The 56148-nt window shown below is 65.5% G+C and carries 55 protein-coding genes, 3 tRNA genes and 1 pseudogene (1 of these 59 only partly in view); 37 read left to right on the top strand and 22 right to left on the bottom strand.

The features are described from left to right. The 5 genes from BLW48_RS14630 to rimO all read left to right on the top strand — a co-directional run. Positions 1–509 carry the end of a RelA/SpoT family protein gene (locus tag BLW48_RS14630; protein WP_371127378.1) on the top strand. 1696 nt of this gene lie to the left of the window's left edge, so only the last 509 of its 2205 coding nucleotides appear in the window; the start codon falls outside the window, past its left edge; its stop codon occupies positions 507–509. Positions 510–557: 48 nt separating this feature from the next. Continuing rightward, positions 558–634, top strand: a tRNA-Val gene (locus BLW48_RS14625). Between the two features lie 169 nt (positions 635–803). Beyond that, a complete protein-coding gene (locus BLW48_RS14620; protein ID WP_093175754.1) occupies positions 804–1172 on the top strand; it encodes a hypothetical protein in 369 nt (122 codons plus the stop codon). Positions 1173–1246: 74 nt separating this feature from the next. Further along, complete coding sequence (gene phaR / locus BLW48_RS14615; protein ID WP_093056534.1) at positions 1247–1807, top strand: polyhydroxyalkanoate synthesis repressor PhaR; 561 nt, start codon at positions 1247–1249, stop codon at positions 1805–1807. A gap of 39 nt (positions 1808–1846) precedes the next feature. Further along, positions 1847–3253 (top strand): 30S ribosomal protein S12 methylthiotransferase RimO, encoded by a 1407-nt coding sequence (gene rimO, locus BLW48_RS14610; RefSeq protein ID WP_093175751.1) that lies wholly within the window; start codon positions 1847–1849, stop codon positions 3251–3253. 81 nt (positions 3254–3334) lie between these two features. On the opposite strand, the gene BLW48_RS14605 is transcribed toward rimO, so the two are convergent. Next, positions 3335–3419 (bottom strand) — tRNA-Leu (locus tag BLW48_RS14605). 209 nt (positions 3420–3628) lie between these two features. Beyond that, positions 3629–3713 (bottom strand) — tRNA-Leu (locus BLW48_RS14600). An 81-nt stretch (positions 3714–3794) separates the two neighbouring features. Here BLW48_RS14600 and rnr point away from each other — a divergent pair. Beyond that, a complete protein-coding gene (gene rnr, locus BLW48_RS14595; protein ID WP_371127550.1) occupies positions 3795–6059 on the top strand; it encodes a ribonuclease R in 2265 nt (754 codons plus the stop codon). A 60-nt stretch (positions 6060–6119) separates the two neighbouring features. Beyond that, on the top strand, positions 6120–6884 hold the full coding sequence (locus BLW48_RS14590) for an SDR family oxidoreductase (RefSeq protein ID WP_093056536.1): 765 nt from the start codon (positions 6120–6122) through the stop codon (positions 6882–6884). A 10-nt stretch (positions 6885–6894) separates the two neighbouring features. On the opposite strand, the gene BLW48_RS14585 is transcribed toward BLW48_RS14590, so the two are convergent. Beyond that, a complete protein-coding gene (locus BLW48_RS14585) occupies positions 6895–8355 on the bottom strand; it encodes an NAD(P)H-hydrate dehydratase (RefSeq protein WP_093175749.1) in 1461 nt (486 codons plus the stop codon). A 41-nt stretch (positions 8356–8396) separates the two neighbouring features. Here BLW48_RS14585 and BLW48_RS14580 point away from each other — a divergent pair, with 41 nt between their 5' ends. Then, complete coding sequence (locus BLW48_RS14580) at positions 8397–8825, top strand: hypothetical protein (protein ID WP_093175746.1); 429 nt, start codon at positions 8397–8399, stop codon at positions 8823–8825. On the opposite strand, the gene BLW48_RS14575 is transcribed toward BLW48_RS14580, so the two are convergent. Together BLW48_RS14575 and BLW48_RS14570 are read right to left on the bottom strand one after the other, a co-directional pair. After that, a complete protein-coding gene (locus tag BLW48_RS14575; RefSeq protein WP_093175744.1) occupies positions 8815–10068 on the bottom strand; it encodes a D-amino acid dehydrogenase in 1254 nt (417 codons plus the stop codon). The genes BLW48_RS14580 and BLW48_RS14575 overlap by 11 nt on opposite strands. 56 nt (positions 10069–10124) lie before the next feature. Continuing rightward, positions 10125–11447, bottom strand: a complete 1323-nt coding sequence (locus tag BLW48_RS14570; RefSeq protein WP_093175741.1) for an amidase — start codon at positions 11445–11447, stop codon at positions 10125–10127. Between the two features lie 210 nt (positions 11448–11657). Between BLW48_RS14570 and rpsB the strand changes: the two genes are divergently transcribed. The 21 genes from rpsB (at position 11658) to BLW48_RS14465 (ending at position 33369) form a co-directional block, all read left to right on the top strand. Then, complete coding sequence (rpsB, locus tag BLW48_RS14565; RefSeq protein ID WP_093056541.1) at positions 11658–12413, top strand: 30S ribosomal protein S2; 756 nt, start codon at positions 11658–11660, stop codon at positions 12411–12413. An 82-nt stretch (positions 12414–12495) separates the two neighbouring features. Next, complete coding sequence (gene tsf, locus BLW48_RS14560; RefSeq protein WP_093056542.1) at positions 12496–13419, top strand: translation elongation factor Ts; 924 nt, start codon at positions 12496–12498, stop codon at positions 13417–13419. Positions 13420–13514: 95 nt separating this feature from the next. Next, positions 13515–14237 (top strand): UMP kinase, encoded by a 723-nt coding sequence (pyrH, locus tag BLW48_RS14555; RefSeq protein ID WP_093056543.1) that lies wholly within the window; start codon positions 13515–13517, stop codon positions 14235–14237. An 11-nt stretch (positions 14238–14248) separates the two neighbouring features. Next, complete coding sequence (frr, locus tag BLW48_RS14550; RefSeq protein WP_093056544.1) at positions 14249–14809, top strand: ribosome recycling factor; 561 nt, start codon at positions 14249–14251, stop codon at positions 14807–14809. A gap of 8 nt (positions 14810–14817) precedes the next feature. Beyond that, complete coding sequence (gene uppS / locus BLW48_RS14545) at positions 14818–15537, top strand: polyprenyl diphosphate synthase (RefSeq protein WP_093073873.1); 720 nt, start codon at positions 14818–14820, stop codon at positions 15535–15537. Positions 15538–15556: 19 nt separating this feature from the next. After that, a complete protein-coding gene (locus tag BLW48_RS14540; RefSeq protein WP_093056546.1) occupies positions 15557–16402 on the top strand; it encodes a phosphatidate cytidylyltransferase in 846 nt (281 codons plus the stop codon). Further along, positions 16399–17589 (top strand): 1-deoxy-D-xylulose-5-phosphate reductoisomerase, encoded by a 1191-nt coding sequence (gene ispC / locus BLW48_RS14535; protein WP_093175738.1) that lies wholly within the window; start codon positions 16399–16401, stop codon positions 17587–17589. Before BLW48_RS14540 ends, ispC begins: the two co-directional genes overlap by 4 nt. Positions 17590–17622: 33 nt before the next feature. Next, positions 17623–18996: an RIP metalloprotease RseP gene (gene rseP / locus BLW48_RS14530; protein ID WP_093175736.1), complete on the top strand. Its 1374-nt coding sequence runs from the start codon at positions 17623–17625 to the stop codon at positions 18994–18996. Positions 18997–19035: 39 nt separating this feature from the next. Further along, the gene (gene bamA / locus BLW48_RS14525) at positions 19036–21468 is read left to right on the top strand and encodes an outer membrane protein assembly factor BamA (RefSeq protein WP_093175733.1); all 2433 of its coding nucleotides are present in this window, start codon (positions 19036–19038) and stop codon (positions 21466–21468) included. Then, on the top strand, positions 21469–22014 hold the full coding sequence (locus tag BLW48_RS14520; protein WP_093056550.1) for an OmpH/Skp family outer membrane protein: 546 nt from the start codon (positions 21469–21471) through the stop codon (positions 22012–22014). It begins immediately after the preceding gene. Positions 22015–22028: 14 nt separating this feature from the next. Further along, positions 22029–23006 (top strand): UDP-3-O-(3-hydroxymyristoyl)glucosamine N-acyltransferase, encoded by a 978-nt coding sequence (gene lpxD, locus BLW48_RS14515; RefSeq protein ID WP_093073881.1) that lies wholly within the window; start codon positions 22029–22031, stop codon positions 23004–23006. 23 nt (positions 23007–23029) lie between these two features. Next, positions 23030–23479 (top strand): 3-hydroxyacyl-ACP dehydratase FabZ, encoded by a 450-nt coding sequence (gene fabZ / locus BLW48_RS14510; RefSeq protein ID WP_013541729.1) that lies wholly within the window; start codon positions 23030–23032, stop codon positions 23477–23479. Positions 23480–23508: 29 nt separating this feature from the next. Next, positions 23509–24297 (top strand): acyl-ACP--UDP-N-acetylglucosamine O-acyltransferase, encoded by a 789-nt coding sequence (lpxA, locus tag BLW48_RS14505; protein ID WP_093073883.1) that lies wholly within the window; start codon positions 23509–23511, stop codon positions 24295–24297. Between the two features lie 10 nt (positions 24298–24307). Beyond that, the gene (gene lpxB, locus BLW48_RS14500; protein ID WP_093176348.1) at positions 24308–25456 is read left to right on the top strand and encodes a lipid-A-disaccharide synthase; all 1149 of its coding nucleotides are present in this window, start codon (positions 24308–24310) and stop codon (positions 25454–25456) included. Continuing rightward, on the top strand, positions 25428–26150 hold the full coding sequence (rnhB, locus tag BLW48_RS14495; protein ID WP_093175730.1) for a ribonuclease HII: 723 nt from the start codon (positions 25428–25430) through the stop codon (positions 26148–26150). Before lpxB ends, rnhB begins: the two co-directional genes overlap by 29 nt. Before the next feature lie 7 nt (positions 26151–26157). Further along, positions 26158–26943, top strand: a complete 786-nt coding sequence (locus BLW48_RS14490; RefSeq protein WP_093175728.1) for a TrmH family RNA methyltransferase — start codon at positions 26158–26160, stop codon at positions 26941–26943. Between the two features lie 142 nt (positions 26944–27085). After that, positions 27086–28279, top strand: coding sequence for a glutamine-hydrolyzing carbamoyl-phosphate synthase small subunit (carA, locus tag BLW48_RS14485; protein WP_093175725.1), 1194 nt, complete (start codon positions 27086–27088; stop codon positions 28277–28279). Continuing rightward, on the top strand, positions 28272–31520 hold the full coding sequence (gene carB, locus BLW48_RS14480; protein ID WP_093056555.1) for a carbamoyl-phosphate synthase large subunit: 3249 nt from the start codon (positions 28272–28274) through the stop codon (positions 31518–31520). Before carA ends, carB begins: the two co-directional genes overlap by 8 nt. An 8-nt stretch (positions 31521–31528) precedes the next feature. Continuing rightward, complete coding sequence (locus BLW48_RS14475) at positions 31529–32398, top strand: Kdo hydroxylase KdoO (RefSeq protein ID WP_093056556.1); 870 nt, start codon at positions 31529–31531, stop codon at positions 32396–32398. Between the two features lie 66 nt (positions 32399–32464). Then, the gene (greA, locus tag BLW48_RS14470; RefSeq protein ID WP_056581276.1) at positions 32465–32941 is read left to right on the top strand and encodes a transcription elongation factor GreA; all 477 of its coding nucleotides are present in this window, start codon (positions 32465–32467) and stop codon (positions 32939–32941) included. 11 nt (positions 32942–32952) lie between these two features. Next, positions 32953–33369, top strand: coding sequence for a DUF4149 domain-containing protein (locus BLW48_RS14465; RefSeq protein WP_093175722.1), 417 nt, complete (start codon positions 32953–32955; stop codon positions 33367–33369). Positions 33370–33400: 31 nt separating this feature from the next. On the opposite strand, the gene BLW48_RS14460 is transcribed toward BLW48_RS14465, so the two are convergent. Further along, entirely contained in the window at positions 33401–34159 is a 759-nt protein-coding gene (locus BLW48_RS14460; RefSeq protein WP_093175719.1) for a glycosyltransferase, read from the bottom strand. A 2-nt stretch (positions 34160–34161) separates the two neighbouring features. Then, positions 34162–34641 (bottom strand): YhbY family RNA-binding protein, encoded by a 480-nt coding sequence (locus tag BLW48_RS14455; RefSeq protein ID WP_093056559.1) that lies wholly within the window; start codon positions 34639–34641, stop codon positions 34162–34164. Between the two features lie 33 nt (positions 34642–34674). Here BLW48_RS14455 and BLW48_RS14450 point away from each other — a divergent pair, with 33 nt between their 5' ends. From BLW48_RS14450 to BLW48_RS14430, 5 genes are all read left to right on the top strand, one after another. Continuing rightward, positions 34675–35343: an RlmE family RNA methyltransferase gene (locus BLW48_RS14450; protein ID WP_093056560.1), complete on the top strand. Its 669-nt coding sequence runs from the start codon at positions 34675–34677 to the stop codon at positions 35341–35343. A 167-nt stretch (positions 35344–35510) separates the two neighbouring features. Next, positions 35511–37427, top strand: coding sequence for an ATP-dependent zinc metalloprotease FtsH (gene ftsH, locus BLW48_RS14445; protein ID WP_093056561.1), 1917 nt, complete (start codon positions 35511–35513; stop codon positions 37425–37427). Between the two features lie 115 nt (positions 37428–37542). Continuing rightward, positions 37543–38361 carry a dihydropteroate synthase gene (gene folP / locus BLW48_RS14440; protein ID WP_093176345.1) on the top strand — a complete coding sequence of 273 codons (819 nt, stop codon included), beginning with the start codon at positions 37543–37545 and terminating at the stop codon, positions 38359–38361. Then, the gene (gene glmM / locus BLW48_RS14435) at positions 38358–39695 is read left to right on the top strand and encodes a phosphoglucosamine mutase (RefSeq protein WP_093175716.1); all 1338 of its coding nucleotides are present in this window, start codon (positions 38358–38360) and stop codon (positions 39693–39695) included. Before folP ends, glmM begins: the two co-directional genes overlap by 4 nt. Beyond that, positions 39692–40174: a GNAT family N-acetyltransferase gene (locus tag BLW48_RS14430; protein WP_093175714.1), complete on the top strand. Its 483-nt coding sequence runs from the start codon at positions 39692–39694 to the stop codon at positions 40172–40174. The genes glmM and BLW48_RS14430 overlap by 4 nt, the downstream gene beginning before the upstream one ends. An 81-nt stretch (positions 40175–40255) precedes the next feature. On the opposite strand, the gene BLW48_RS14425 is transcribed toward BLW48_RS14430, so the two are convergent. The 9 genes from BLW48_RS14425 to lexA all read right to left on the bottom strand — a co-directional run bounded on the left by BLW48_RS14425 (position 40256) and on the right by lexA (position 49367). Further along, positions 40256–41527, bottom strand: a complete 1272-nt coding sequence (locus BLW48_RS14425) for an acyl-CoA dehydrogenase family protein (RefSeq protein ID WP_093175711.1) — start codon at positions 41525–41527, stop codon at positions 40256–40258. Between the two features lie 28 nt (positions 41528–41555). Beyond that, positions 41556–42662: a phosphotransferase gene (locus BLW48_RS14420; protein ID WP_093056565.1), complete on the bottom strand. Its 1107-nt coding sequence runs from the start codon at positions 42660–42662 to the stop codon at positions 41556–41558. Positions 42663–42679: 17 nt separating this feature from the next. Then, the gene (locus BLW48_RS14415) at positions 42680–43399 is read right to left on the bottom strand and encodes a Crp/Fnr family transcriptional regulator (protein ID WP_093056566.1); all 720 of its coding nucleotides are present in this window, start codon (positions 43397–43399) and stop codon (positions 42680–42682) included. A 61-nt stretch (positions 43400–43460) separates the two neighbouring features. Beyond that, positions 43461–44240 carry an oxepin-CoA hydrolase, alternative type gene (locus BLW48_RS14410; protein ID WP_093056567.1) on the bottom strand — a complete coding sequence of 260 codons (780 nt, stop codon included), beginning with the start codon at positions 44238–44240 and terminating at the stop codon, positions 43461–43463. A gap of 9 nt (positions 44241–44249) precedes the next feature. Next, a complete protein-coding gene (locus BLW48_RS14405; protein WP_093175708.1) occupies positions 44250–45770 on the bottom strand; it encodes a 3-hydroxyacyl-CoA dehydrogenase in 1521 nt (506 codons plus the stop codon). A gap of 139 nt (positions 45771–45909) precedes the next feature. Beyond that, a complete protein-coding gene (locus tag BLW48_RS14400; protein WP_093175705.1) occupies positions 45910–47085 on the bottom strand; it encodes an MFS transporter in 1176 nt (391 codons plus the stop codon). Then, positions 47082–48089 (bottom strand): D-2-hydroxyacid dehydrogenase family protein, encoded by a 1008-nt coding sequence (locus BLW48_RS14395; protein WP_093056570.1) that lies wholly within the window; start codon positions 48087–48089, stop codon positions 47082–47084. Before BLW48_RS14395 ends, BLW48_RS14400 begins: the two co-directional genes overlap by 4 nt. Positions 48090–48179: 90 nt before the next feature. Beyond that, a complete protein-coding gene (locus BLW48_RS14390) occupies positions 48180–48545 on the bottom strand; it encodes a hypothetical protein (RefSeq protein ID WP_093056571.1) in 366 nt (121 codons plus the stop codon). Positions 48546–48683: 138 nt separating this feature from the next. After that, positions 48684–49367 carry a transcriptional repressor LexA gene (gene lexA / locus BLW48_RS14385; protein WP_013541704.1) on the bottom strand — a complete coding sequence of 228 codons (684 nt, stop codon included), beginning with the start codon at positions 49365–49367 and terminating at the stop codon, positions 48684–48686. Between the two features lie 73 nt (positions 49368–49440). Between lexA and BLW48_RS14380 the strand changes: the two genes are divergently transcribed. Continuing rightward, positions 49441–50406, top strand: coding sequence for an asparaginase (locus BLW48_RS14380; RefSeq protein WP_093175702.1), 966 nt, complete (start codon positions 49441–49443; stop codon positions 50404–50406). Between the two features lie 48 nt (positions 50407–50454). Here BLW48_RS14380 and adk read toward each other — a convergent pair whose 3' ends face one another. The 6 genes from adk to BLW48_RS14350 all read right to left on the bottom strand — a co-directional run bounded on the left by adk (position 50455) and on the right by BLW48_RS14350 (position 54366). Further along, positions 50455–51111 carry an adenylate kinase gene (adk, locus tag BLW48_RS14375; RefSeq protein ID WP_093056573.1) on the bottom strand — a complete coding sequence of 219 codons (657 nt, stop codon included), beginning with the start codon at positions 51109–51111 and terminating at the stop codon, positions 50455–50457. Positions 51112–51245: 134 nt separating this feature from the next. Next, positions 51246–52019, bottom strand: a complete 774-nt coding sequence (gene kdsB / locus BLW48_RS14370) for a 3-deoxy-manno-octulosonate cytidylyltransferase (RefSeq protein ID WP_093175699.1) — start codon at positions 52017–52019, stop codon at positions 51246–51248. Beyond that, the gene (locus tag BLW48_RS14365) at positions 52016–52198 is read right to left on the bottom strand and encodes a Trm112 family protein (protein WP_093056575.1); all 183 of its coding nucleotides are present in this window, start codon (positions 52196–52198) and stop codon (positions 52016–52018) included. Before BLW48_RS14365 ends, kdsB begins: the two co-directional genes overlap by 4 nt. Beyond that, positions 52179–53207, bottom strand: coding sequence for a tetraacyldisaccharide 4'-kinase (gene lpxK / locus BLW48_RS14360; protein ID WP_093175696.1), 1029 nt, complete (start codon positions 53205–53207; stop codon positions 52179–52181). The genes BLW48_RS14365 and lpxK overlap by 20 nt, the downstream gene beginning before the upstream one ends. After that, positions 53208–53633, bottom strand: a complete 426-nt coding sequence (locus BLW48_RS14355; RefSeq protein ID WP_056519147.1) for an ExbD/TolR family protein — start codon at positions 53631–53633, stop codon at positions 53208–53210. It abuts the gene before it with no gap. A 100-nt stretch (positions 53634–53733) separates the two neighbouring features. After that, positions 53734–54366, bottom strand: coding sequence for a MotA/TolQ/ExbB proton channel family protein (locus tag BLW48_RS14350; protein WP_042674017.1), 633 nt, complete (start codon positions 54364–54366; stop codon positions 53734–53736). A gap of 313 nt (positions 54367–54679) precedes the next feature. On the opposite strand from BLW48_RS14350, the gene xseA reads away from it, so the two are divergent. After that, on the top strand, positions 54680–55993 hold the full coding sequence (gene xseA / locus BLW48_RS14345) for an exodeoxyribonuclease VII large subunit (protein WP_093175693.1): 1314 nt from the start codon (positions 54680–54682) through the stop codon (positions 55991–55993). Between the two features lie 49 nt (positions 55994–56042). After that, positions 56043–56148: pseudogene (locus BLW48_RS14340) on the top strand (superoxide dismutase [Fe]); the annotation flags it as partial.

Raw genomic sequence — 56148 nt, 5'->3', positions numbered from 1 at the left:
CGGGGCCCGACGACGGCGTGCTCATCAAGAAGGCGCGCGGCAGCGAGAAGTCGGGCAAGGGCGGCGTGCTCGTGGTGGGCGTGTCTTCGTTGATGACGCAGCTTGCCAAGTGCTGCAAGCCTGCGCCGCCCGATGCCATTCGCGGCTTCGTCACGCGAGGCCATGGTGTCAGCGTGCACCGCAGCGATTGCAGCAACTTCCGCACGATGGCCGCGAAGGATGGCGAGCGCGTCATCGACGTGGAGTGGGGCGTCGCGAAGAAGGGCGCCGACGCGCCCGTGTATGCGGTGGACGTGGCTGTGGAAGCGGCCGACCGTCAGGGCCTGCTGCGCGATATCTCCGATGTGTTCGCACGCGAGAAGATGAACGTGATCGGCGTGCAGACGCAGTCGATCAAGGGCACGGCGTGGATGACGTTCACCGTTGAAATCGCGGATGCCGCGCGGCTCACGCAGGTTCTTGGCATGGTCACGGCAGTGATTGGTGTGCGATCTGCACGTCGTCGCTGAAAAGCACGTTTTCTCCTGCTACAATAGCTGCTTCTCGGACACATCCTTAGGCGCGTAGCTCAGCTGGTTAGAGCACCACCTTGACATGGTGGGGGTCGTTGGTTCGAGTCCAATCGCGCCTACCAATTTCTGCTTCAGTCCCGGCCAACCACCGGATCAGCTGACAGAGCATGCACCGGGTTCCCCGGTGCACATATCGTCCCTTGTGGTGATGCAGGCAAAGACCTTGGCCATGTTGTTGTGCTACCTTGGCTGCTCTGCAATTCCATTCCACTTTTCTTGATAAGCGATCAGATGAATACGCGATCAACGCCTGTTGATCGGGCTCATGCCGACAAGCGCCTGGCCGCACTGTTGAGGCAGGCTCCTCTCGAGTTTGCGCGTGCTGTCTACGGCATCAACGACTATGCAGGTGGGCGCACCGACACCATGGCGGCACGCGAGGTGGTGCGTGCGCAACGCCAGGGCATTCCTCTGACCGAAGAGCGCGCCGAGCAACGCGCTCGCGCATATCTGCCGACCGTGGGACAAGAACATTGCCCGCGCTGCTGGGTGGTCTACGGGCAGAAAACGCCGCTGCGGTTTCGGGAGGCCGACGAAGAGCGACCCGAGACGGCTGCATGCCATGCATGCGGCGCGGAGTACGCGACATCGCCGGATTGAGGAAAGTGCCGCGTCTGGTCAGGGTAAACCTTGTCGCGGCGCAGCAAAACCGCTCCCTAGAATCATCCGATGACATGGGCGTCCATGTGAAGGAGTCCGCAGTGCAGAGCAAGAAGTCCGGGGTCAAGCCGGTACAGCGTGTGATCAAGAAGTACCCCAACCGAAGGCTCTACGACACCGAGACATCCACGTACATCACGCTGACCGAGGTGAAGCAGCTGGTCATCCAGAGTGCCCAGTTCGTGGTGCGCGATGCCAAGACCGGCGACGACCTCACGCGCAGCATCCTGCTGCAGATCATTCTCGAAGAAGAGGCGGGCGGTGCGCCGATGTTCACCGAGCAGGTGCTGGCCAACATCATCCGTTTCTACGGGCAGGCGATGCAGGGCTACATGGGCCCGTACCTCGAGAAGAACATCCAGGCCATGACCGAAGTGCAGGCGCAACTGACCGAAAAGGCCGAAGGCCTGACACCCGAGATGTGGTCGCGCTTCATGACCATGCAGTCGCCGATGCTGCAGGGACTGATGGGCAATTACGTCGAGCAATCGAAGAACGTTTTCCTGCAAATGCAGGAGCAGATGCAGAAAAACACCGAGCAGGTACTGGGGGCCTTTGGCATTAAGCGGCCCTGAATGTCCTGCCGTCACCGATAGCTGGGACAATAGAGGCATATGAGCGAAGTTGCCTCCCCCGAACGTACGGCCACGCCGACCGCCCCCAAGGTCGGTTTCGTGAGCCTGGGCTGCCCCAAGGCCCTGACCGATTCCGAACTGATCCTGACCCAGCTGAGTGCCGAGGGTTATCAAACCGCCAAGACTTTCGAAGGTGCCGACCTGGTGATCGTCAACACCTGCGGCTTCATCGACGATGCCGTGAAGGAGAGCCTGGACACCATTGGCGAAGCGCTGGCAGAAAATGGCCGTGTGATCGTCACCGGCTGCCTGGGCGCCAAGATCGGCGACCAGGGCGGCAATCTGGTGCGCCAGATGCACCCGAGCGTGCTGGCCGTGACCGGCCCGCACGCCACGCAGGAGGTGATGGATGCGGTGCATGCGAACCTGCCGAAGCCGCACGATCCCTTCATCGACCTGGTGCCGAATACTTTCGGTGTCGCCGGTCTCAAGCTGACGCCGCGCCACTACGCCTACCTGAAGATCAGCGAGGGCTGCAACCACCGCTGCACCTTCTGCATCATTCCCTCGATGCGCGGCGACCTCGTGTCGCGGCCGGTCGGCGATGTGTTGAGCGAGGCCAAGGCCTTGTTCGAAGGCGGCGTGAAAGAGCTGCTGGTGATCAGCCAGGACACCTCGGCCTACGGCGTCGACGTGAAATACCGCACCGGGTTCTGGGACGGCAAGCCGGTCAAGACCCGCATGCTCGAACTGGTGCGCACGCTGGGCGAAATCGCCGAGCCATATGGCGCCTGGGTTCGCCTGCACTATGTGTATCCGTACCCGAGCGTTGACGAGATCATTCCGTTGATGGCGAGCGGCCAGGTGCTGCCGTATCTCGACGTGCCCTTGCAGCACAGCCATCCCGATGTGCTGAAGCGCATGAAGCGCCCGGCCAGTGGCGAGAAGAATCTGGAGCGGCTGGCGCGCTGGCGCGAGGTGTGTCCGGAACTCGTGATCCGCAGCACCTTCATCGCCGGATTCCCCGGCGAAACGGAACAGGAATTCGAGCATCTGCTCGACTTCATTCGTGAAGCCGAGATCGACCGCGCCGGTTGCTTTGCCTACAGCCCGGTCCAAGGCGCCACCGCCAACGACATTCCGGGCATGCTGCCCGAAGCCGAGCGCGAGGCGCGCCGCGCGCGTTTCATGGAGGTGGCCGAGGCCGTGTCGATCGCCAAGCTGCAAAGACGCGTCGGCTCGACGATGCAGGTGCTGGTCGATTCGGCGCCGGGCATGGGCCGCAAGGGCGGGGTGGGGCGCACGTATGCCGATGCGCCGGAGATCGACGGCACGGTTCGCCTGCTGCCGCCCGAGAAGATCAGCAAGACGCTGAAGGTGGGTGAGTTCACCCGCGCGCGCATCGTGGGTGCCGAGGGCCACGACCTGATCGCATTGCCCGTTTGATGCGGATTCGAATGGACAAGAAAAAAGCCACCGGAGGCCGGTGGCTTGAATCGAATGACCTGGTAAGGGTCTGCTTGAATTTGGTGCCCAGAAGAGGACTCGAACCTCCACGATGTTACTCGCTAGTACCTGAAACTAGTGCGTCTACCAATTCCGCCATCTGGGCTTGTTCTGCTTTTCAGCAAAGACTACGAGTATACACAATTTGGCCCGGCAATTTCGTCGCCTCGAAGCGTGTGGAGAAGCTCCAACGTCTGCTTGGCCTCGCTTGTGAAGGCTGCATCGAGCGTTTGATGCGAATTCGAATGGACAAGAAAAAAGCCACCGGAGGCCGGTGGCTTGAATCGAATGACCTGGTAAAGGTCTGTTTAAACTTGGTGCCCAGAAGAGGACTCGAACCTCCACGATGTTACTCGCTAGTACCTGAAACTAGTGCGTCTACCAATTCCGCCATCTGGGCCCACAGAGCTGCCGAAGCAGCAATGTTTTGAATTTCAGGAAAGAAGGAGATCATATCAAAAATAATGTCACTTCCAGCGGCTTGCTGGATGAATTCGAAGGAACTGTTCAAGGACATCGCGATGGGCACGGCTTCGTGCAGCGCGACGACGGTGAAGCAGACATCTACCTGCCGCCGAACGAAATGCGCGCGGTGTTGCACAAGGACCGCGTCAAGGCGCGCGTCGTGCGCCAGGACCGCCGCGGTCGCCCCGAAGGGCGCGTGGTGGAAATCGTCGAGCGTCCCGAGCAGCCCATCATCGGCCGCCTGTTGCACGAAGGCGGCATCTGGCTCGTTGCACCGGAAGACAAGCGCTACGGCCAGGACGTCCTGATTCCCAAGGGCGCAACCGGTCCCGCGAAGGTGGGGCAGGTGGTTGTCGTGCAACTCACCGAGCCGCCGGCTCTGTTCGGCCAGCCCGTTGGCCGCGTGAAAGAAGTGCTGGGCGAGATCGACGACCCCGGCATGGAGATCGAGATCGCCGTACGCAAGTATGGCGTGCCGCACGAGTTTTCCGCGGAGTGCCTGGCCGAAGCCAAGGCATTGCCCGAGAAGGTCCGTCCCGCCGACAAGAAGGGGCGCGTCGACCTCACCGACATTCCGCTTGTCACCATCGACGGTGAAGACGCGCGCGACTTCGACGACGCCGTGTACTGCGAACCCGCGAAGGTGGGCCGCGGCAAGGGCTGGCGCCTGCTGGTTGCCATTGCCGATGTCAGCGCCTATGTGCAGACCGGCTCGGGCATCGACATTGACGCCTACGACCGCGCCACCAGCGTGTACTTTCCGCGCCGCGTGATTCCGATGCTGCCCGAGAAGCTGTCGAACGGCCTGTGCTCGCTCAACCCCGAGGTCGAGCGCCTGTGCATGGTGTGCGACATGCTGGTCGCGGCCGACGGCGAGATCTACGCGTACCAGTTCTACCCGGCCGTGATGTTCAGCCATGCGCGCTTCACGTACACCGAGGTGGCTGCCATCCTCGGCAACACGCGCGGCCCCGAAGCTGCCAAGCGCAAGGACCGCGTCAAGGACCTGCTGAACCTTGCCGACGTCTACAAGGCGCTGCTCAAGCAGCGCGGCAAGCGTGGCGCGGTCGACTTCGAAACCACCGAGACGCAGATCATCTGCGACGACGCCGGCCGCATCGAAAAGATCGTGCCGCGCACGCGCAACGAGGCGCACCGCCTGATCGAAGAGGCAATGCTCGCGGCCAACGTCTGCAGCGCCGACTTCATCGCCGAAGGCAAGCACCCGGGCCTGTACCGCGTGCACGAAGGCCCGACGCCCGAGAAGAAGGAAATCCTGCGCGGCTACCTGAAGGCGATGGGTGTCGGCCTGAGCATCACCGATGATCCCAAGCCGGGCGAGTTCCAGGCCATTGCCGATGCCACCAAGGAGCGCCCCGACGCGCAGCAGATCCACACCATGCTGCTGCGCTCGATGCAGCAGGCGATCTACACGCCGATCAACAGCGGCCACTTCGGCCTGGCCTACGAGGCCTACACGCACTTCACGAGCCCGATCCGGCGCTATCCGGACCTGCTGGTGCATCGCGTGATCAAGGCGATCCTGTCGAAGACGCGCTACCAGCTGCCGATGCTGCCCACGCCCGGCGAGGCGCATGCCAAACTGGCCAAGCGGCTCGCGTCGCGCGTGAAAGCGCCAACCAGCAAGCCGCAGAAGGCCACTGTTGCTCCCACCAAGGAAGTGCTGGCATGGGAGGCCGCAGGCCTGCATTGCAGCGCCAACGAACGCCGCGCCGACGAGGCCAGCCGCGACGTCGAGGCCTGGCTCAAGTGCAAGTACATGCGCGAGCATCTTGGCGAGGAATACGGCGGCGTGGTCACTGCGGCCACGACCTTCGGCATCTTCGTCACGCTCGACGCGATGTACGTCGAGGGTCTGGTGCACATCACCGAGCTCGGCGGCGAGTACTTCAAGTTCGACGAGATGCGCCAGGAGCTGCGCGGCGAGCGCACCGGCATCCGCTATGCCATCGGCACGCGGGTGCGAGTTCAGGTGAGCCGAGTCGACCTGGACGGCCGCAAGATCGACTTCCGCCTCGTGCGCGAAGGCGAAGAGCTCACGGCCCGTGCCATGAAGGACAAGGGTGCGGCATCATCGGGCGTGCCGGTCAAGGCCTCGGCCAAGCGCAGCACGCGTCACAAGGCTGAGGCTGGCAACGCCGAGTCGCGCGCAGAGCGCGGCACCTCGGCCACGGCAGGGCCGCAGTCGGCGATGCAGGCCTTCAAGTCGGCGGTCAAGAAGGCCGCCAACAAGATGAAGGGGCGCAAGCCGCGCCGCTGAAGCAAGCCTCGCAGGTCGCACGAACCATCGACAAACCGAAAAGAGAAAGAGACAGACAGCATGAGCGCTGAAGACAACAAGGGCCGCATCGCCATCGTCACGGGTGCGGGTTCCGGCATCGGCCGCGCCGCCGCGCTGGCGCTGCTGGGTGACGGCTGGAGCGTGGTTCTGGCGGGGCGCCGCCTGGAGCCGCTGGAGCAGGTGGCGCAAGAATCGGGCGCCGGTGCGCGCGCTTTCGCAGTGTCGACCGACGTGTCCAATGCGGACTCGGTGCAGGCCCTGTTCGCCGCCACCGTCGAGCGGTTCGGCCGCGTCGACCTGCTGTTCAACAACGCCGGCGTGGGCAACCCGCCGGGCCCGTTCGAGGACTGGACGCCCGAGCAATGGCAAGGTGTGGTCGACATCAACCTGACCGGCATGTTCTTCTGTATCCAGCAGGCGTTCCGCACGATGAAGGCGCAGACGCCGATGGGTGGCCGCATCATCAACAACGGCTCCATCTCGGCCACCGCTCCACGGCCGAACTCGGCCGCCTACACGGCGACCAAGCACGCGGTCGAAGGCCTGACCAAGACCGCGTCGCTCGACGGCCGCAAGTACGACATCGCCGTGGGGCAGGTGGACGTGGGCAACGCCATGACCGAACTGGCCGCGCGCATGGCCAAGGGCGTGCCGCAGGCCAACGGCGAACTCGCGATCGAGCCGCTGATCGACGTCAAGATCGTGGGCCAGTCGGTGCTCTACATGGCGAACCTGCCGCTGGAGGCCAACGTGCTGTTCCACACCATCATGGCGACGAAGATGCCCTTCGTCGGGCGCGGCTAAAAAGCTCGCGTCAGGCGGGCGCGCGGCGGGCCAGCGTGCCGGCCGTGAGCGGGGCTGCATCGGCCGGCCATGTGTCAGCGATGTGGCCGTGTTGCCAGACGGCTTCGCGCGCTGCTTCGAAAGCAGGCTGGCGCATGGCCAGCGCCGTGCCGATCATGCCGGCCAGCACGTCGCCGGTGCCTGCAGTCGCGAGGCTGGCATTGCCGGTCAAGTTGATGACTGGCAGGGTTTCGGCGGCGCCGGCAATGACGGTGCCCGAACCCTTGAGCACGACCACGACGCCGAAGCGCGCGGCGAGTTGGCGGGCTGCGGCCAGCCTGTCGGCTTGGACATCGCCGACGGTGCAGCCCAGCAGGCGCGCAGCCTCCAGCGGATGGGGCGTGATCACGGTGGGCGATCCGCTTTTCCCCCGGGACGTCAGCTGTGCTTGCAGTGCGCCATCGGTTGCGATCGCATTGAGCGCATCGGCATCGAGCACCAAAGCGGCCGCCGTCGAGAGCACGCGCGGCAGCAGTTCTTGCACCGCCTTTCCACCGCCGCAGCCGCACACCGCCGTCATGCCTGACAGGTCGAGCGTTCGGGCGTCGCGCAGCATCAGTTCGGGTTGCGCGGTGTCGACAGGGGCCGCGCTCGGGTCGAGCAATCCGACGAACACGCGTCCCGCGCCGCCATGCAGTGCCGCCGAGCCGGCCAGCAAGGCGGCGCCCGCCATGCCGGACGCTCCGCCGATCACCGCGACATCGCCGTAGCTACCCTTGTGCGAGGCATGGGTGCGCGGCTGTGCGGCGGGTGCTCCGGCGATTCGGGCCACGGGTTGATCCTTGAACGCGCTGCAACCCAGATCGTCGAACCACACCGTGCCCGCGGCATCGCGGCCCTGGGCAGTGAACAGGCCGGGCTTCAATGAAAGAAAGGTGATGCAGGTGCGGGCCGATGCTTGCGCGTGGTCGATGCCGTGGGGCAGGGTGCCGGTGTCCGCATTCAACCCCGATGGCACGTCGACGCAGAGCACGGGTTGGCCGCTCGCATGCATCTTCGCCAGCCACTCGGCCATCGTGCCTTCGGGCGGCCGCGTCGATCCGATGCCGAGCAGCGCGTCGATGGCCAGTTCATAGGCCGAAGGCGGCGTCGATGCAAAGGTGACGCCCGCATCGCGGGCACGCTGCAGTGAAGCCTTGGCGTCCGGTGGCAAGCGGCTTTCATCTCCCAGGAACGTGACGACCGGAAAGAAGCCCCGGTGACGCAACTGCGCGGCCGCCTCGAAACCATCGCCGCCGTTGTTTCCCGGCCCGCAAGCCACCCAGATCGTCCGCGCATGCGGCGCAATCGCCATCGCGAGCCGCGCTACCGCAAGGCCGGCGCGCTGCATCAGCGTGTGGGCGGGCAGGGCGGCCGCAGCGGCATGCTCGATTCGGCGCGTGGCGGCGATGTCGAACAACTCGGCAGCGGTGGCGGAGGTGATGCGTTGCATCGGCGCATTGTGCCGCCGTGCTGCCTCCCTATCATCCGGGGATGAGCTTCAAAGGCGTCGGTTGGCTGCTTGTCCTGCTTTTCGCAGCGCTTGTCTTTTTCCTCGCTGCGACGATGGCGTGGATTGCAGGGCTGGGATGGGTTCTGGGCCTGTTGTGCGCCGTATGGGGCGTCTTCCTGCTGGCAGAGCTGAAGCGGTGGGTGTCTCTGCGGGACGTGGCCTGGGCCGCCAATGTCGGCTTCGGCTGCAGCGTGATCCGGTGGTTCGACGTCCCGGGTGAAACTGCTTCCGGCCTGATGAGTCTGGCCCTGCTGGGTGCCGCTGCGCTGTGCCTGATTTTCTTTGCGCTGCTCAGCCCCGGACTGCTGGGATGGATTGCGAGCAGGCTTCGCCCACAGCCGGAGCCCGCGCTGCCTGTAGAGCAGCCGGCGAGCCCCGAGGCCCTGCGCCGGTGGGGTCCTAAAGACTGAGCCGTTCGACCCCGAGTCCTTCGAGGTCGATGCCCGGGTCCTGTCCAGCGATCAGGTCGCCCAGCACGCGCGCGCTGCCGCACGACAGCGCCCAGCCGCTCGACCCATGGCCGAGGTTGAGCCACACGCCGGGAATACCGCTGGCACCCAGCACCGGTGGACCGTCCGGCAGCATTGGCCGTGCGCCTTTCCATTGCTGGACGCCGGACTGCAGCGTGGCTGCGCCCGGGAACCAGTCGTGCAGCACCTTGTAGAGCGTTTGCATCGCGGCCGGGTTCATCGTGTCGAGCGAGCCGCCGATCTCGGCGCTGCCAGCCACCCGCACGCGCTGGCCCAGGCGGGAGATGGCGACCTTGTAGCGCTCGTCCATCACCGCGCTGCGCGGCGCGTTGAGCGGCTCGCGGATCGGCGCGCTCACCGAATGGCCGTAGACCGGGGCCATCGGGATGCGCAGGCCCAGCGGCCGCAGCAGCGCGGCCGAAGCCAGGCCGGCGCACACCACGACTGCGTCGTAGCGCACGGGGTCGGAGCCGCTCGCCAGCGACAGCGAGGTGGGTGCCGCGCGGCTCAGCGGCGCGATGTCGCAGTTGAAATGAAACTGCGCGCCGAACGACTCGGCCTCCCATTTGAGCAGCAGCGCGAACTGGCGGCAGTTGGCCACTTCGTCTTCGGGCAGGTGGATGGCGCCTGCCAGCGGGGTGTCGGGGTTGAGGGCGGGCTCGATCAGCCGGGCCTCGTCGGCGTCGATTTCCTTGAAGACGCTGCCCGCCGAGCGCAGCACCTCCAACCCGGCTTGCACCAGTTTCTTGTCGCGCTTGGAACGCAGCAGCACCAGGTAGCCGTCGCTGCGTTCGTAGCTGAGCTCGCGCGCCTCGGTCACCTCGTGCAGTCGATTGCGACTGTAGAAGGCCAGGCGCTGCATGCGGGCGCGGTTGGCCAGGTAGGTTTCGAGCTTGCAGGCTTTCTGCCAGCGCGACAGCCAGCCGAGATCGCGCGAGCCCAGCGGCCAGCGCAGCTTGATGGCGCCGTGCGAGGACAGCAGCGAGCGCAGCACCTTGCCGCGCATGCCGGGGGCGGCCCACGGCGTGACGTACCCGGGAGCGACCACGCCGGCGTTGGCGAAGCTAGCTTCTTCTGCGGCGGCGCCCCTGCGCTCGAACACGGTCACTTCATGGCCGTCGGAAACCAGTTCCCAGGCGGTGGTGACGCCGATGATGCCAGCGCCCACGATCGCGATTTTCATTGAATGTTCTGAATAAGAGAGATGGCTGACGCCCGTGAGGTGGGCCGTGTCAGCTGTTAATTTTGCAGCGCGCGCTCGGTCTGGAGTGCTACAGCAAGCACGGCGTCGTCGTGCAGCGCGGCATGCCACAACATCAGGCCAACCGGCAGTTCGCCGTCGGCGTGGCAGGGCCGCGAGATCGCGCAGCCGTCGAGCATATTGATGATCGACGGGTTGCGCAGCAGCAATGCATTGACGCGGAAGAATTCGTCGTCGCGTTGGGTGCCCGGCGCCACGCTGGCGATGGGCGGCGCGGTGATCGGCACTGTCGGCGACAGCACGGCGTCGAACGGGGCGAGCGCGGTTTCGACTCGGGCGATCCAGTCGCGACGGGCATTGATCAGGTCGATGTATTCATGCGCCTTCATCGTGGCGCCGCGCAGGATGCGCTGGGCCACGCGCGGGTCGTAGCCTGCACCGCTGCGCTCCAGCAACAGGCGGTGCCAAGCGTGCGACTCGGCGGCCGAGAAGCCGCCGGTGGCATTGATGGTGGCCAACTCGGCGAGTTCGGGCAGTTCGATTTCCACGATGCGGGCGCCGGCTGCGCGGAGCGCCTTCAGCGAGCGCTCGAAGGCGGTGGATACGGCGGGTTCGATGCCGTCGAAGAAGACGTTCTTCACCACGGCCAGCCTGTAGGCGGCCAGAGGGGCGTTGCCGGCGGTCACTCGCCGGGCCGCGAGGATCTCGTGCGCGGTGATGGCGTCGCGAACCGAGCGCGTCATGGCGCAGACAGTGTCCAGAGTGGTTGAGAGCGGCAGCGCGCCGTCGGCGGGCGTCAGCCGGGCCGTGTTCTTGAAGCCGACGATGCCGTTCAGCGCCGCCGGAATGCGGATCGAGCCGCCAGTGTCGGAGCCCAGGCCGATGAACGCGGCCCCGCTGGCCACCGAGATCGCGGCGCCGGACGACGAGCCGCCCGGAATGCGCGGCGTGGCGGCATCGCTCACGTTGGCCGGCGTGCCGTGATGCGGGTTGACGCCGACGCCCGAGAAAGCGAATTCCGTCATGTTGGTGCGGCCGGTCAGCACGCCGCCCGCGGCGCGCAGCCGCGCCACGGCAAGGGCATCGGCCCTGGCGACTGGTGCATGGGCCAGGACCACTGAGCCGGCGGGCGTTGGCTGACCTTCGATGTCGAACAGGTCCTTGGCGGTGAAGGCGAGGCCCGAAAGCCGGCTGTCGGGGTTCGACGCAGCGGCCGCCTGGCGGGCTTCGTCGAACATGGTGCGGGTGAAGACGTGCGCGCAGACCGGGGACTGGGCGATGCCGATGGCGCGCTCCATTTCGGTGCGTGCATCGGAGCCACCTGCCAGAAGGTCGAGACGGGTGGCGTGAAGGTCGTTCATGAGTGGGGCAGAGGCTGTGCAAGCAGCTCGGGTTCAGGGAGGAGGGGGCGGCGGCCGTGCTATACTCTTTGGGTTTCGCTGGCTGAGCGACGGCTCCCGTTGCACCCAGTCAAACACATCCGCAAACCGGCCCAATCAAGGTGTTGTGACTCCATTCGAAAAGAGCACAAAACGGGCTGGATTTTAGACCCAACCTTTGGAGTAATTTCAATGTCTACCACCATGCGCGAAATGCTGGAAGCAGGTGTCCATTTCGGTCACCAAACCCGCTTCTGGAACCCCAAGATGGCCCCGTACATCTTCGGTCATCGCAACAAGATTCACATCATCAACCTGGAAAAGTCGCTCCCGATGTTCCAGGACGCGATGAAGTACGCCAAGCAGCTCACCGCTAACCGCGGCACGATCCTGATGGTCGGCACGAAGCGCCAGGCCCGTGAAATCGTGGCGGCAGAAGCCCGTCGCGCCGGCGTGCCCTTCGTCGACACCCGCTGGCTCGGCGGCATGCTGACCAACTTCAAGACCGTCAAGACCTCGATCAAGCGTCTGAAGGACATGAAGGCCCAGCAGGAAGCCGGCCTTGACTCGCTGAGCAAGAAGGAGCAGCTGACCTTCTCGCGCGAAATCGAGAAGCTCGAAAAGGACATCGGCGGCATCCAGGATATGGCCGCGCTGCCCGACGCCATCTTCGTGATCGACGTGGGCTTCCACAAGATCGCCGTGGCCGAAGCCAAGAAGCTCGGCATTCCGCTGATTGGCGTGGTTGACTCCAACCACTCGCCCGAAGGCATCGACTACGTGATCCCTGGCAACGACGACTCGTCGAAGGCTGTCACGCTGTACGCCCGCGGCATCGCCGACGCGATCATCGAAGGCCGCAACAGCGCCACCGGTGACGTGGTCAAGGCCATCGCCGAAGGCAATGGCGACGAATTCGTCGAAGTCGAAGAAGGCGCTTCGGCCTGATTGGCGCGCCTGCGAGCCTGAAGAAGGGGCTTTGGTGCCCCTTTTTTTTAACCTGATTTTTGGATTTACGGAGATACCACAAATGGCTGCAATCACCGCAAGCATGGTCGGCGAACTGCGCGCAAAGACCGACGCGCCGATGATGGAGTGCAAGAAGGCCTTGACGGAGGCCGACGGCAACATGGAAAAGGCCGAAGAGCTGCTGCGCATCAAGCTCGGCAACAAGGCTGGCAAGGCATCGGGTCGCATCACCGCTGAAGGCGTGGTCACGGCTTTTGTCGACGGCGCTGCCGGCGGCATGATCGAAATCAACTGCGAAACCGACTTCGTCACCAAGAACGACAGCTTCCTGGCCCTGGCCAACGCCGCCGCCATGCTGGTCGCGAAGAACAACCCCGCGGACATCGCTGCGCTGGGCGCACTCGCCTATGAGCAAGACGGCTTCGGCCCCACGCTCGAAGACGTGCGCAAGGGCCTGATCGGCAAGATCGGCGAGAACATGAGCTTCCGCCGCTTCAAGCACTTCGCTGGCAACGGCAAGCTGGCTTCGTACCTGCACGGCACGCGCATCGGCGTGATGGTCGAGTTCGAAGGCGACGACACGTCGGCCAAGGACGTGGCGATGCACATCGCCGCCATGAAGCCGGTTGCCATCCAGGCATCGGACGTGCCTGCCGACCTGATCGAAAAAGAGCGCGCAGTTGCCAAGGGCAAGGCCGACGAAGACCGCAAGACGGCCGAAGCCGAGGGCAAGAAGCCGCAGCCGGACGACATCGTTGCCAAGCGCATCGAAGGCGGCGTGCAGAAGTTCCTCAAGGAAGTCTCGCTGCACAACCAGCCGTTCGTGAAGAACGACAAGCAGACCGTTGAGCAGATGCTCAAGGCCGCCAGCACCACGATCAAGGGCTTCACCCTTTACGTGGTCGGCGAAGGCATTGAGAAGAAAGTTGACGACTTCGCAGCCGAGGTGGCCGCGCAAGTTGCAGCGGCCAAGGCTGCTGCTTAAGCCTTTAAGGCTCAACGGCGGTGCGCCCACGCGCGCCGCCGTTTTTTCATCGCTACGTTTTACACTCGTCCCAGTCCAACCAAAGGAAATTGCCCATGTCTGATGCCCGCCCAGCCCACAAGCGAATCTTGTTGAAGCTGTCGGGAGAGGCGTTGATGGGCGATGACGCCTTCGGCATCAACCGCGCGACCATCGTGCGAATGGTGCAGGAGGTGGCCGAGGTCGTGAACATGGGCGTGCAGGTGGCGGTCGTGATCGGTGGCGGCAACATCTTCCGCGGCGTCGCGGGGGGCTCGGTCGGCATGGACCGCGCCACGGCCGACTACATGGGCATGCTGGCCACGGTCATGAACTCGCTGGCGCTGGCCGATGCAATGGACAAACAGGGCCTCGTGGCTCGTGTGATGTCCGCCATTGCCATCGAGCAGGTGGTCGAGCCCTATGTGCGCCCCAAGGCCCTGCAATACCTCGAAGAGGGCAAGGTCGTGGTGTTCGCAGCCGGCACGGGTAACCCGTTCTTCACCACCGACACGGCCGCTGCGCTGCGCGGTGCCGAGATCGGTGCCGAACTGGTGCTCAAGGCGACCAAGGTCGACGGCGTCTACACCGCCGATCCCAAGACCAACCCCGACGCAACGCGCTATGTCTCGCTCAGCTTCGACGAGGCGATCGCAAAGAATCTCGGCATCATGGACGCCACGGCCTTTGCGCTGTGCCGCGACCAGAAGCTGCCGATCAAGGTGTTCTCGATTCTCAAGAACGGCGCATTCAAGCGCGTCGTCATGGGCGAGGACGAGGGCACGCTGGTGCATGCCTAGGAGTATTTGAGATGACCATTGCAGATATCCGCAATGCGACCGACGCGAAGATGAATCAGTCGCTCGCCGCATTCCAGAACAACCTTACGAAGATCCGTACCGGCCGCGCCAACTCTGCGCTGCTCGACTCGATCCATGTCGAGTACTACGGCTCGCAGGTGCCGTTGAGCCAGGTGGCCAACGTGTCGGTGCTCGATTCGCGCACCATCAGCGTCCAGCCTTGGGAAAAGGGCATGGGCGCCAAGATCGAGAAGGCCATCCGCGAAAGCGACCTGGGCCTGAACCCCGCCTCCATGGGTGACCTGATCCGCGTGCCGCTGCCCGCCATGAGCGAAGAGCGCCGCAAGGAAATGACCAAGCTGGTCCGCAACGAAGGCGAAACCGCCAAGGTCGCCACGCGTAACCTGCGCCGCGATGCGAACGAGTCGGTCAAGAAGCTGGTCAAGGACAAGCTGGCGTCCGAAGACGACCAGAAGCGCGCTGAAGCCGAGATCCAGAAGGTCACCGACCGCCACATCGCGGAAATCGACCGTCTGGTCGCGGCCAAGGAAGCGGAGATCATGGCCGTTTGAGGCCTGTCATGGCCTCTTCAGCGCCACGCATTCCCCACCACGTTGCCATCGTCATGGACGGCAACGGCCGTTGGGCCACGCGGCGCTTCCTGCCCCGCGTCGCGGGGCACAAGCAGGGCGTCGAATCGCTGCGCCGCTGCGTCAGGGCCTGTGCTGACCGCGGCGTGGGCGTACTCACGGTGTTCGCGTTCTCGTCCGAGAACTGGAACCGTCCCGTCGAGGAAGTCTCCGGCCTCATGGACCTGATGGTCGGTGCACTGGCCCGCGAGGTGCCCAAGCTCAGCGCCGATGGCGTGCGGCTGCATTTCGTCGGCGAACGGGCCGGCCTGTCGCCGAAGATGGTGAAGGGCCTGGTCGACGCCGAGCTGGCCACGGCGCACAACACGCGCATGGTGCTCAACGTCTGCTTCAACTACGGCGGCCGCTGGGACATCGCGCAGGCCGCCGCCAGGCTGGTGGCGCAGGGCGATGCGATCACCGAGGCGAGCCTCGACCGCGCCATGGCCCTGGCCCATGTGCCTGACCCCGACCTGTTCATCCGCACGGGCGGCGAGCAACGGTTGTCCAACTTCCTGCTCTGGCAGAGTGCCTACGCCGAGCTTTTCTTCAGCGACAAGCTGTGGCCCGAATTCGACGAAGCTGCGCTGGACGAGGCCATTGCCGCGTTCCAGGGCCGTGAGCGGCGCTTCGGCCAAACCTCGGCACAGGTCAAGACCGCCACGGCCTGAGGGCCTGACAACTTCCCGCATGCTCAAACAACGCATCCTCACGGCGATCGTGCTGCTCGCGATCCTGCTGCCAGCGCTGTTCTATCGAAACTACATCCCCTTCGCCTGCGTCATGCTGGTGTTGATCGGCGCTGGCGCCTGGGAGTGGGGGCGTCTGAATGGATACGGCCAGCGGCTGTCGGTGTTTCTCGGCGTTGAAACGGTGGTGCTGTGCGCGCTGTCCTGGTGGCTGGGGCTGCTGGAGCAGCCGTTGGTCCTGATGTGGACCCTGGCCAGTGCAGCCTGGGTGCTGGGCGGCGCAGCGCTGCTGCGGGTGGCGGTGCCGGGCTGGCCCCGCATTCCGCGCGGGCTGCGGCTGGTCGGCGGCTTGCTGGCACTGTGGGTGGCATGGCTTGCCGCAGTGCAGGCACGCATGATCGGCATCAACTTCCTGCTGTCGATCCTGGTGCTGGTGTGGGTGGCCGACGTGTTCGCCTATTTCGCCGGCCGCGCCTTCGGCCTGAAGTTCACCCGCAACAAGCTCGCGCCCGCGATCAGTCCCGGCAAGAGCTGGGAAGGCGTGTGGGGCGGAATGATCGGCGTGGTGGTGCTGGCCTTTGCCTGGGTCTGGGCCGACAAGGCCACCGGCGCGACCGTGGCCAGCCTCTATACCCGTCTCAACGAGCGTGGCTGGTGGCTTTTGCTGCTCGCCGCGCTGTTCCTCGCGGCCATGAGCGTCGTGGGTGACCTCGTCGAATCTCTCATCAAGCGCAGCGCCGGCGCCAAGGACAGCAGCCGGCTGCTGCCCGGCCACGGCGGCGTCCTCGACCGCGTGGATGCCCTCTTGCCGGCGCTTCCCATTGCCATGATGCTGGCTTTCCTGTGAACACACCCAGAAGACAACGCGTCACGGTGCTCGGCTCGACCGGTTCGGTCGGCGTGAGCACGCTCGACGTCATTTCGCGGCACCCCGAGCGTTTCGAAGTGTTTGCCCTTTCGGCGGCTACCAAGGTCGACGAGTTGCTGGCGCAGTGCGCTCAGTTCTCGCCCCGGTTCGCCGTGATGGCCAGTGCGCCGCATGCTGCGTTGCTGGCTGAAAAGTTGAAGCAAAACAGCCTGAAAACGGTTGTTCTGGCGAGCGATGATGCTCTCGAAACGATAGCGTCTCACGACGAAGTCGATGCTGTGATGGCCGCCATCGTCGGTGCGGCGGGCCTTGGCCCTTGCCTGGCCGCCGCGCGCGCCGGCAAGCGGCTGCTGCTGGCCAACAAGGAAGCGCTGGTCGTCGGCGGCGAACTCTTCATGCGTACCGTGCGCGAAGGCGGCGCGACGTTGCTGCCTATCGACAGCGAGCATTCGGCCATCTTCCAGTCGCTGCCTGAAGACCCGTCCACCTGGGCGCGGCGTATTGACAAGATCATCCTGACCGCATCGGGTGGCCCGTTCCGCACTCGTGCGCCGGAAACCCTGGGTACGGTGACGCCCGAACAGGCCTGCGCCCATCCGAACTGGGTCATGGGCCGCAAGATTTCGGTCGACTCGGCCACCATGATGAACAAGGCCCTCGAAGTGATCGAGGCGCGTCACCTGTTCGGTGTCGCGCCTGATCAGATCGAGGTCGTCATTCATCCGCAGAGCGTGGTGCACTCGATGGTGCAGTTCACCGATGCTTCGGTCATCGCCCAGCTCGGTACGCCCGACATGCGGGTGCCGATCGCGGTGGGCCTGGCTTGGCCTGAGCGCATCGAGAGCGGTGCTGCGCGGCTCGACTTCCGCCAGATGGCCTCGCTGACCTTCGATGCGCCCGACGCAGCACTCTTTCCCGGACTGGGCCTGGCATGGCACGCGCTGCGCGCCGCGCCGGGCACGACGGCGGTGCTCAATGCCGCCAATGAGGTCGCAGTTGAAGCTTTCCTGAACCGCCGCCTGCGTTTTGATTGCATACATGCGGTCAACATGGAAACTTTGGAAAGGGTCGCCCCCTCCAAGCCGGCATCGCTGGCCGACCTGCTGGCGATCGATGCCAGCGCCCGCGCGGCGGCTAATGCCGCGGCGCTGCGTTTCGCAGCCTGACCTGACGACCCTCCGTAGAGACCAAGGACCCCGATGCTGCTCACTGTCATAGCCTTTGTGGTCGCACTCGGTGTCCTGATCGCGGTGCACGAATACGGACACTACCGCGTGGCTGTTGCCTGTGGAGTCAAAGTCGAGCGTTTCTCCGTGGGATTCGGCAAGGCGCTGCTGCGCTGGCAGCCCAAGCGCCAGCATCCGGGGCAACAGACCGAGTTCGTCATCGGTGCATTCCCGTTCGGCGGCTACGTCAAGATGCTCGACGAGCGCGAGGGGCCGGTCGCGCCTGAAGAGCGCCATCGCGCCTTCAACACCCAGCCTTTGCGTTCCCGAGCGGCCATTGTTGCGGCGGGGCCGATCGCCAATCTGCTGCTGGCTGTCGTGCTTTACACGGCCGTCAACTGGATCGGCGTGCAGGAGCCGGTCGCCAAGCTCGCGCGGCCGGTCGCCGCCTCTCTGGCCGAAGCGGCGGGCCTGCGCGGCGGCGAGCACATCACGCAAGCGGGCTTCGATGGCGACCTGTCGCCGGTCCAGTCCTTCGAGGATCTGCGCTGGCGCATGACGCGTGGCGCGCTCGATGGCCATGACCTGACGCTCGAAGTCGCAGGGGAAGCCGGCCGGCCGGCGCGCCAGCTGGTACTGCCGCTGAGCCGCATGGAGACCAAGGACGCCGATCCGCAGATGTTCCGCAAGATCGGCGTAGTGGCACCCCTGACCCGGCCTGAGATCGGCGAAGTCATGGCGGGCAGTGCGGCGGAAAGCGCCGGCCTGCGCAACGGCGACGTGGTGCGCGCCATCGGCGACACGGCCATCGTCGACGGGCAGCAGCTGCGCGAGGTGATCCGGGCGTCGGTCGATGGTGACCAGCCGCGCACCCAGGCCTGGCAGGTCGAGCGCGGCGGCCAGCCGCTCAAGATCGACGTGAAGCCCGAGGTGCGGGAAGAGGGCGGCGTCAAGGTGGGACGCATCGGCGCCTACGTTGGTGCACCGCCCGAAATGGTGACGGTGCGCCAGGGGCTGGTCGACGGTGTCTGGCGTGGTGTGGTGCGCACCTGGGAGGTGTCCGCCCTGACCGTGCGCATGATGGGCAAGATGGTCATCGGCGAGGCTTCGCTCAAGAACCTGAGCGGTCCACTCACGATTGCCGACTACGCTGGCAAGTCCGCAAGCCTCGGTTTTACTCAGTATCTGGTCTTCCTGGCGCTCATCAGCGTGAGCCTCGGAGTCCTCAATCTCATGCCGCTGCCGGTCCTCGATGGGGGACACCTGATGTATTATCTTTGGGAGGGCCTGACCGGCAAGAGCGTCTCCGACGCTTGGATGGAACGGCTTCAGCGCGGGGGTGTGGCCCTGCTGCTGGTCATGATGTCGGTCGCACTCTTCAACGACGTCACACGGCTCTTTGGTTAACTTTCTGCCCGGCCCTTTCCGTGCCGGCTCAATTCTCAGATGAACAAAAACTTCAGTCGCTTTCGCCTGCGTAGCGTTGCCGCGGTGGTTGCCAGTGCGCTCGCAGCCACGGCAGCCTGGGCCGTAGAGCCTTTCACGGTGCGCGACATTCGCGTCGAAGGTCTGCAACGCGTCGAAGCCGGTACGATCTTCGCGTCGCTGCCGCTGCGCGTGGGCGATACCTACAGCGACGAGCGCGGTTCCGCCGCCATCCGTGCGCTGTTCGACCTGGGGTTGTTCAAGGATGTGCGCATCGACGTGAACGGCAACGTGCTGGTGGTGATCGTCGAAGAGCGACCGACCATTGCAGACGTCGATTTCGTCGGCACCAAGGAATTCGACAAGGCCGCGCTGCAGAAGGCGCTGCGCGAAGTCGGCCTGACCGATGGCCGTCCCTACGACAAGGCACTGGCTGACCGCGCCGAGCAGGAGCTCAAGCGCCAGTACGTGAGCCGCAGTCTCTACAACGCGCAGGTCGTGACCACTGTCACGCCCATCGAGCGCAACCGCGTCAACCTGACCTTCACCGTGACCGAAGGCGAGTCGGCCCGCATCCGCGAAGTGCACGTGGTCGGCAACAAGGCCTTCAGCGAATCGACGCTGCTGAGCCTGTTCGATCAGGACAGCGGCGGCTTCATGAGCTGGTACACCAAGTCGAACCAGTATTCGCGCGCCAAGCTCAACGCCGACCTCGAAACGCTGCGCTCGTACTACATCACCCGCGGCTACCTCGAGTTCCGCATCGACTCGACCCAGGTCGCCATTTCGCCGGACCGCAAGGACCTGACGGTGACCGTGAACATCAGCGAAGGCGAGAAGTTCGTGGTGTCGAGCGTCAAGCTCGACGGCAACTACCTCGGCCGCGACGACGAGTTCAAGTCACTCATCACCATCAAGCCGGGCGAGCCCTACAACGGCGAGCAGGTCACCGAGACCACCAAGGCCTTCAACGACTATTTCGGCACCTTCGGCTATGCGTTCGCACGCGTGCAGGCGCGCCCCGATATCGACCGCGCGAACAACCGCGTGGCGCTCACGCTGCAGGCCGAGCCCTCGCGCCGCGTGTACGTGCGTCGCGTTTCGGTGGGCGGCAACAACAAGACCCGCGACGAAGTCATCCGTCGCGAGTTCCGCCAGTACGAAGCCTCCTGGTACGACGGCGACAAGATCAAGCTGTCGCGCGACCGCGTGGACCGCCTGGGCTTCTTCACCGAAGTGAACGTCGAAACGCAGGAGGTGCCCGGCTCGCCCGACCAGGTGGACCTGACCGTCAACGTGGCTGAAAAGCCCACCGGCAGCCTGCAACTCGGCGCCGGCTACTCGAGCGCCGAAAAGGTCGCGCTGACCTTTGGTATCTCGCAGGAAAACGTGTTCGGCTCGGGTAACTTCCTGGGCGTGCAGGTCAACACCAGCAAGTACAACCGCACGCTGTCGGTGACCACGACCGACCCTTACTTCACGCCGGACGGCATCTCGCGCACGATCAGCGTCTACCACACCACGACGCGCCCGTATCAGACCTCCACCGATGGCGACTACAAACTGGTGAACCAGGGCGCTTCCATCCGTTTTGGCGTGCCGTTCAGCGAAGTCGATACCGTCTTCTTCGGCATCGGTCTCGAGCGCTATGCGTTCGATCCCAACAGTTCGACTGCATTCTCCGGCCTGTACACGCCGCCGTCTTATCTTGCCTATTTCCAGTGCCAGAAGGATGCCACGGGCCTGCTGGTGGTCAATTGCGACCAGAAGAGCGTCTGGGGTGTTCCGCTGAGCGTCGGCTGGGGCCGTGACAGTCGCGACAGTGCGCTGATCCCGACCACGGGCCGTCTGCAGCGCGCCAACCTCGAAGTGGGCGCGGCCGGGGACATGAAGTACATCAAGACGAACTACCAATACCAGCAGTTCTTCGCGATCAGCAAGCAGTACACCTTCTCGATCAACGGCGAAGTCGGCTATGCCAAGGCGCTCGGCAACAAGGTCTACCCGATCTTCAAGAACTTCTATGCCGGTGGCCTGGGTTCCGTCCGTGGCTTCGAGCAGAACTCGCTGGGGCCGCGCGATGCCCCTCTGTTTCTCCAGAGCGAAGGTGCAGCTCTCGGTGGCACCAAGAAGGCAGTCTTCAATGCCGAACTGAGCACGCCGTTCCCGGGTGCCGGCAACGACCGCACGCTGCGCTTGTACGGCTTCTTCGACGCCGGCAACGTGTTCGGCACGCGTGCCGCTGGCGTGACCGACGAGCAATGGAAGGCCGAGAAGAAGTTGCGCGCGTCGGTCGGTCTGGGCGTCAGCTGGATTTCGCCGCTGGGCCCGCTGCGTCTTGCTTATGCCTTCCCAGTCAGGTCTCAGAAGGAAGTGGGGCAGCCGTTTACAGCCGGGTATATCCCGAAGGATAGAATTCAGCGCCTCCAATTCCAGATCGGAACGTCTTTCTAAATGAAGCATTTGATTCGCGCTGCGGCAGGCGCGTTGTTGATTCCCGCTCTCGCATTCGCTGCGGTGCCCGCCCAGGCGCAGGAAACCTTTCGCATCGGTTTCGTGAACCCGGACCGCGTGCTGCGTGAGGCGCAGCCGGCCAAGACTGCCCAGGCGAAGCTCGAAGCCGAATTCCTGAAGCGCGAGAAGGACCTGACCGCACAAGGCGACGCCCTGAAGGCGGCTTCTGAGAAGTTCGAGCGCGAGGCGCCGACCCTGTCGGAAAGCCAGCGGGTCACGCGCCAGCGCGCGCTGGTCGACCAGGACCGCGACTTCCAGCGCAAGCGCCGTGAATTCCAGGAAGACCTGAACGCGCGCAAGAACGAAGAGCTCCAGCAAGTCTACGAGCGTGCCAACCGCGTGGTGAAGCAGGTGGCCGAGGCCGAGAAGTACGACGCCATCCTGCAGGAAGCGATCTACATCAATCCGAAGCACGACATCACCGACAAGGTGATCAAGGCGCTGAACGCGTCGGTCGGCTCTCCTGCGCCCGCGGCCGGCAAGTAACGCCGCGAACCGGCGTGTCACTGCAGCTCGGAGCCATCGTTGACGCCCTTGGGGGCGAGCTTCATGGCGATGCGGCGCTGTCCATCGAGCGGCTTGCGCCGCTGCAGAATGCACAGCCCGATGCGCTCAGCTTCCTGAGCCATCCCAAATACCAGCAGGAACTGGCGGCCTCGAAGGCCGCCTGCGTGATCGTCTCGCCCGCCATGCGCGAGGCGGCCGCGGCGCGTGGCGCTTTCATCGTCACGCCCGATCCGTACTTCTACTTTGCCCGCCTGACGCAGCTCTGGAAGGCGCATCACGCGCGTCCGGAGGCCGACCGGATCCATCCCAGCGCGGTGATCCACGCCGAGGCGCAGGTCGACGCCACGGCGCGCATCGGTGCGCTGTGCGTGGTGGAGCGGGGCGCACGCATCGGCGCGGGCACGGTGCTGAAGTCGCGCGTGACGGTCAGTGAAGACTGCTTCATCGGCGAGCGCTGCCTGCTGCACCCTGGCGTGGTCATCGGCGCTGACGGCTTCGGCCTCGCGCCGCACGAGGGGCGCTGGGTCAAGATCGAGCAACTGGGTGCGGTGCGCATCGGCAACGACGTCGAAATCGGCGCCAACACCTGCATCGACCGCGGCGCGCTCGACGACACCGTGATCGAAGACGGCGTGAAGCTCGACAACCTGATCCAGATCGGCCACAACGTGCGCGTCGGCAAGAACACGGCCATGGCGGGTTGCGTCGGCGTGGCTGGCAGCGCCACCATTGGCGCCAATTGCACCTTTGGCGGCGGCGCCATCGTGCTGGGCCATCTGACAGTGGCCGACGGCGTGCACATATCCGCCGCGACCGTGGTCACCCGTTCAATTCACAAGGCCGGCCAGTACACCGGTATGTTTCCCATCGATGACAATGCGAGCTGGGAAAAAAATGCGGCAACGCTCAAGCAGTTGCACAGCCTGCGCGAACGACTGAAGGCGCTGGAGAAAGCTCCCTCGAAAAAATGACGACGATGCAGGAACAGAAAATCATGACGACGACGCTCGATATCCATCAAATCCTCAAGCTGCTGCCCCACCGATACCCGTTCCTGCTGGTGGACCGCGTGCTCGACATGGAAAAGGGCAAGCGCATCACCGCGCTCAAGAATGTGACGATGAACGAGCCGTTCTTCAACGGCCACTTTCCGCACCGCCCGGTGATGCCGGGCGTGCTGATGCTCGAAGCCATGGCCCAGGCCGCGGCCCTGCTGTCGTTCCATTCGCTCGACATCGTGCCGGACGACAACACCGTCTACTACTTTGCCGCCATCGACGGCGCGCGCTTCAAGCGCCCGGTGGAACCCGGCGACCAGCTGACGCTCGAAGTCGAAATCGAGCGCATGAAGGCGGGCATTTCCAAGTTCAAGGGCCGGGCCCTGGTGGGCAGCGAACTCGCCTGCGAGGCGACGCTGATGTGCGCCATGCGCCAGATAAGCTGATCCTGCCCCAGCCAGTCGTTTCACAAGGCATGACCCAGGTTCATTCGACAGCACTCGTCGACCCCAAGGCACAACTCGACGCCTCGGTGTCGGTTGGGCCCTATACCGTGATCGGCCCGCACGTGCGGGTGGGCGCGGGTACCACCATCGGTGCGCACTGCGTGATCGAAGGGCGCACGACCATCGGGCGCGACAACCGGATCTTCCAGTTCTCGTCTCTCGGCGCCATACCGCAGGACAAGAAGTACGCCGGCGAGCCGACTGAGCTCGTCATCGGCGACCGCAACGTGATCCGCGAGTTCTGCACCTTCAACCTCGGCGTGCCGGGCGCGGGGGGCGTGACGCGCGTGGGCAGCGACAACTGGATCATGGCGTACACGCACATCGCGCACGACTGCCGTGTCGACAACCACACCACCTTGTCCAACAACACCACGCTGGCGGGGCATGTGCACCTGGCCGACTGGGTCACGGTCGGCGGGCTCACGGGCATTCACCAATTCGTTTCGATCGGTGCCCACGCCATGCTTGGCTTTGCCAGCGCTGTTACGCAAGACGTGCCTCCCTTCATGCTGGTCGACGGTAATCCGCTGGCTGTGCGCGGCTTCAATGTCGTCGGCCTGCGTCGGCGCGACTTTTCCGCCGAGAGGCTCGCGGCGGTGAAGCAGATGCACCGCCTGCTGTATCGCCAGGGCAAGACGCTCGAAGAGGCGCGCGCGGGCATCGCCGCGCTCGCGACGGAAATGCCGGAAGCGGCAGGCGACGTCGCGCTGATGGAAGCCTTCCTCGCCAACTCGACGCGCGGCATCGCGCGCTGACGTGACGGCGATGCAGAAGGACGAACAGCGACGTTTCGCGCTGGTCGCAGGTGAAGCCTCCGGCGACCTGCTGGCGGGACTGCTGCTCGACGGCCTCCAGGCTCGTTGGCCCGATCTCCAGACCGCCGGCATCGGCGGCCCCCGCATGCTGGCCCACGGCTTCCAGAGCTGGTGGCCCCAGGAAAAGCTCGCGGTGCGCGGCTACATCGAGGTGCTGCGGCATTACGCCGAGATCGCCGGCATTCGCCGCAAGCTCAAGGCCCGACTGCTGCAGGAGCGCCCCGGACTCTTCATCGGCGTCGACGCGCCCGATTTCAACCTCGACCTCGAGGCCGGCCTGCGCAGCCACGGCATGAAGACGGTGCACTTCGTCTGCCCGTCGATCTGGGCCTGGCGGCCGGAGCGCGTCGAGAAGATCCGGGCGGCGGCTGACCATGTCTTGTGCATCTTCCCGTTCGAGCCTGCATTGCTGGCGGAGCACGGCGTGGCCGCGAGCTATGTCGGCCATCCCATCGCCAACGTGATCCCGATGACGCCCGACCGTGCCGCTGCACGCGCCACACTGGGCTTGGTGCCTGATGCGCAGGTCGTCGCCTTGCTGCCGGGCAGCCGCCGCTCGGAAATTCGCTACCTGGCCGCCCGTTTCTTCGCTGCAGCCGCATTGATGCAGAAGGCGCGGCCGGAACTCCAGTTCGTGGCCCCCATCCTGCCGGGCCTGCGAGCCGAGGTTGAGGTCCTGCTGCAGGCCAGCGGCATGGCCGGGCGCGTGAAGCTGCTCGATGGCCAGTCGCATGCCGCGCTGGCCGCCTGCGACGCCACGCTGATCGCCAGCGGCACCGCCACGCTCGAGGCGGCTCTGTTCAAGCGGCCGATGGTCATCGCCTACAACATGAATGCGCTGTCGTGGCGTTTCATGCAACGCAAGCAATTGCAGCCGTGGGTCGGCCTGCCCAACATCCTGTGTCGCGAGTTCGTGGTGCCGGAGTTGCTGCAGGAAGCCGCCACGCCCGAGGCGCTGGCCCAGGCCACACTGGCCTGGCTCGATGCGCCCGGGAAAACGCAAGCCTTGCAACAAAGATTTTCAGAGCTGCATGTGCAATTGCAGCGCGATACGCCGACACTTTGCGCCGATGCGATCCAGAAAGTTCTTGAAGGCTGAACAGGCCCCGCTGGTGTGGGACGCACCGGGGCTGATGGCGGGCGTCGACGAGGCGGGGCGTGGCCCCCTGGCCGGTCCGGTGGTGGCTGCGGCCGTGATCCTCGACGACCTGCGGCCGATTCGCGGCCTGGCCGATTCCAAGACTCTCACGGCCCTGCAGCGCGAACGCTTGCATGACCAGATCCTGGCGAAGGCGCTGTGCTGTTCCATCGCGCAGGCCACCGTCGAAGAGATCGACACCCACAACATCCTGCAGGCCACCATGCTCGCGATGCGTCGCGCGGTCGAGGGGCTGCGGCTGAAGCCCGTCAAGGTGTTGGTCGACGGCAATCGCCTGCCCACGCTCGACGTGCTGGCCGAAGCCATCGTCAAGGGCGATTCGCGGGTGAAGGCTATTTCCGCTGCGTCGATCCTGGCGAAAGTGCACCGCGACCGGCTGTGCGAGCAGTTGCATGTCGAATTTCCGCACTACGGCTTTGCCGGCCACAAGGGCTACGGCACGCCTGAACACCTGGAAGCGCTGCAGCGCCATGGCGCGTGTGTGCACCACCGCAGGTCGTTCAGCCCGGTGGCCGCGGCGCTCGCCCGCACGGGCGGCGTCTTGAATGTGGTGCTGCCGGCCGAATCTGAGCAACCGGCGATGCTGGTTGGGGTCGCCGAGGCCGTGCGCCCTGAACTCCGCGCCGCGCCCTGAACACCCGATGACCTCCGACACCGGCGCCAGCCACATCAGCTCGCGCGACAACCCGCTGCTCAAGGACCTGCGCAAGCTCGCGCAGGACCCGGGTGCTTACCGCAAGCTCGGCCGTCTCTGGCTCGAAGGCGATCATCTGTGTCGGGCGGCGCTGGCGCGGGGCGTCAAGCCCGCGATTGCCGTATTTTCGGAGTCTTTCTGGCCCCAAGCGCCCGCTGAATGGGCGAGCGGCGCTATCAAAACCGTAGTGGTTGCCGACGACCTGCTGCGCGGCGTCAGCGGGTTGGAATCGCCTGCGCCCATGGGCTTCGTGCTCGACCTGCCGTCCCGCCCGGAACTGATTCCCAACGCCCCCAGCGTCGTGCTCGACCGCCTGCAGGACGCCGGCAATGCGGGTTCCATCCTGCGCAGCGCCGCCGCCTTCGGCTTCACCCAGGTGATCACGCTCAAGGGCACGGCCGCGCTGTGGGCCCCGAAGGTGCTGCGCGCCGGCATGGGTGCCCATTTCGGCCTGCGGCTGATCGAAGGCGTGGACGCCGACGTGCTCGACGGCCTGAAAGTGCCGCTGGTGGCGACCAGTTCGCACCACGGCGAATGGCTCCACAAGGCCGAACTGCCGCATCCCTGCGCCTGGCTCATGGGCCACGAGGGGCAGGGCGTTTCGCCCGCGCTGGAAGCCCGGGCGACACGCCACATCCGCATTGCGCAGCCGGGCGGCGAGGAGTCGCTCAACGTGGCCGCTGCCGCCGCAATCTGCCTGCATGCGAGCGGAGCAGCCCTGCAGGCCAAATAACACACTCAGTCCGGGCTACAATCGGGGGCTTACTCGCAAATCAGCGTCGCCCGGCCGCCTTTAACGCCAAAATCCCCTTAAGCAGCAGCTCGCAGGCAACGCGCCTGGGGCTCCGGGCGACCGTAACCATCCGGAGAACCCAGTGCTTTTGTCTCTCAAGGGAAGTTTCCCGCCCGCCATCCTGGCGCTCGCAGACGGCACGGTCTTTCAAGGCAATTCGATCGGAGCCGCCGGCTCCACGACCGGTGAAGTGGTGTTCAACACCGCCATGACCGGTTACCAGGAAATCCTCACCGACCCGAGCTACTGCCAGCAGATCGTGACGCTCACGTATCCGCACATCGGCAACTACGGCGTCAACGGGGAAGACATCGAAGCCGACAAGATCCATGCCGCGGGCCTGATCATCAAGGACCTGCCCCTCGTCGCCTCCAACTTCCGCAAGACCGCCACGCTGACCGAATACCTCGTGTCCGGCAAGACGGTGGCCATCGCGAACATCGATACCCGCAAGCTCACGCGCCACCTGCGCACCCACGGCGCGCAGAACGGCTGCATCCTGGGCCTGGCCGAAGGCGAAGCCGTCACGCAGGCGCTGATCGACAAGGCCATCGCCGCCGCCAAGGCCGCGCCGAGCATGTCGGGCCTCGACCTCGCCAAGGTGGTGTCGGTCAAGCAGACCTACGAATGGACCGAAACCGAGTGGAAGCTGGGTGCGGGCTACGGCGTGCAGATCACGCCGAAGTTCCACGTCGTCGCCTTCGACTACGGCGTCAAGAAGAACATCCTGCGCATGATCGCGCAGCGCGGCGCGCGCATCACCGTGGTGCCGGCGCAGACGCCCGCGGCCGACGTGCTCAAGCTCAAGCCAGACGGCATCTTCCTGGCCAACGGCCCCGGCGACCCGGAGCCCTGCGACTACGCCATCAGCGCCGTCAAGGAACTGATCGAGACCGGCATTCCCACCTTCGGTATCTGCCTGGGCCACCAGATCATGGCGCTGGCCTCCGGCGCGAAGACCTTCAAGATGAAGTTCGGCCACCACGGCGCGAACCATCCGGTGAAGGACCTCGACAACGGCCGCGTGAGCATCACCAGCCAGAACCACGGCTTCGCGGTCGACGAGAAGTCGCTGCCGGCCAACCTGCGTCCCACGCACATCAGCCTGTTCGACAACACGCTGCAGGGCCTGGCGCGCACCGACAAGCCCGCGTTCTGCTTCCAGGGTCACCCTGAAGCCTCGCCGGGTCCGCACGACATCGGCTACCTGTTCGATCGCTTCACGGCACTCATGGAAAAGAACAAGACGGAAAAGACGGAGAAAGAGAATGCCTAAGCGCACAGACCTCAAATCGATCCTCATCATCGGCGCCGGCCCGATCATCATCGGCCAGGCCTGCGAGTTCGACTACTCCGGCGTGCAAGCCTGCAAGGCGCTGCGCGAAGAGGGCTACAAGGTCATCCTGATCAACAGCAACCCTGCGACGATCATGACCGACCCGGCCACGGCCGACGTCACCTACATCGAGCCCATCACCTGGCAGACGGTCGAGAAAATCATCGCCAAGGAGCGCCCCGACGCGATCCTGCCGACCATGGGCGGCCAGACCGCGCTCAACTGCGCGCTCGACCTGTGGCGCAACGGCGTGCTCGACAAGTACACCGGCGCGGCCACCAACAAGCCGGTCGAGCTGATCGGCGCCACGCCTGAAGCCATCGACAAGGCCGAAGACCGCCTGAAGTTCAAGGACGCGATGACCAAGATCGGACTGGGCTCGGCCCGTTCCGGCATTGCGCACTCGATGGACGAAGCCTGGGCCGTGCAGAAGTCGGTCGGCTTCCCGACCGTGATCCGCCCCAGCTTCACGCTCGGCGGCACCGGCGGCGGCATCGCCTACAACCCGGAAGAATTCGAGACCATCTGCAAGCGCGGCATCGAAGCCTCGCCCACCAACGAGCTGCTGATCGAAGAATCGCTGCTCGGCTGGAAAGAGTACGAGATGGAAGTCGTGCGTGACAAGGCCGACAACTGCATCATCGTCTGCTCGATCGAAAACCTCGACCCGATGGGCGTGCACACCGGCGACTCGATCACCGTGGCCCCCGCGCAGACGCTGAGCGACAAGGAATACCAGATCCTGCGCAACGCCTCGCTGGCCGTGCTGCGCGAGATCGGCGTCGATACCGGCGGCTCGAACGTGCAGTTCTCCATCAACCCGAAGGACGGCCGCATGGTCGTCATCGAGATGAATCCGCGCGTGTCGCGTTCGTCGGCGCTGGCCTCCAAGGCCACGGGCTTCCCGATCGCCAAGGTCGCGGCCAAGCTGGCCGTGGGCTACACGCTCGACGAGCTGCGCAACGAAATCACCGGTGGCGCGACGCCCGCGTCGTTCGAACCATCGATCGACTACGTGGTCACCAAGATCCCGCGTTTCGCGTTCGAGAAGTTCCCGCAGGCCGACTCGCGTCTCACGACGCAGATGAAGTCGGTGGGCGAGGTGATGGCCATGGGCCGCACCTTCCAGGAGTCGTTCCAGAAGGCCCTGCGCGGCCTCGAAGTGGGCGTGGACGGTCTCAACGAGAAGACGCAAGACCGCGAAGTGCTCGAGAAGGAACTGGGCGAGCCCGGCCCCGAGCGCATCTGGTACGTGGGCGATGCTTTCGCCATGGGCCTGAGCGTGGATGAAGTGTTCGCGCTGACCAAGATCGACCCCTGGTTCCTGGTGCAGATCGAAGAGATCGTGAAGATCGAACTCGAGCTCGAAACCAAGTCGCTCGACGACATCGACCGCGACACGCTGCTGGCGCTGAAGAAAAAGGGCTTCTCCGACCGCCGCCTCGCCAAACAGCTCAAGACCACCGACACGGCCATTCGCGAGAAGCGCCGCGCCCTGGGCGTGCGCCCCGTCTACAAGCGCGTGGACACCTGCGCGGCCGAGTTCGCGACCAACACGGCCTACATGTACTCGACCTACGAGGACGAGTGCGAAGCCGACCCGACGGACAAGAAGAAGATCATGGTGCTCGGCGGCGGTCCCAACCGCATCGGCCAGGGCATCGAGTTCGACTACTGCTGCGTGCACGCCGCGCTCGCCATGCGCGAGGACGGCTACGAGACCATCATGGTCAACTGCAATCCCGAGACCGTGTCGACCGACTACGACACCTCGGACCGTCTGTATTTCGAGCCGCTCACGCTCGAAGACGTGCTCGAGATCGTCGACAAGGAAAAGCCGCTCGGCGTGATCGTGCAGTACGGCGGCCAGACGCCTTTGAAGCTCGCGCTCGACCTCGAAGCGAATGGCGTGCCGATCATCGGCACCTCGCCTGACATGATCGACGCGGCCGAAGACCGCGAGCGCTTCCAGAAGCTGCTGCACGAGCTGGGCCTGCGCCAGCCGCCGAACGCCACCGCGCGCACCGAACCCGAAGCGCTCGAAAAGGCCGCGGCCCTCGGTTATCCGCTGGTGGTGCGCCCGAGCTACGTGCTTGGCGGCCGCGCGATGGAAATCGTGCACGAGCAGCGCGACCTCGAGCGCTACATGCGCGAAGCCGTCAAGGTCAGCAACGATTCGCCGGTGCTGCTCGACCGCTTCCTGAACGACGCCGTCGAGTGCGACGTCGACTGCATCCGCGACGCCGAAGGCGGCACGCTGATCGGCGGCGTGATGGAGCACATCGAACAGGCCGGCGTGCACTCGGGCGACTCCGCCTGTTCGCTGCCGCCCTATAGCCTGAACGCCGACACGGTGGCCGAGCTGAAGCGCCAGAGCGCCGCGATGGCGGCTGCGCTGAACGTGGTCGGCCTGATGAACGTGCAGTTCGCGATCCAGCAGAAGGACGGCAAGGACGTCATCTACGTGCTCGAAGTGAACCCGCGTGCTTCGCGTACCGTGCCCTATGTGAGCAAGGCCACCGGCATCCAGCTCGCCAAGGTGGCGGCACGCTGCATGGCAGGCCAGTCGCTGAAGTCGCAAGGCATCACGAAGGAAGTGACGCCGCCGTACTTCAGCGTGAAGGAGGCCGTGTTCCCGTTCGTCAAGTTCCCGGGCGTGGACACCATCCTTGGCCCCGAGATGAAGTCGACCGGCGAAGTGATGGGCGTGGGCAAGACCTTCGGCGAAGCCTTCGTGAAGTCGCAACTGGGCGCCGGCACGCACCTGCCGAAGTCGGGCAAGGTCTTCATCTCGGTGAAGAACAACGACAAGGCGCGCGCGGTCGAAGTGGCGCGCGGCCTGGCGAAGCTGGGCTTCGAGCTGATTGCCACCAAGGGCACGGCCGCCGCCATCAGCGCTGCCGGCATCGAGTGCGCAACGGTGAACAAGGTGACCGAAGGTCGCCCGCACATCGTGGACATGATCAAGAACAACGAGATCGCGCTGGTCATCAACACGGTGGAAGAGCGCCGCAACGCGATTACCGACTCGCGGCAGATCCGCACCTCGGCACTGCTGGCGCGTGTGACTACCTTCACCACGATCTTCGGTGCCGAAGCCGCGGTCGAGGGCATGGGCTTCATGGACGAACTCGGCGTGATCTCGGTGCAGGAGATGCACGCGCAACTGGCTTCGGCCTGAGCGTCATCATGGAAACGCAGCTCGTCGAACTGGACCTGACGGACTGGAACGCAGCCACGCCCAACGAGGCGTGGATCGCGGAATTGGAAGCGGGCAAGGTGCTGTACTTTCCGCGCCTGGGCTTCGAGCTGCTGCCCGAAGAGCGCAGCCTGCTCACGCCCAGCCTGCTGTCGCCCGACGTGCGCAACATCAGCCTCGACGCCAACGGCAAGCTCAAGGGCGCGGTTGGCGACGAGGCGGTGCAGCGCATGGCGGCCGCGATGGTGGGGCGCTTTCGGGCGCAGGCCACGCAGCTGATTCACGGGCTGCTGCCGCACTACACGCCCGCCTTGCGGCTCGCACCTACCAGCTACCGACCGGCGAAGGTCGAGACGCGGGTGCAGTCGTGGCGCGCCGACGACCGGCGTTTGCACGTCGATTCGTTCCCGTCGCGGCCGAACTACGGCGAGCGCATCCTGCGCGTCTTCACCAATGTCAACCCTGAAGGCGCGCCGCGGGTGTGGCGCGTGGGCGAGCCGTTCGAGGACGTTGCCAAGCGCTTCCTGCCGCGCGCCAAGCCCTATGTGCGCTGGCAGGCAAAGCTGCTGCGCGCCTTGCGCGTGACCAAGTCGTTCCGCAGCGAGTACGACCACCTGATGCTGCAGCTGCACGACGGCATGAAGTCGGACATGGCGTACCAGGAAAACTCGCCGCAGGAAACCGCCAAGTTCCCGCCGGGCTCGGTGTGGGTGTGCTTCTCCGACCAGACCTCGCACGCCGTGATGGCGGGCCAATACATGCTCGAGCAGACCCTTCATCTGGCCGCTTCGAAGCAATACAATCCCGAATCGAGCCCGCTCGCCATCCTGAGCCGGCTGACCGGACGCACACTCGTCTGATCAATTCCCTCAATCGACCGCCGAACGGCAGCGTTCGGCGGTTTCGCTTTATGGAGAACCAACAACATGGCAACCATCCCCATCACCAAGCGCGGCGCTGAAAAACTGCGCGCCGAACTGCATCAGCTCAAGACGGTGGACCGTCCCTGGGTCATCAATGCAATTTCCGAAGCACGCGCCCAGGGCGACCTGAGCGAAAACGCCGAATACGAAGTCGCCAAGGACCGCCAGGGCTTCATCGAAGGCCGCATCCAGGAAGTCGAAGGCAAGCTGTCGGCCGCACAGATCATCGACCCGAGCGAGCTCGATGCCGGCGGCAAGGTGGTGTTCGGCTCGACCGTCGAACTCGAGGAAGAGGAAAGCGGCGAAGCCGTGAAGTACCAGATCGTCGGCGAAGACGAAGCAGACCTGAAGCTCGGCCTCATCAACATTTCCAGCCCGATCGCGCGCGCGCTCATCGGCAAGGAAGAGGGCGATACCGCCGAAGTGCAGGCTCCTGGCGGCCTCAAGCGCTACGAGATCGTGGCCGTTCGCTACCTCTGATTCTTCGACCCATGAAAGACCGCGTTGCGCTGATGCTGGCCGCCTTCTGGTGGGGCAGCCTCACCACGATCGGTTTCCTGGTGGTGCCGATGTTGTTTGCCAGGCTCGGCAATCCGTCGGTGGCGGGCAACTTTGCCGGCCAGTTGTTCGAGGCGCAGAGTTGGATCGCGATCGGCTGTGGGCTGATCCTGCTGATCCACTTCAGGGCCAAGGCCGACGATCGCATGAGCGGGCCAGCGATGACCGCCATCTTTTTCATCCTGGGAGCACTGCTGCTGGCGCTGCTTCAGCAGTACGCCGTGGCGCCTCGCATCCTGGCGCGCGAGAACCTCAAGCTGTGGCACGCCGTGGGCAGCGGCATGTACCTCGTGCAGTGGGTGTGTGCCGGTGCGCTGCTGTGGCGCATGGGCGCCCGCAAGCCAGACTGAATGGCAGAGGCGGCAGCCGCCGCCTCCGTGCTTACTCTTTCCAGTACTTCGCGACCCAGCGCGCCGGCCGGATGAACCGGAAGGCCCGGTTGCGGCGGCCTGCAAGTGCGTCCGGCGGATTGCACTCGCCATGGAACACCATGATGCGTGCGCCCTCGGGCACGAAAGGCTCTTCCCAGTAGTTGGTCGGCCAGGTCGGGATGCCGTGGTACTTGAAGCTCGGGCACCAGCCGTCGGGCCAGTAAGCCAGCTTGCCCTGCTTGTGGAGCACGTCCGACAGGTAGGCCTGCTCGTTGCGGTATTCGGCCTGGACCTTGTCCATGTTGGCGCGGAAATACGCCAGCACGTCGGCGTGGGCGCCCAGCTCGAAGCGGTAGACCGACGAATTGCCCGTGATTCGCTCGCGCCGCCAGGGGCGGGCGTAGTCGTGAATGATCAGGAATTCACCGGGTTGCTCGAAGAAGGCGTCCAGGCTGCCCACCACGACCACGTCGAGGTCGAGGAAGAGGGCGGGACCGCGCAGGCCGTGCAGGTCCTGCTCGAAGGTCGTGAGCTTCTTCCAGGCGCCGTCGCGCTGGCCGGGGGCCAGGTGCAGGTTGAGCGGCGGAATCGGCAGGCAGGTCACCTCGGGGCGAACGCCGTTGCCATCGTCGGTCAGGCACACGAACCTGAAGTCGCCGCTGAGGTTGCGGCGGACCATCGCGTAGAGCCGGTTGACGTATTCGGGGCCGTATTTCGTGCCCCACTTCATGCAGAGAATATGGCGCTGGGCGCCTTGCGCTGCCACCAAGCTCAGTCCGCCTGGTTGCGCTTCTTGGCCGACAGGGGCCGTTTTGCCTTGGCGCGCTTGATGGTGCCGCCAGGGGTCAGGCGCTGGTTGCCGAGCACGCGCAGGGTCTTGATTTCAGGCCGTTGGCCGCCGCGCTTGCTGTACTTGACGATCTTCACGTCGCGCGGGCCGGGCATGCGGTCTTCATCGACCACGCGCTCCTTTTCGGGCTTCGGGCGCCACAGCACCAGCAGCTTGCCGATATGTTGAATGGGGGCGGCATCGAGCTCGTCGGACAGTTCGCGCAGCATGGCGTCGCGGGCGAGGCGGTCGTCGGAGAAGACGCGGATCTTGATCAGGCCATGGGCCTTGAGCGCCGCGTCGGCTTCTTTTTTCACGGCAGGGGTAAGCCCGTCTCCACCGACCATGACGATCGGATCCAGGTGGTGAGCTTCGGCGCGGTGCACCTTGCGCTCGGCAGGGGTAAGTTGAATGGCGGGCATCCCCGTATTATCGACGCGTACACGAAGACCCTCATGAGCACCAAAGCCAAAAGTAAAAAAGTCAATAAAGCGTGGCTTCACGACCATATCAACGACCCCTACGTGAAGCTCGCCACCAAGGAGGGTTATCGCGCGCGCGCCGCCTACAAGCTCAAGGAGATCGACGAGTCGCTCGGCCTCGTCAAGCCGGGCCAGCTGGTGGTGGACCTCGGCTCCACTCCCGGCGCCTGGAGCCAGTACCTGCGCCGGCGCATGTCGCCCGGCGGCGCTGCGGCCGGCGAGTTGAATGGCACCATCGTTTCGCTCGACATCCTGCCGATGGAGCCCATCGAGGGCGTGACCTTCCTGCAGGGGGATTTCCGCGAAGATGCGCTGCTGCAACAGTTGCTGGGTGTCCTGGCAGGCCGCAAGGCCGACCTGGTGGTGTCGGACATGGCACCCAACCTGTCGGGCATCCATTCGGCCGACGCCGCCCGGGTGGCGCACCTGATCGAGCTTGCAATCGATTTTGCCCAGCACCACCTGAAGCCCGAGGGGGCGCTGGTGGCAAAGCTGTTCCACGGGAGCGGCTACGACGAGCTGGTGAAGCTCTTCAAGGCGAATTTCCGCATCGTGAAGCCCTTCAAGCCCAAGGCGTCGCGGGATAAATCAGCCGAGACTTTCCTGGTCGGCATGGGCCTGAAGGCCCCGGATACGCCTTGATACCTTGCCGCCGAGAGTGCGTTTGTGGCGCAAACCCTTGTCAGGCTATGGCTGCATTAGGGAAATGCCCGCTTTTCGTAGCTTGAAAAGCCTAAAATGGGGCGCAATTGCGTACCCACAGCGCGTTTTTTCATTTAACTGTCACGCGCTTTAGCCTGGAGCTTCGTTTGAACAATCAGTGGTTTTCCAAAGTTGCCGTATGGCTCGTCATTGCCATGGTGTTGTTCACTGTGTTCAAGCAGTTCGACACCCGCGGTGGCGTCGGCTCGGGGACAGTCAGCTACTCCGAGTTTCTGGACCAGGTCCGCAACAACCAGGTCAAGAGCGCCGTCATTCCTGAGGGCGCTGCTGGCGGCGAGATCGTCGCAGTCACCAATGACGATCGCAAGATCCGCACGACCGCCACGGTGCTCGACCGTGGCCTCGTGGGCGACCTGATCGACCACAACGTCAAGTTCGACGTCAAGCCGCGCGAAGAGAGCTCGCTGCTCATGACGCTGCTGGTCAGCTGGGGCCCGATGCTGCTGCTGATCGGCGTCTGGATCTACTTCATGCGGCAGATGCAGGGCGGCGGCAAGGGCGGGGCGTTCAGCTTCGGCAAGAGCAAGGCCCGCATGATGGACGAGAACAACAACACGGTCACTTTCGCCGACGTCGCGGGCTGTGACGAGGCCAAGGAAGAAGTCCGTGAAGTGGTCGACTTCCTGAAAGACCCGCAGCGCTTCCAGAAGCTCGGCGGCCGCATTCCCCGCGGTTTGCTGCTGGTTGGCCCTCCTGGCACCGGCAAGACGCTGCTGGCCAAGTCGATCGCCGGCGAAGCCAAGGTACCTTTCTTCTCGATTTCGGGTTCCGACTTCGTTGAAATGTTCGTCGGCGTGGGCGCGGCCCGTGTTCGCGACATGTTCGAGAACGCCAAGAAGAACGCTCCTTGCATCATCTTCATCGACGAAATCGATGCTGTGGGCCGTCAGCGCGGCGCCGGTCTCGGCGGCGGCAACGACGAACGCGAACAAACGCTCAACCAGATGCTGGTCGAGATGGATGGCTTCGAAACCAACCTCGGCGTGATCGTGGTGGCCGCCACCAACCGCCCCGACATCCTGGACGCCGCACTGCTGCGCCCCGGTCGCTTCGACCGTCAGGTGTACGTCACGCTGCCCGACATCCGCGGCCGTGAACAGATCCTCGGCGTGCACATGCGCAAGGTTCCGCTTGGCCAGGACGTGAACCCGAGCGTGATCGCCCGTGGCACGCCCGGCATGTCCGGCGCCGACCTGGCCAATCTCTGCAACGAAGCCGCCCTGATGGCTGCTCGTCGCAATGCGCGCGTGGTCGAGATGCAGGACTTCGAGAAGGCCAAGGACAAGATCTTCATGGGCCCCGAGCGCAAGAGCATGGTCATGCCCGAGGAAGAGCGCCGCAACACGGCCTACCACGAGTCCGGCCACGCCCTCATCGGCAAGCTGCTGCCCAAGTGCGATCCGGTCCACAAGGTCACGATCATTCCGCGTGGCCGCGCCCTCGGCGTGACCATGAGCCTGCCAGCGCAGGACCGCTACAGCTACGACCGCGAATACATGCTGAACCAGATCAGCATGCTGTTCGGCGGCCGTATCGCCGAAGAAGTGTTCATGCACCAGATGACCACCGGTGCGAGCAATGACTTCGAGCGCGCGACCTCCATCGCCCGCGACATGGTCACGCGCTACGGCATGACCGACGCGCTGGGCCCGATGGTCTACGCCGAGAACGAAGGCGAAGTGTTCCTGGGCCGTTCGGTCACCAAGACCACGAACATGAGCGAGCAGACCATGGAAAAGGTCGACTCCGAAGTGCGCCGCATCATCGACGAGCAGTACGCCCTGGCGCGCCGCCTGATCGAAGAGAACAGCGACAAGATGCACGCCATGGCCAAGGCGTTGCTCGAATGGGAAACCATCGACAGCGAGCAGCTCGACGACATCATGGCCGGCCGCGCACCGCGCCCGCCCAAGGACTGGACGCCGCGCATCCCGCCTTCGGGCAGTGGTGGCAGCGGCGGCACGCCGGCAGTCAACCCTGACCCGGCGCCCACTGCGGCCTGAGGTGGACTTGGCATCAAGCAACAACGGGGCCTCTGGCCCCGTTTTCCATGGGGCGCCATCCGGCGGGGTGTGGCAGACCTCGCGCTTTCGCATCGACCTCGCGCAGCCGCGCGTGATGGGCATCGTCAACGTCACGCCCGATTCTTTTTCTGACGGCGGTGCTCACGCCTCTACCAAGGCCGCGCTGCAGCACTGTGAGCAGTTGCTGAAAGAGGGCGCCGACATCCTCGACATCGGCGGCGAATCGACCCGCCCCGGCAGCCCCGCGGTGCCGCTCGACGCCGAGCTGGCGCGTGTGCTGCCCGTGGTGCGCGAGGCGGTGAAGCTCAACGTGCCGATCTCCATCGACACCTACAAGCCGGAGGTGATGCGCGCGGTGCTCGACCTGGGCGCGGACATCGTCAACGACATCTGGGCGCTGCGGCAGCCGGGCGCGCGTGAAGCCGTTGCGGCACACCCTTCGTGCGGCGTCTGCCTGATGCATATGCACCGCGACCCGCAGACCATGCAGGCTGTGCCCATGGCGGGCGACGTGATCCCCGAGGTACTGTCTTTCCTCACGGCGCAGGTGCAACTTCTGCGCGCGCTGGGGGTCGACCATTCGCGCATCACGCTCGACCCCGGCGTGGGCTTCGGCAAGACGGTGGCGCAGAATTTCGCCTTGCTGGCACGCCAGCGCGAGATGCTTGCTGCTGGCTATCCGCTGTTGCTGGGCTGGTCGCGCAAGTCGTCGATCGGCGCGGTCACCGGTATCGAGGCGGCGGGTGAGCGCATCGTGCCCAGCGTCGCGGCTGCCGTGCTGGCAGTGGACCGGGGAGCGGCCGTGGTGCGCGTGCATGACGTGCGCGACACGGTTGCCGCGCTCGCGGTATGGCGCGCCATGAAGGCGCAAGAGTCACAACAACAAACACAAGAGCAGACATCAACACCATGACTCGCAAATATTTCGGCACAGACGGCATCCGTGGCACTGTCGGCCAGGCGCCCATCACGCCAGACTTCGTACTGCGCCTAGCGCACGCCGTTGGCCGCGTGCTCAAGAAGACCCAGTCACGCCCTACGGTGCTGATCGGCAAGGACACGCGCATTTCGGGCTACATGCTCGAGTCGGCGCTCGAGTCGGGCTTCAACTCGGCCGGTGTCGACGTGGTCCTGCTCGGCCCGCTGCCAACACCTGGCGTTGCGTACCTCACGCGCGCCCAGCGCGCGAGCCTCGGCGTGGTGATCAGTGCGAGCCACAACGCCTACCCCGACAACGGCATCAAGTTCTTCAGCGCGCAGGGCACCAAGCTCGACGACGCCTGGGAACTGGCCGTCGAAGCCGTACTGGAAGAAGCGCCGGTGTGGGTGGACTCCGCCAATCTCGGCAAGGCCCGCCGCCTCAACGACGCGCCGGGCCGCTACATCGAGTTCTGCAAGAGCACCTTCGCCAACGACCTGACCCTGCGCGACATGAAGCTGGTGGTCGATGCGGCGCACGGCGCGGCCTACCAGGTGGCGCCCAACGTGTTCCACGAGTTGGGCGCGGAAGTGACCAGCATCGGCGTCTCGCCCGACGGGCTCAACATCAACAAGGGCTTCGGCGCCACGCATCCCGAGGCCCTGGTGGCCGCGGTGACGACGCAGCGGGCGGACTACGGCATTGCGCTCGATGGCGACGCCGACCGCCTGCAGTTGGTCGATGCCAGCGGGCGGCTCTTCAACGGCGACGAGTTGCTCTACCTCATGGTGACAGAGCGCATCGCGCGCGGCGAGAAGCCGGTGGGCGTGGTTGGCACGCTCATGACCAACAAGGCCGTCGAAGTCGCGCTGCGCGGGCATGGCATCGAGTTCGTGCGCGCCAAGGTCGGCGACCGCTATGTGCTCGAAGAACTCGACAAGCGCGGCTGGCTGCTGGGCGGCGAGGGCTCCGGCCACCTGCTGGCACTCGACCGCCACACCACGGGTGACGGCATCGTGAGCGCACTGCAGGTGCTGCAGGCTTGCGTACGCAGCGGCAAGACCGTGGCGCAGTTGCTCGAAGGCGTCACGCTGTTCCCGCAGACGCTGATCAACGTGCGCCTCGCGCCCGACCAGGACTGGAAAGCCAACAAGGCGCTCGCCGGCGAAACGCAGCGCATCGAGGCCGAGCTGGGCGACAGCGGCCGCGTGCTGATCCGTGCGAGCGGCACCGAGCCGCTGGTGCGCGTGATGGTCGAGGCGCGCGATGCGAAGCAGTCCGAGTCGTGCGCCAAGCGCCTCGCCGCCACGCTGGAGCCGGCGAAATGAGCATCGAAACCTTCGTGATGGACTACCGCGACGCCGCGCAGGCTGCCGCTCTGGTGGATCTTCTCGACGCCTATGCCAGCGACCCGGCCGGCGGCGGCACGCCGCTCGATGCCGATGTGCGCAAGAGCCTGCCCGCGGCACTGGCGGCACGTCCCCAGGCCTTCAGCGTGCTGGCCTACGACGGCGGGCAGCCCGTGGGCCTGGTCAACTGCATCGAGGGCTTCTCGACCTTCGCCTGCAAACCGCTGGTGAACGTGCACGACGTGGTCGTGCTGCCCAGCCACCGCGGGCAGCGCGTGGCGCAGAAGATGTTCGCGCAGGTGGAGCAGGAGGCGCGCAGGCGCGGTGCCTGCAAGCTCACGCTCGAAGTGCTGTCGGGCAACGCGCCCGCGCTGCGCGCCTACGAGCGCGAAGGGTTCATGGGCTACCAGCTCGATCCGGCGTTCGGGAGCGCCGTCTTCCTGCAGAAGAAGCTCTGAAAAGAAAAAGGGCCGAGGCGAATCGATCGCCGTCGGCCCTCACCCCAGCCCTCTCCCCAAGGGGAGAGGGAGCAAGTCAAATCAGAAGCGCGTCACCGGCATTTCGGCGTCGGCCTTGTTCGGCGCGTACTTGCCCAGCTCCCACTTGGCGATCGCGTTGCGGTGCACTTCGTCCGGACCGTCCGCGAAGCGCAGCGTGCGCGCGCCGGCATAGGCAGCCGCCAGCGGGAAGTCGTCGCACATGCCGCCGCCGCCGTGCACCTGCATGGCCCAGTCGATCACCTGGCAGGCCATCGACGGTGCGACGACCTTGATCATCGCGATCTCGTTCTTGGCGACCTTGTTGCCGGCCACGTCCATCAGCCATGCGGCCTTGAGCGTGAGCAGGCGGGCCATGTCGATCTTGCAACGGGCTTCGGCGATGCGTTCCTGCGTCACGGTCTGCGAGGCCACGGTCTTGCCGAAGGCCACGCGCGACGAGGCGCGCTTGCACATCAGTTCGAGCGCGCGCTCGGCCAGGCCGATCAGGCGCATGCAGTGGTGGATGCGTCCCGGGCCAAGGCGGCCTTGGGCAATTTCGAAGCCGCGGCCTTCGCCGAGCAGCATGTTGCCGGCCGGCACGCGCACGTTCTCGAAGTACATCTCGACGTGGCCGTGCGGCGCGTCGTCGTAGCCCATCACGTTCAGCGGGCGCACGATGCGGATGCCCTTGGCATCGGCCGGCACCACGATCATGCTTTGCTGCGAGTGGCGGGGCGCGTCGGGGTCGCTCTTGCCCATGGTGATGAAGACCGCGCAGCGCGGATCGGCCGCGCCGGAAATCCACCACTTGTGGCCATTGATGACGTACTCGTCGCCCTGGCGTTCGATGCGCGTGGAGATGTTGGTGGCGTCGCTCGATGCCACTTCGGGCTCGGTCATCGCGAAGGCCGAGCGGATCTGGCCTTCGAGCAGCGGCTTGAGCCAGCGTGCCTTGATCTCGTCCGAGCCGTAGCGCGCGATGGTCTCCATGTTGCCGGTGTCGGGCGCCGAGCAGTTGAAGGCTTCGCTCGCCCACGGCACCGCGCCCATGATCTCGGCCAGCGGGGCGTATTCCTGGTTGGTCAGGCCCGCGCCTTCATAGCCCGAGGCGGCGGCGCTGTCGACCGGCAGGAACAGGTTCCACAGGCCCTGGGCCTTGGCCTTGTCCTTCAGCTTCTCGACCGTCTTGAGGGCCGACCAGCGCTTGCCGGCCACCGTGTTGGCGGCCAGTTCGGCGTGGTACTCGGCTTCGGCCGGATAGATGTGGTCGTCCATGAACGCCTTGACGCGTTTCTGCAGGTCTTTGGTCTTGGCCGAGTATTCGAAATCCATCTTCGTCTCCTGGTGGGTGTGGGGCGGCTTATGCCTTTTGGGCAAACTGCCAGGCCATTTCGGCCATGGGGCGTGCGCCGCGGGCCGAGGCCACGGCTTGTTCGCTCGACGCGGTGCCGGCCTCGACCCGCTTGGCAATGCCTTGCAGGATCGCGGCCATGCGGAACAGGTTGTAGGCCTGGTAGAAGTTCCAGTCGGGCGCCAGCGCCTCGGGCGTGCTGATGCGGGTGCGTTCGCAATAGCGGCGGATGTATTCGCTCTCGGTGGGAATGCCCAGCGAGACAAGGTCTACACCACCGATGCCGCGCCCAGTGCTGGGCGGCATGTGCCAGGACATGCAGTGGTAGCTGAAGTCGGCCAGCGGATGACCCAGCGTGGAGAGTTCCCAGTCGAGCACCGCGATGATGCGCGGCTCGGTGGCGTGGAACATCACGTTGTCGAGGCGGTAGTCGCCGTGGACGATCGACACCTTGCTTTCGTCGCGTGCGCTCGCCGGCATGTGGGCGGGCAGCCAGTCGATCAGCCGCTCCATGGCCTCGATGGGCTGCGAGAGCTCGCCGGCACCATCGGCCGAGGCCTTGTACTGCTTGCTCCAGCGGCCGATCTGGCGCTCGAAGTAGTTGCCGGGCTTGCCGTAGTCGGCCAGGCCGCGGGCGGCGAAGTCGACCGTGTGCAGCGCCGCGATCACGCGGTTCATCTCGTCGTAGTAAGCCGCGCGCTCGGCGTTGCTGAAGCCGGGCAGCGACTGGTCCCACAGCACGCGGCCCTGCATGAACTCCATGACGTAGAAGGCGCGGCCGATGATGGCCTCGTCTTCGCACAGGCAGTACATGCGGGGCACGGGCACGTCTGTGCCGGCCAGGCCGCTCATGACCTTGAATTCGCGCTCCACCGCATGGGCCGAGGGCAGCAGCTTGGCGACCGGGCCCGGCTTGGCGCGCATCACATAGCTCTGCGAGGGCGTGACGAGCTTGTAGGTCGGGTTCGACTGGCCGCCCTTGAACATCTCGACCGTCAGCGGGCCTTTGAAACCGTCGAGGTTCTTCTCGAGCCAGGCCGCGAGCGCATCGACATCGAAAGCGTGCTGTTGCGAGACGGCACGGGTGCCGATGAAGTTGGAGAAGTCCTGGCTCATGTCTGCTTTTTGGTTTGTCAGTGCTCTGCTTCGGAGACGCGCATCAAGGCTGCTCGGTCCAGAACCACAAGGCCGCCCGGCTCGATCCGGATGGTGCCCTCGCGTTCCATGGTCTTCAGTTCCTGGTTGACCCGCTGGCGCGACGCGCCCAGCAGCTGTGCCAGTTCTTCCTGCGCCAGTTGCAGGCCGATGCGCATCTGGCTGCCGTCTTCCAGGTTCGGCACGCCGTAGCTGCGCACGAGGTGAATGAGCTGCTTGGCCAGCCGTGCCCGCAGGGGCAGGGTGTTGAGGTCTTCCACCAGCCCGAACAGCGTGCGGATGCGGCGCGCCTGCAGCCGCATCAGCGCTTCGTACAGCTCCACGTGCGACGCCAGAATCTTCTGGAAGTCGGCCCGCGCCACGCACAGGATGGTGCTGTCGCCATGCGAGTAGGTGTCGTGCGTGCGCCGGTCCCCGTCGAACATCGCCACGTCGCCGAACCAGATGCCCGGCTCCACGTAGGTCAGCGTTACCTGCTTGCCCGAGACGGCCGTCGAACTCACGCGCACCGCGCCCTTGGCGCAGGCAATCCAGTGGTCGGGCGGGTCGCCGCGGGCAGCGATCAGGTCGCCGTCCTTGTAGCGTTTGACAAAGGCGCATCGGAGGATGTCGTGCCGTAGCGATGGAGAAAGAGAAGAAAACCAGCGACCACTGTTGATCGCTTCACGTTCTTCGATGGTAAGAATGGGGTCGTCCATTGGTCTGTCCTCTCGGCGACTGAAAAGCTGGGGGGTGTCACGGGAGCGACGCCGTTTGGCGTTACTCGTACTGCGGCGGCTTCTTCTCGAGGAACGCGGCGATGCCGATGCCCGCGTTCGCATGGTGCAGGTTGCGCACGAAGTGGTCGCGCTCCTGCGACAGCTGCGAAGCCAGCGTGGCGCCCCGTGCCTCGCTGAGCAGTTCCTTGATGCTGGCCAGCGAATTCGGCGCGCGCGCGTTGAGCTTGGCGGCCAGCGCCAGCGCACCCGCGAGCGCCTGGCCGTTTTCGGTGAGTTCGTTGACGAGGCCCAGCGCATGCAGGCGCGGCGCGCCGATGCGCTCGCCATTCATCAGCCATTCGCTTGCCAACTGGCGAGGCAACTGCTGCCCCAGGTGCCAGCTCAGGCCGCCGTCGGGCGACAGCGCCACGTTGCTGTATGAGGCCGCGAACACCGCGTCGCGCGCCGCAACCACGAAGTCGCAGGCCAGCGCGAGCGAGAAGCCGGCGCCCGCGGCAGCGCCTTCGACGGCCGCGATGATCGGCTTGGGAAAGGTGCGGATCGAATCGATCCAGTTGTGCAGGCCCTCGATGCTCTCGGCCTGCACCGAGCGGTCGAGCTGCCGGTTGGCCAGAAGCCGCTGCAGCGAGCCGCCGGCGCAGAACCATGAGCCTTCGCCCACGATGACGACGCTGCGGATCTCGGCGCTGTTCTCGGCGCCGTTGAGCGCCTCGATACCGGCGGCGTAGATCTCGGGGCCCAGTGCGTTGCGCTGGGTGGGGTTGGCGATCGTCAGCACCATGGTGCTGCCTTCGCTCGTGCTTTTGAGTTCGGCGGTCATGGCTTGTTTTTATTCTTCTTCGTGCAGCAGGCTCAGGCCCAGCGCGCCGCGGCGGCGCAGCCACGGGCTCGGGCGATAACGCGGGTCGCCGTAGACCGTCTGCAGGTTGAACAGCACTTCGAGCATGTTGGTCGGGCCGTAGAGGTTGCCCATGGCGAGCGGCCCGCGCGGATAGCCGAGACCCAGCTGCACCGCGGTTTCGAGGTCGGCCGGCGTGCACACGCGCTGCTGGCACATGTCGGTGGCGATGTTCACGATGGTGCCGATCACGCGCTGCGTGACGAAGCCGCCGCTGTCGCGGATCACGCTCACGGCTTTGCCGTCGCGCGCGAAGAGGGCGTGCGCGGCGTCGCGGATGTCGCGGCGGGTGGCGGGGTTGGTTGCGAGCACGCGGCGCTTGGTGGCGGCGTCGTCGATCAGCATGTCGATGCCGATGGTGCGCGTGGCGTCCAGGCGTTCGACCGCGGCGACCGTGGTCACATCGAAGCCCAGCGGTGCGACCAGGATCAGCGAATGCGGCGCGGCCGTGGCACCGCTGTCGATCTGCGCGCCCAGCGTGTTCACCAGGCGCAGCAACTCGGCGCGGCGTGCTGCGCGCGGCGACACCCAGACCGAAGGCGTGCCCTCGACCACCGGCGGCGGCGGCTCGGGTGTCTGTTGCATCACGCCGTCGTTGTAGCGGTAGAAGCCCTCGTTGGTCTTGCGGCCCAGGGCGCCGGCGGCCAGGCGCTGCGCGGTGATCACGCTCGGGCGGAAGCGCGGCTCTTCAAAGTACTGGTGGTAGATCGATTCCATCACCGGGTGCGACACGTCGAGCGCCGTCAGGTCCAGCAACTCGAACGGGCCGAGGCGAAAGCCGGCCTGGTCCTTGAGGATGCGGTCGACGGTCACGAAGTCGGTCACGCCTTCGCCGACGATGCGCAGCGCCTCGGTGCCGTAGCCGCGGCCCGCGTGGTTGACGATGAAGCCGGGTGTGTCCTGCGCCTGCACGGCGCTGTGGCCCATCTGCACCGCATAGTCGGCCAGTTGCTTGCAGACCTCGGGCGCGGTCTTGAAGCCCGCGACCACCTCGACCACCTTCATCAGCGGCACGGGGTTGAAGAAGTGGAAGCCCGCGATGCGCTCGGGCCGCTTGAGGCCGGCCGCGATGGCCGTCACCGAGAGCGAAGAAGTATTGGTGACCAGCGTCGCGGTCTCGGCCACCACGCCTTCGAGTTCGCGGAACAGCTTGCGCTTGATTTCCAGGTCTTCGACCACGGCTTCGATCACAAGGTCGCAGCCTGCCAGCGCCTGGATGGAATCGACGGCCTTGACGCGCGCGATCTGGGCATCGCGCGTGGCGGCGTCGATCTTGTTTTTCTCGTGCAGCTTGTTCCATTGGGCGACGAGGGCTTCGCGGCCGCGTTCTGCGGCACCCGCGAAGCTGTCGAGCAGCAGCACTTCGCTGCCCGCCTGGGCGGCGATCTGCGCGATGCCGCGACCCATGGCGCCGGCGCCGATGACGCCGATTCGGGAGTAGTTCACTGTCATTTGCTGGAGATTTTCACTGGTTGGGTGGTTCCGGGCCTGCCGTGCAGGCGCCAATGCAGGTGTCGACGCAGGTGCCGAGCAGATGCTGCTGTCGAAGGCTTCGATTTTGCAGTCCCGCGCGGACGGGGCGTGACGGGTTTTACGCGGAGGCGTTTTCAGGCCGCGCGGCGCGGCTGCGGTCGATAGCCACGCTCAGCGAAATGGCGATCAGCACCAAGCCCAGGCCGGCCCAGCTCATCCAGGCGCCCGCATCGTTGGCGAGCAGCCAGCCGCCAAGCGCGGCGCCCACGGCCTGGCCGGTGTAGATGCCGGAGCTGTTGAGCGCTACCGAGCCCGGCGCGAGCGCGGGCGCCAGGCCCACCAGACGGGCCTGCTGGGCCGAATTGGTGGCGAAGCAACCCAGGCCCCAGGGAACGAGCACAACGGCCAGCCAGGCGAGCGTGGAGGCCAGTGGCCACACCAGAAGGCTCGAGGCGATCAGCACGGTCGTGATCAGCACCATGCGGCCGGCGCCCACGCGGTCGATGTACCGGCTGACCACCATGTTGCCGATCAGCCCGCAAACGCCGAACAGCGCCCACATCACGCTCAGCGTGGTGGCGTCGGCGCCGAAGCTCTGCTTGAGGATCGGCCCAAAATAGCTGAACAGCACGAACTGGCCGGCGCCCTGCAGCGCCGTGACCGACACGATGCCCATCAGCACTGGGCTGCGCAGCACACGCAACCATGCTTCGGCGGTCAGTGCGGCAGGGCGGATGCCGCTCGGCAAGGTGAGCCAGATCGATGTCGCGCTCGCGACACTGAGCGCCGCGATTGCCATGAATGCCATGCGCCAGCCCAGATGCCCACCGATCAGCGCGCCGATGGGCAGGCCCAGCACCGATGCCATCGACCAGCCGAGGAAGACGAAGGTGACGGCGCGCCCGCGATGCTCGGGCGGCACCAGCATGCCGGCGCAGGCCGCAGCCTGGGGCGTGAAGATGGCCGGCGCGATCACCGTGAGCATGCGCATCGGCAGCAATGCACCGAAGCTCGGCATCAGCGCGCAGAGAACGTGGCCGGCGGCGTACCAGAGCAGGGTGATGGCCAGCAGCTGCCGACGGTCCCAGCCCGCGACCGCAGCGGCCAGCAACGGAGCGCCGATGCACATCACCGCCGCGGCAGCCGTGATCAGTTGCCCTGCGGTGGCGACCGTGACCGAGAGCGATGTGCTGATTTCATTGAGCGTGCCGGGCACCACCATCACGCCCGTGCCGATCACGAAATTGCCAACGAGCAGCGCCCAGAGCGCACCCTGTGGCGCCGGCCGGCTCACCGGCGGACCTGCAGCGCGCCGGGATTCACGATGTTCGTGGGGTTGCCGTTGATGTAGCTCACGACGTTGTCGAAGGCCTGCCCGAAATAGCTCTCGTAGCTTTCCTGCTCGACGTAGCCGATGTGCGGCGTGCAGATGCAGTTCTCGAGGCGCAGCAGCGCGTGGCCTTGCAACGGCGGTTCGCTCTCGAACACGTCGATGGCGGCCAGCCCGGGGCGGCCGCGGTTGAGTGCGGCGAGCAGGGCGTCGGCTTCGACCAGCTCGGCGCGCGAGGTGTTGACGAAAAGCGCCGTCGGTTTCATGCGCGAGAGGTCTTCCAGCGTGATGAGGCCGTTGGTTTCTTCGTTGAGCCGCAGATGCACCGACAGCACGTCTGCAGCGGCGAAGAACTCGTGGCGGTTCTGCGCGACCTGGAAGCCGTCGGAACGGGCCTTGGCGCAGCTGGCTTCACGGCCCCAGATCACGACCTGCATTCCGAAGGCCTGCCCATAGCGCGCGACCAGCTGGCCGATGCGGCCATAGCCCCAGATGCACAGCGTCTTCCCCTTGAGTACCGAGCCGAGCCCGAAGTTGGGCGGCATCGAGGCCGACTTGAGACCTGACTGTTGCCAAGCACCGTGCTTGAGGTTGCTGATGTACTGGGGCAGCCGGCGCATGGCAGCCATGATGAGCGCCCAGGTGAGCTCCGCAGGCGCCTGCGGAGAGCCCGAGCCTTCCGCCACCGCCACGCCGCGCTCGGTGCAAGCCGCGACGTCGATATGCCCGGCGACGCGCCCGGTCTGCGAGATGAGCTTGAGCTTGGGTAGCTTCTCGATCAGCTGGCGCGAGATATGGGTGCGCTCGCGGATCAGCACGATCACGTCGGCATCCTTGAGGCGGACCGATAGTTGCCCGATGCCTTTCACCGTGTTGGTGTAGACCTTGGCCGCGTACGCGTCCAGCTTGGCGGCGCAGCGCAATTTGCGCACGGCGTCCTGGTAATCGTCGAGGATCACAATGTTCATGGCGTGCCATTGTGCCTCGCAGCATTGGAATGTCGTGCCCGTGAACGTTTGGATACCCGCCCCCACAGCCGCTCGCAGGGGTGTTCGGGCTCAATGCAGGCGTGTCGAGCGCGGGGCCGTGGCCATGGTTTCGGCGGTTTCGAGTGCTGCCAGCCGGTCGAGTTCGGCGCAGACGTCGGCCATGCGGCCAGAGATCACGACGCGGTTGCTGTGCTGCTGGCCCTTGCCGTCGACCACGCGGACCACGCGCAATGGGCGCGCCGGTGCTGTGGGCGTTGCAGTGCCGCTGGAGCGGGCAGTGCAGGCGGGGCGTACTGCCACATAGCGCAATCCGGCCGAGGTTTCAGCTGCGTCGAGGTGATCCCTGCGGTGAGGGCGGCGTGCCGGCATCAGACGGCTGGCCAGCGATTGCAGCGGCATCCAGAAATCAGCGATGGCGAGGAGGGCGATTCCCATGTGAACTCCAAAAAAGTATGAGGTTGAACACAGGCAGGATTTCTTGAATCGGCCGCGACAGGGTGATGGCGACTCTTCGCCATACGCCCGCCACCTGTTGCTGCCGGATGGGGTGCTGCGGAAAGCAGGCCGTGAGGCCTACATCAGCATGGTGTTGCGGATGAGCCCCACTGCGAGGCCTTCGATTTCGAACGGCTCGCCGGGCTGGACGATGATGGTCGGGTAGTCGGGGTTCTCGGCGTGCAGCTCGATGACCTGCTTGTTGCGCTTCAGGCGCTTGACGGTCACTTCGTCACCCAAGCGTGCGACCACGATCTGGCCGTTGCGCGCTTCCTTGGTGGCTTGCACCGCGAGAAGGTCGCCATCCATGATGCCGGCGTCGCGCATCGACATGCCGCGCACCTTGAGCAGGTAGTCGGGCTGGCGCTGGAACAACGTGTTCTCGACGTAGTAGGTCTGGTCGACGTGCTCTTGCGCGAGGATGGGGGAGCCGGCTGCGACGCGACCGATGAGCGGCAACGCCAGTTGGGCCATGCCGGGCAGCGAGAGCGAGAACTGGCCGCCCTCGCGGTGGCGCGTTTCATTGAGAGAGCGCAGGGCGTCGCCCTTGAGGCGGATGCCGCGGGAAGTGCCGCTGACCAGCTCGATGACGCCCTTGCGGGCTAGTGCCTGCAGGTGCTCTTCGGCGGCGTTGGCCGACTTGAACCCGAGCTCATTGGCGATTTCGGCGCGCGTGGGTGGCGCACCAGTGCGTGCGATGGCGCTCTGGATGAGATCCAGGATCTGCTGCTGGCGGGCTGTAAGCTTCACGGCGAACTGCATATGTGGTTCCTTGCGGCACTGGCTAGATATCCAGTACCTGTATTTTTAACCAGTTTTTAAAAGTTGACAAGCCATGGTCAATTCCTCTTCGCCTGAAGTGCGCCGTCGTGTGGTGGTTTTGGGCACCGGCGGCACCATTGCCGGCCGGGCAGCCAGCAGCGGCGACAACATCGGCTACACCGCCGGGCAGGTCGGCGTGGCCGATCTGCTGGGCGGGATCGAGGCGCCCGAGGGCGTCGCTCTGGAGGCAGAGCAGGTGGCGCAGGTCGACAGCAAGGACATGTCGTTCGACATCTGGCAGCAGTTGGCCCGACGCTGTGCGCACTGGTTGGCGCAGGCCGACGTGGCGGGCGTGGTGATCACGCACGGCACCGACACACTCGAAGAGACGGCGTTCTTCCTGCACTCGGCGCTGGCTCCGTCCAAGCCCGTGGTGCTCACCTGCGCGATGCGTCCGGCCACCGCACTGGCGCCCGACGGACCGCAGAACGTGCGCGACGCCATCAGCGTTGCCGCGACGGAAGGTGCACGGGGCGTGACCGTGGTGTGCGCCGGCGCAATCCACAGCGGCATCGATATCCAGAAAGTGCACACCTACCGACTCGATGCTTTTGCTTCAGGTGATGCGGGGCCGGTCGGCTACGTCGAGGAAGGAGAGGTACGCCGTGTCCGGGAGTGGCCTGAGGGATCGGCGTCGCAGGCGTCGAAGCTCTTCGAGGCGACCAGCGTGCAGTGGCCCCGCGTCGAGATCGTCATGAGCCATGCCGGCGCCAGCGGCGCGGTGATCGAAGCGCTACTGCAGCCCAATGCCGCCGATCCCGTGCGCGGGCTGGTCCTCGCCGCCACCGGCAACGGCACCCTGCACCATGCGTTGGAAGCGTCAGCGCTCAAAGCGCAGGACGCGGGCGTCGTGGTGGTTCGAGCTACTCGCTGCGCGAATGGACGCATCCTGCCGAAGGCCGGGGATCAGCTCCGCGATGCGGGTGCGCTGACGCCCGTGAAGGCGCGCATCGCGCTGATGCTGGAACTGCTGGGGTGAAAACAAAACCGCCCCATTGAAGGGGCGGTTTCGAAAATCAGATCAGGATCAGCTGCTCAGTGCAGCCAGCGCACGCTGCGTGATCTCGTCAACCGTGCCCACGCCCTTGATGGCACGGTACTTCGGCGCGGCGGCCGGGTCGGTCTTGGCCCAGGCGGAGTAGTAGTCGACCAGCGGGCGTGTCTGCTGGCTGTACACGTCGAGCCGCTTGCGCACGGTTTCTTCCTTGTCGTCTTCGCGCTGGATCAGGTCTTCACCGGTCACGTCGTCCTTGCCTTCCACCTTGGGCGGATTGAACTTGACGTGGTAGGTGCGGCCCGATGCCGGGTGCGAGCGGCGGCCGCTCATGCGTTCGATGATGTCGCCGAAGGGCACGTCGATTTCGAGCACGTAGTCGAGCTTGACGCCGGCTGCCTTCATGGCGTCGGCCTGGGGGATGGTGCGCGGGAAACCGTCGAACAGGAAGCCGGCTGCGCAATCGGGCTGCGCAATGCGTTCCTTGACGAGATTGATGATCAGGTCGTCACTGACGAGAGCGCCTGCGTCCATGACGGCCTTGGCCTGTAGCCCGAGCGGCGTGCCGGCCTTGACGGCGGCGCGCAGCATGTCGCCGGTCGAAATCTGGGGAATGCTGTATTTCTGGCAAATGAAGGCCGCTTGCGTGCCTTTGCCCGCCCCGGGCGCGCCCAGCAAAATTAGTCTCATGGTGTCCTCGGACGGTTCTTAGATTTTGTGTCGCGCCGAGCGTCGGCCCGAGGGCTGGGCAAGGCGGAGTTGCGTCGAGGATAGCACGCGTGCCCTCGAAGAATTCCGGCCGCTCGCGCAGGCATGGGAGCGCCTCAGGCGGGGGGCGCGGCGGCGAAGACGGCGCGTACGCGCGCCAGGTCTTCGGGCGTGTCGATGCCCGGTCCGGGCGCGACATGGCTCACGTGTACCGCGATGCGATGGCCGTGCCACAGCGCGCGCAGCTGTTCGAGTGCCTCGGTCGCCTCGACGGGAGCCGGTGGCAGTGACGGAAACTGCCGCACGAAGCCCGCGCGATAACCGTAGATGCCGATGTGGCGCAGCGGGGCAGGGGTGGGCAGTACCGCAGGCGCCGCGCCGTTGGCGGAGCCGTCGCGCCACCACGGGATTGGTGCGCGGCTGAAGTACATGGCGTTGCCCTGTGCATCGAGCACGGTCTTCACCACGTTGGGGTTCATGAAGTCGCCGACAGAGTCGATCTCGTGGGCGGCCGTGCTCATCGCGGCTTCCGCATGGGTGGCCAGCGTGGATGCGACGGCGTCGATCAGCGCGGGGTCGATCAGCGGCTCGTCGCCTTGAACGTTGACGACGATATCGTCGCCGTCAAGGCCCAGCAGTTCGCAGGCCTCGGCCAGCCGGTCGGTGCCGCTGGGATGGTCTTGACGAGTGAGGATGGCCTCGACACCGTGCGCCTGGCATGCCGCAATGATGGAAGGATCGTCGCCGGCGACCACCACGCGCGCCGCGCCGGATTCGCTGGCGCGCTGCGCCACGCGCACCACCATGGGCACGCCGGCGATGTCGGCCAGCGGTTTGTTGGGAAGCCGGGTCGACGCCAGGCGCGCCGGCACCAGAACGGTGAAGCTCACAGTCCGAGCTCTTCGTCGGAGAGCGTGCGTGCTTCGTTTTCGAGCAGCACCGGAATGCCGTCGCGCACCGGATAGGCAAGGCGCGCGCTGCGCGAGCAGAGCTCCTGCTTCTCGGGGTTCCAGGTCAGTGGCCCCTTGGTGACGGGGCAGACGAGCAGTTCAAGCAGCTTGATATCCATCGAGCGATGATAGCTTTGCGTCGAGCGCGGCGAAGAAATCCGCGGAGGGCGCGAACTCCAACGGCACGGCCAGCGCATCGGGCGCCTTGCGCCACAGTTTGATGGCGTCTTTTTCGGTGCAGATGAGGGTATGCACAGTGCCAGCAGGGCGCTGCCAATCCTCGAAATCGAAGTGATCGGGCAATGCAATGGTGTCGGCGAGCGTCAGGCCGCGCGCGCGCAGCATGTCGAAGAAGGCCTCGGGCCGTGCGATCGCCGCCAGTGCGGTCACGGGCTGGCCCGCAAGGGCAGCCAATGGCACACGCTTCCCGTCACTGCCCAACGCATCGTGCGCGAGAGCCCGGGTGGCCGTATAGCCCCCGGCAAAGGCCGGCTGTGCCCCGCTGTGCAGCACCAGATCGCATCGGCGTGGCCAGGCTTCGCGCAACGGACCCGCGGGCAGCCGCCAGCCGTTGCCGATGCCCCGGTCGTCGAACACGCAGATCTCGATGTCGCGCGCGAGCGCCAGGTGCTGCAGCCCGTCGTCGCTGACAATGACCTGCGTGGCCGGATGCCGTTCGAGCAGCGCCCGCGCAGCATCGATGCGCTGGCGTGCCACGAACACCGGCGCCCTTGTGGCATGGTGAATCAACGCAGGCTCGTCGCCGACATCCTGCGGATCGCTGTCGCCGAGCACTTCGCGGCAGTCACCGGTGCGGCGGCCGTAGCCGCGCGACACCACGCCGACCCGAAATCCTCGCTCTTGCAGATGTCGCACAACGGCCATCACGACTGGCGTCTTGCCGGCCCCGCCCGCAATCACATTGCCGACCACGATCACCGGGACGCGCACACGCTCAGTCCGCAGCCACCCCACGCGATAGAGCCAGCCACGCACGGCGAAAAGCGCAGCGTAGATGAGCGACAGCGGCCACAGCAGGCAAGCCAGAGGGCCGCGACGCAACCAGGCGTTCTGTAGCCGCGAGGCCGACGGCGAACCCGTGTTGCCGCTGCTGCCGTCGGAAGGCACTCAGTGCCCGGCTTGCGCCGTCGACTGTGCGGCGAAGGTGATCTGCATCAGGCCGGCGCGGCGCGCGGCCTCCATCACCGTCACCACGGCCTGGTGCGGGCTGGTCGCGTCGGCGCTGATGATCACCACGCTGTCCTTGCCGCCCGTGGCCGCGGCGGCGAGGGCGGCCGTCACGGTCTCAACGCTGCGGTCGGCCACCGGGGTCTTGTTGATCGAGTAGCGGCCGTCGGCCGATACCGCCACGATCACTTCCTTCGGGTAGTCGCGCTGCGCGTCGACGTCCGCCGTGGGCAGCCGCAGCTGCATCTCGGTGAATTTGCTGTAGGTGGTCGACAGCATCAGGAAGATCAGGATCACCAGCAGCACGTCGATGAACGGGATCAGGTTGATCTCCGGCTCGTCGCGAGCGCCGTGGCGGAACTGCATGCGGGCGCGGGTCATGACAAGCCTCCGCCGGGCCGCTCCAAGGAGGCGGCGGCCCCCTCGGGGGGCAGCGCAGCACACGCAGTGGCAAGCGTGGGGGTCATCATTTGCGCAGGGCGTTCAGGTGGCGGGCGAAACGCTCGCCCGAGAGTTCGAGATTCAGCAGGTACTCGTCGACCCGGCTGCGGAAGTAGCGCCAGAAGATCAGTGTCGGAATGGCGACGATCAGGCCGAAGGCGGTGTTGTAGAGCGCGATCGAGATGCCGTGCGCCAGTTGCGCCGGATTGCCCGAGCCCACTGCGCCGCTGCCCGGCGACTGCGAGCCGAAGATCTCGATCATGCCGATCACCGTGCCCAGCAGCCCCAGCAGCGGGGCTGCCGAGGCGATGGTGGCCAGGGCAGGCAGGTAGCGCTCGAGCTTGTGCGCCACGGTGCGGCCGGAGGCTTCCATGGCGGCGCGCAGGTCGTCTTCAGTGCAGCGCGGATTGGCATTCAGAGCGCGCAGGCCCGCGGCCAGCACCTGGCCGAGCATCGAGTTGCGTTCAAGTTTGGTCACGATGTCCGGGCCGGGAATGGCGCCGTGCGACACGGTGATGGTTTCGTCGAGCAGCTTCGGCGGCAGTACCCTCACGGTCTTGAGACTCGTGAAACGTTCTATAACCAGCGCGAGCGCAATGACTGAACAAGCGAGCAAGGGCCAGATTGGCCAACCCGCGGCAACTATGATGGAAAACAAGAAAATCCTCCGGCCCGTAGACTGCAAATGCGCGGCGATTATCCACTGAGCCCACCATCAGCACGCGCCTTGTTTTTGTGTCGGCAAGGACGCACAGATTCTGTGGATAACTTTGTGATTAACCTGCTGCGCAACTCATCCGGACCCGCATGGGGCGGCCTTTCCGCTAGATCGACTGAATTTTGAGCAGCACTTTTTTCAATGAAATCAATGGCTTGCACGAGAAACCGTGCGCCTGCCCCGCACCGGGGTCTGAAGACAGGGGGCGTGCGGCCCGTTGTGGAAGAGTGGCATTTGGCCGAGCGTGCATTTTGTGAACTTGCGTGAATCGAATTCCGCGCCCGGGCCACGCGTCTGGGCAGTCGGCGCGTTGTGCCACGCGGTGGCCGACGCGCTCGATGCGCGCTTCAATCCGGTGACCGTGCGCGGCGAGATCTCGGGTTTTTCGCGCGCGTCAAGTGGACATTGTTACTTCGCGCTCAAGGACGAGTCGGGCCAGCTGCGCTGCGCGATGTTCCGCCGGGCAGCCGGTTTGCTCGACTTTTCGCCCCGCGATGGTGATCAGGTCGAGGTGCGCGGGCGTCTTGCGGTGTACGAGCCACGCGGCGATCTTCAACTGGTTGTAGAGAGTCTGCGGCGAGCCGGGCAGGGCGCCTTGTTCGAGCAGTTCATGCAACGCAAGGCACGCCTGGAAGCCGAAGGACTCTTCGATCCGGCGCGCAAGCGAGCGCTACCGGCCATGCCGCGCGCGGTCGGTGTCGTCACGTCGCTAGGCGCGGCCGCCTTGCACGACGTGGTGACGGCGCTGCGAAGGCGCGTTCCACACATTCCGGTCGTGCTTGCACCAGCGGCAGTGCAAGGAGCCAATGCGCCGGCCGAACTGGTGCGGGCACTGCAATCGCTCTATGACCTCGCCCCTGCGGTCGACGTGATCTTGCTGGTGCGTGGCGGTGGCTCCATCGAAGACCTCTGGGCCTTCAACGACGAGACCCTGGCGCGCACCATCGTGCAGAGCCCGGTCCCGTTGGTCAGTGGCGTGGGGCACGAAACCGACTTCACCATCGCCGATTTCTGCGCCGATCTGCGCGCGCCCACGCCAACCGCCGCGGCGGAATTGGTGAGTGCGCCGCGCGACATGTGGCTCGGTGCGCTCGATCTGCTCGACGAGCGTCTCGGCGATGCGCTGGGCGGGCGCCTCGACGCCCTCGGGCAGCGCGTCGACCAGGCGGCGGGGCGTCTCGGCCGACCCTCGAACCTGGTGACGCGCCAGCAACTGCGCCTGGCGCACCATGTGCAGCGCCTTCGATATGCGGTGCTGTCGAGACGGGAGCGCCTGTCGCAGGCGCCCCGGTCAATCGCCGCCGACTTTCCCTTGAAGCTGGGGCGTGCGCTGGTGCAGCGTCGCGAGCGCCTGGAACGCGTGGCCTTGCGCATGCGGCTGCTCGATCCGGCATTGGTCTTGCAGCGCGGCTATGCGTGGCTGACCGATACAGACGGTCATGCGATCGTCAGCGCAACGCAACTGGCGGCGGGCGACGCCATCAAGGCGCGGCTCGCCGATGGCGAAGTCGACCTGACCGTCACTCCGGGCGACGCGACGGGAACGCGTCCGACGCTGCCTCAATAATTACTTCCTAGAATCCCTGATTCCCACAACCAACCCACGAGAAAAAACCATGGAACATGTGCTCCCACCCCTGCCGTACGCCCTCGACGCACTGGCACCCGAGTATTCGAAGGAAACCCTCGAATACCACTACGGCAAGCACCACAACGCCTACG

Source organism: Variovorax sp. YR266 (assembly GCF_900107295.1).
Taxonomy (GTDB): domain Bacteria; phylum Pseudomonadota; class Gammaproteobacteria; order Burkholderiales; family Burkholderiaceae_C; genus Variovorax.
Note: the sequence above shows the minus strand (reverse complement) of the source record. Positions and strands in the feature narration are given on the sequence as shown.

What these genes read in the sequence shown, in the direction of transcription:
- bamA (WP_093175733.1), top strand. Translation starts at nt 19,036, where the DNA reads ATGAACAAAAACTTCAGTCGCTTTCGCCTGCGTAGCGTTGCCGCGGTG.
- uppS (WP_093073873.1), top strand. Translation starts at nt 14,818, where the DNA reads ATGGCCTCTTCAGCGCCACGCATTCCCCACCACGTTGCCATCGTCATG.
- BLW48_RS14415 (WP_093056566.1), bottom strand. Translation starts at nt 43,399, where the DNA reads ATGGACGACCCCATTCTTACCATCGAAGAACGTGAAGCGATCAACAGT.
- lpxB (WP_093176348.1), top strand. Translation starts at nt 24,308, where the DNA reads ATGCAGAAGGACGAACAGCGACGTTTCGCGCTGGTCGCAGGTGAAGCC.
- glmM (WP_093175716.1), top strand. Translation starts at nt 38,358, where the DNA reads ATGACTCGCAAATATTTCGGCACAGACGGCATCCGTGGCACTGTCGGC.
- rpsB (WP_093056541.1), top strand. Translation starts at nt 11,658, where the DNA reads ATGTCTACCACCATGCGCGAAATGCTGGAAGCAGGTGTCCATTTCGGT.
- greA (WP_056581276.1), top strand. Translation starts at nt 32,465, where the DNA reads ATGGCAACCATCCCCATCACCAAGCGCGGCGCTGAAAAACTGCGCGCC.
- BLW48_RS14450 (WP_093056560.1), top strand. Translation starts at nt 34,675, where the DNA reads ATGAGCACCAAAGCCAAAAGTAAAAAAGTCAATAAAGCGTGGCTTCAC.
- BLW48_RS14395 (WP_093056570.1), bottom strand. Translation starts at nt 48,089, where the DNA reads ATGAACATTGTGATCCTCGACGATTACCAGGACGCCGTGCGCAAATTG.
- BLW48_RS14465 (WP_093175722.1), top strand. Translation starts at nt 32,953, where the DNA reads ATGAAAGACCGCGTTGCGCTGATGCTGGCCGCCTTCTGGTGGGGCAGC.
- frr (WP_093056544.1), top strand. Translation starts at nt 14,249, where the DNA reads ATGACCATTGCAGATATCCGCAATGCGACCGACGCGAAGATGAATCAG.
- BLW48_RS14540 (WP_093056546.1), top strand. Translation starts at nt 15,557, where the DNA reads ATGCTCAAACAACGCATCCTCACGGCGATCGTGCTGCTCGCGATCCTG.
- BLW48_RS14390 (WP_093056571.1), bottom strand. Translation starts at nt 48,545, where the DNA reads ATGGGAATCGCCCTCCTCGCCATCGCTGATTTCTGGATGCCGCTGCAA.
- rseP (WP_093175736.1), top strand. Translation starts at nt 17,623, where the DNA reads ATGCTGCTCACTGTCATAGCCTTTGTGGTCGCACTCGGTGTCCTGATC.
- folP (WP_093176345.1), top strand. Translation starts at nt 37,543, where the DNA reads ATGGGCATCGTCAACGTCACGCCCGATTCTTTTTCTGACGGCGGTGCT.
- BLW48_RS14430 (WP_093175714.1), top strand. Translation starts at nt 39,692, where the DNA reads ATGAGCATCGAAACCTTCGTGATGGACTACCGCGACGCCGCGCAGGCT.
- pyrH (WP_093056543.1), top strand. Translation starts at nt 13,515, where the DNA reads ATGTCTGATGCCCGCCCAGCCCACAAGCGAATCTTGTTGAAGCTGTCG.
- BLW48_RS14490 (WP_093175728.1), top strand. Translation starts at nt 26,158, where the DNA reads ATGACCTCCGACACCGGCGCCAGCCACATCAGCTCGCGCGACAACCCG.
- lexA (WP_013541704.1), bottom strand. Translation starts at nt 49,367, where the DNA reads ATGCAGTTCGCCGTGAAGCTTACAGCCCGCCAGCAGCAGATCCTGGAT.
- BLW48_RS14405 (WP_093175708.1), bottom strand. Translation starts at nt 45,770, where the DNA reads ATGACAGTGAACTACTCCCGAATCGGCGTCATCGGCGCCGGCGCCATG.
- BLW48_RS14425 (WP_093175711.1), bottom strand. Translation starts at nt 41,527, where the DNA reads ATGGATTTCGAATACTCGGCCAAGACCAAAGACCTGCAGAAACGCGTC.
- BLW48_RS14365 (WP_093056575.1), bottom strand. Translation starts at nt 52,198, where the DNA reads ATGGATATCAAGCTGCTTGAACTGCTCGTCTGCCCCGTCACCAAGGGG.
- BLW48_RS14520 (WP_093056550.1), top strand. Translation starts at nt 21,469, where the DNA reads ATGAAGCATTTGATTCGCGCTGCGGCAGGCGCGTTGTTGATTCCCGCT.
- BLW48_RS14475 (WP_093056556.1), top strand. Translation starts at nt 31,529, where the DNA reads ATGGAAACGCAGCTCGTCGAACTGGACCTGACGGACTGGAACGCAGCC.
- BLW48_RS14575 (WP_093175744.1), bottom strand. Translation starts at nt 10,068, where the DNA reads ATGAAAATCGCGATCGTGGGCGCTGGCATCATCGGCGTCACCACCGCC.
- rnhB (WP_093175730.1), top strand. Translation starts at nt 25,428, where the DNA reads ATGCGATCCAGAAAGTTCTTGAAGGCTGAACAGGCCCCGCTGGTGTGG.
- BLW48_RS14590 (WP_093056536.1), top strand. Translation starts at nt 6,120, where the DNA reads ATGAGCGCTGAAGACAACAAGGGCCGCATCGCCATCGTCACGGGTGCG.
- rimO (WP_093175751.1), top strand. Translation starts at nt 1,847, where the DNA reads ATGAGCGAAGTTGCCTCCCCCGAACGTACGGCCACGCCGACCGCCCCC.
- BLW48_RS14455 (WP_093056559.1), bottom strand. Translation starts at nt 34,641, where the DNA reads ATGCCCGCCATTCAACTTACCCCTGCCGAGCGCAAGGTGCACCGCGCC.
- phaR (WP_093056534.1), top strand. Translation starts at nt 1,247, where the DNA reads ATGGGCGTCCATGTGAAGGAGTCCGCAGTGCAGAGCAAGAAGTCCGGG.
- BLW48_RS14420 (WP_093056565.1), bottom strand. Translation starts at nt 42,662, where the DNA reads ATGAGCCAGGACTTCTCCAACTTCATCGGCACCCGTGCCGTCTCGCAA.
- BLW48_RS14580 (WP_093175746.1), top strand. Translation starts at nt 8,397, where the DNA reads ATGAGCTTCAAAGGCGTCGGTTGGCTGCTTGTCCTGCTTTTCGCAGCG.
- fabZ (WP_013541729.1), top strand. Translation starts at nt 23,030, where the DNA reads ATGACGACGACGCTCGATATCCATCAAATCCTCAAGCTGCTGCCCCAC.
- BLW48_RS14620 (WP_093175754.1), top strand. Translation starts at nt 804, where the DNA reads ATGAATACGCGATCAACGCCTGTTGATCGGGCTCATGCCGACAAGCGC.
- BLW48_RS14410 (WP_093056567.1), bottom strand. Translation starts at nt 44,240, where the DNA reads ATGACCGCCGAACTCAAAAGCACGAGCGAAGGCAGCACCATGGTGCTG.
- BLW48_RS14585 (WP_093175749.1), bottom strand. Translation starts at nt 8,355, where the DNA reads ATGCAACGCATCACCTCCGCCACCGCTGCCGAGTTGTTCGACATCGCC.
- tsf (WP_093056542.1), top strand. Translation starts at nt 12,496, where the DNA reads ATGGCTGCAATCACCGCAAGCATGGTCGGCGAACTGCGCGCAAAGACC.
- BLW48_RS14380 (WP_093175702.1), top strand. Translation starts at nt 49,441, where the DNA reads ATGGTCAATTCCTCTTCGCCTGAAGTGCGCCGTCGTGTGGTGGTTTTG.
- carB (WP_093056555.1), top strand. Translation starts at nt 28,272, where the DNA reads ATGCCTAAGCGCACAGACCTCAAATCGATCCTCATCATCGGCGCCGGC.
- BLW48_RS14570 (WP_093175741.1), bottom strand. Translation starts at nt 11,447, where the DNA reads ATGAACGACCTTCACGCCACCCGTCTCGACCTTCTGGCAGGTGGCTCC.
- BLW48_RS14355 (WP_056519147.1), bottom strand. Translation starts at nt 53,633, where the DNA reads ATGCAGTTCCGCCACGGCGCTCGCGACGAGCCGGAGATCAACCTGATC.
- lpxA (WP_093073883.1), top strand. Translation starts at nt 23,509, where the DNA reads ATGACCCAGGTTCATTCGACAGCACTCGTCGACCCCAAGGCACAACTC.
- adk (WP_093056573.1), bottom strand. Translation starts at nt 51,111, where the DNA reads ATGAGACTAATTTTGCTGGGCGCGCCCGGGGCGGGCAAAGGCACGCAA.